General features: G+C 38.4%; 55 protein-coding genes and 1 tRNA gene (1 of these 56 running past the window's edge). 41 read left to right on the forward strand and 15 right to left on the reverse strand.

Annotated elements, in window-relative coordinates; genetic code table 11:
* Positions 1 to 160: 160 nt before the first annotated feature.
* A complete protein-coding gene (locus tag FHS59_RS12405; protein ID WP_184495460.1) occupies positions 161 to 538 on the reverse strand; it encodes a GxxExxY protein in 378 nt (125 codons plus the stop codon).
* Between the two features lie 540 nt (positions 539 to 1,078).
* A complete protein-coding gene (locus FHS59_RS23290; RefSeq protein ID WP_246388422.1) occupies positions 1,079 to 1,318 on the reverse strand; it encodes a hypothetical protein in 240 nt (79 codons plus the stop codon).
* Positions 1,319 to 1,424: 106 nt separating this feature from the next.
* Between FHS59_RS23290 and FHS59_RS12410 the strand changes: the two genes are divergently transcribed.
* From FHS59_RS12410 to FHS59_RS12430, 5 genes are all read left to right on the forward strand, one after another.
* The gene (locus FHS59_RS12410; RefSeq protein ID WP_184495461.1) at positions 1,425 to 1,904 is read left to right on the forward strand and encodes a C40 family peptidase; all 480 of its coding nucleotides are present in this window, start codon (positions 1,425 to 1,427) and stop codon (positions 1,902 to 1,904) included.
* Positions 1,905 to 2,058: 154 nt separating this feature from the next.
* Positions 2,059 to 3,561 carry a F0F1 ATP synthase subunit beta gene (gene atpD, locus FHS59_RS12415; protein ID WP_184495462.1) on the forward strand — a complete coding sequence of 501 codons (1,503 nt, stop codon included), beginning with the start codon at positions 2,059 to 2,061 and terminating at the stop codon, positions 3,559 to 3,561.
* A gap of 62 nt (positions 3,562 to 3,623) precedes the next feature.
* Positions 3,624 to 3,869, forward strand: a complete 246-nt coding sequence (gene atpC, locus FHS59_RS12420; RefSeq protein WP_184495463.1) for an ATP synthase F1 subunit epsilon — start codon at positions 3,624 to 3,626, stop codon at positions 3,867 to 3,869.
* Positions 3,870 to 4,235: 366 nt separating this feature from the next.
* A complete protein-coding gene (locus tag FHS59_RS12425) occupies positions 4,236 to 4,394 on the forward strand; it encodes a hypothetical protein (protein ID WP_184495464.1) in 159 nt (52 codons plus the stop codon).
* A 78-nt stretch (positions 4,395 to 4,472) separates the two neighbouring features.
* Positions 4,473 to 5,546, forward strand: coding sequence for a BF3164 family lipoprotein (locus FHS59_RS12430; protein ID WP_184495465.1), 1,074 nt, complete (start codon positions 4,473 to 4,475; stop codon positions 5,544 to 5,546).
* Positions 5,547 to 5,747: 201 nt separating this feature from the next.
* Here the strand turns inward: FHS59_RS12430 and FHS59_RS12435 are convergent, their stop codons facing one another.
* A complete protein-coding gene (locus FHS59_RS12435) occupies positions 5,748 to 6,881 on the reverse strand; it encodes a hypothetical protein (RefSeq protein ID WP_184495466.1) in 1,134 nt (377 codons plus the stop codon).
* Between the two features lie 490 nt (positions 6,882 to 7,371).
* Here FHS59_RS12435 and FHS59_RS12440 point away from each other — a divergent pair, with 490 nt between their 5' ends.
* Positions 7,372 to 8,205: a glycoside hydrolase family 16 protein gene (locus FHS59_RS12440; RefSeq protein WP_246388423.1), complete on the forward strand. Its 834-nt coding sequence runs from the start codon at positions 7,372 to 7,374 to the stop codon at positions 8,203 to 8,205.
* Positions 8,206 to 8,438: 233 nt separating this feature from the next.
* Here FHS59_RS12440 and FHS59_RS12445 read toward each other — a convergent pair whose 3' ends face one another.
* Positions 8,439 to 9,785, reverse strand: coding sequence for an alpha-L-fucosidase (locus FHS59_RS12445; RefSeq protein WP_317168190.1), 1,347 nt, complete (start codon positions 9,783 to 9,785; stop codon positions 8,439 to 8,441).
* A 138-nt stretch (positions 9,786 to 9,923) separates the two neighbouring features.
* Here FHS59_RS12445 and rpsU point away from each other — a divergent pair, with 138 nt between their 5' ends.
* From rpsU to FHS59_RS12465, 4 genes are all read left to right on the forward strand, one after another.
* Positions 9,924 to 10,118, forward strand: a complete 195-nt coding sequence (gene rpsU, locus FHS59_RS12450; RefSeq protein WP_184495468.1) for a 30S ribosomal protein S21 — start codon at positions 9,924 to 9,926, stop codon at positions 10,116 to 10,118.
* A gap of 213 nt (positions 10,119 to 10,331) precedes the next feature.
* Positions 10,332 to 11,216, forward strand: a complete 885-nt coding sequence (locus FHS59_RS12455; RefSeq protein ID WP_184495469.1) for a tyrosine-type recombinase/integrase — start codon at positions 10,332 to 10,334, stop codon at positions 11,214 to 11,216.
* Between the two features lie 35 nt (positions 11,217 to 11,251).
* Entirely contained in the window at positions 11,252 to 11,557 is a 306-nt protein-coding gene (gene hpf, locus FHS59_RS12460; protein ID WP_184495470.1) for a ribosome hibernation-promoting factor, HPF/YfiA family, read from the forward strand.
* Positions 11,558 to 11,625: 68 nt separating this feature from the next.
* On the forward strand, positions 11,626 to 13,134 hold the full coding sequence (locus FHS59_RS12465) for an ArnT family glycosyltransferase (protein ID WP_184495471.1): 1,509 nt from the start codon (positions 11,626 to 11,628) through the stop codon (positions 13,132 to 13,134).
* 1 nt (position 13,135) lies between these two features.
* Here FHS59_RS12465 and FHS59_RS12470 read toward each other — a convergent pair whose 3' ends face one another.
* Positions 13,136 to 14,806: an ArnT family glycosyltransferase gene (locus tag FHS59_RS12470; RefSeq protein ID WP_184495472.1), complete on the reverse strand. Its 1,671-nt coding sequence runs from the start codon at positions 14,804 to 14,806 to the stop codon at positions 13,136 to 13,138.
* Between the two features lie 119 nt (positions 14,807 to 14,925).
* Between FHS59_RS12470 and FHS59_RS12475 the strand changes: the two genes are divergently transcribed.
* The 7 genes from FHS59_RS12475 to FHS59_RS12505 all read left to right on the forward strand — a co-directional run bounded on the left by FHS59_RS12475 (position 14,926) and on the right by FHS59_RS12505 (position 21,743).
* A complete protein-coding gene (locus FHS59_RS12475) occupies positions 14,926 to 15,879 on the forward strand; it encodes a glycosyltransferase family 2 protein (RefSeq protein WP_184495473.1) in 954 nt (317 codons plus the stop codon).
* A gap of 52 nt (positions 15,880 to 15,931) precedes the next feature.
* Positions 15,932 to 16,819 carry a lysylphosphatidylglycerol synthase transmembrane domain-containing protein gene (locus FHS59_RS12480; RefSeq protein ID WP_246388424.1) on the forward strand — a complete coding sequence of 296 codons (888 nt, stop codon included), beginning with the start codon at positions 15,932 to 15,934 and terminating at the stop codon, positions 16,817 to 16,819.
* 48 nt (positions 16,820 to 16,867) lie between these two features.
* The gene (gene pyrF, locus FHS59_RS12485; protein WP_184495474.1) at positions 16,868 to 17,683 is read left to right on the forward strand and encodes an orotidine-5'-phosphate decarboxylase; all 816 of its coding nucleotides are present in this window, start codon (positions 16,868 to 16,870) and stop codon (positions 17,681 to 17,683) included.
* A 96-nt stretch (positions 17,684 to 17,779) separates the two neighbouring features.
* The gene (locus FHS59_RS12490; protein ID WP_184495475.1) at positions 17,780 to 19,075 is read left to right on the forward strand and encodes a DUF2851 family protein; all 1,296 of its coding nucleotides are present in this window, start codon (positions 17,780 to 17,782) and stop codon (positions 19,073 to 19,075) included.
* A gap of 56 nt (positions 19,076 to 19,131) precedes the next feature.
* The gene (locus FHS59_RS12495; protein WP_184495476.1) at positions 19,132 to 19,767 is read left to right on the forward strand and encodes an acetyltransferase; all 636 of its coding nucleotides are present in this window, start codon (positions 19,132 to 19,134) and stop codon (positions 19,765 to 19,767) included.
* Positions 19,768 to 19,903: 136 nt separating this feature from the next.
* The gene (trhO, locus tag FHS59_RS12500) at positions 19,904 to 20,899 is read left to right on the forward strand and encodes an oxygen-dependent tRNA uridine(34) hydroxylase TrhO (RefSeq protein ID WP_184495477.1); all 996 of its coding nucleotides are present in this window, start codon (positions 19,904 to 19,906) and stop codon (positions 20,897 to 20,899) included.
* The gene (locus FHS59_RS12505; protein WP_184495478.1) at positions 20,880 to 21,743 is read left to right on the forward strand and encodes a nucleoside phosphorylase; all 864 of its coding nucleotides are present in this window, start codon (positions 20,880 to 20,882) and stop codon (positions 21,741 to 21,743) included. Before trhO ends, FHS59_RS12505 begins: the two co-directional genes overlap by 20 nt.
* A 6-nt stretch (positions 21,744 to 21,749) precedes the next feature.
* Here the strand turns inward: FHS59_RS12505 and FHS59_RS12510 are convergent, their stop codons facing one another.
* Together FHS59_RS12510 and FHS59_RS12515 are read right to left on the reverse strand one after the other, a co-directional pair.
* Positions 21,750 to 22,025, reverse strand: coding sequence for a hypothetical protein (locus FHS59_RS12510; RefSeq protein WP_184495479.1), 276 nt, complete (start codon positions 22,023 to 22,025; stop codon positions 21,750 to 21,752).
* Positions 22,026 to 22,138: 113 nt separating this feature from the next.
* Positions 22,139 to 22,768, reverse strand: a complete 630-nt coding sequence (locus FHS59_RS12515) for a response regulator (RefSeq protein WP_184495480.1) — start codon at positions 22,766 to 22,768, stop codon at positions 22,139 to 22,141.
* A 392-nt stretch (positions 22,769 to 23,160) separates the two neighbouring features.
* Between FHS59_RS12515 and FHS59_RS12520 the strand changes: the two genes are divergently transcribed.
* Both FHS59_RS12520 and FHS59_RS12525 read left to right on the forward strand, forming a co-directional pair.
* Positions 23,161 to 25,602, forward strand: a complete 2,442-nt coding sequence (locus tag FHS59_RS12520; protein ID WP_184495481.1) for a TonB-dependent receptor domain-containing protein — start codon at positions 23,161 to 23,163, stop codon at positions 25,600 to 25,602.
* A gap of 21 nt (positions 25,603 to 25,623) precedes the next feature.
* On the forward strand, positions 25,624 to 26,340 hold the full coding sequence (locus FHS59_RS12525) for a DNA alkylation repair protein (protein ID WP_184495482.1): 717 nt from the start codon (positions 25,624 to 25,626) through the stop codon (positions 26,338 to 26,340).
* A gap of 237 nt (positions 26,341 to 26,577) precedes the next feature.
* Here FHS59_RS12525 and FHS59_RS12530 read toward each other — a convergent pair whose 3' ends face one another.
* Positions 26,578 to 28,494: an ABC-F family ATP-binding cassette domain-containing protein gene (locus FHS59_RS12530; RefSeq protein ID WP_184495483.1), complete on the reverse strand. Its 1,917-nt coding sequence runs from the start codon at positions 28,492 to 28,494 to the stop codon at positions 26,578 to 26,580.
* Positions 28,495 to 28,570: 76 nt separating this feature from the next.
* On the opposite strand from FHS59_RS12530, the gene FHS59_RS12535 reads away from it, so the two are divergent.
* The 3 genes from FHS59_RS12535 to FHS59_RS12545 all read left to right on the forward strand — a co-directional run bounded on the left by FHS59_RS12535 (position 28,571) and on the right by FHS59_RS12545 (position 32,310).
* Positions 28,571 to 29,056 (forward strand): peptide deformylase, encoded by a 486-nt coding sequence (locus tag FHS59_RS12535; protein ID WP_184495484.1) that lies wholly within the window; start codon positions 28,571 to 28,573, stop codon positions 29,054 to 29,056.
* 152 nt (positions 29,057 to 29,208) lie between these two features.
* Positions 29,209 to 32,028: a carbamoyl-phosphate synthase large subunit gene (carB, locus tag FHS59_RS12540; protein WP_184495485.1), complete on the forward strand. Its 2,820-nt coding sequence runs from the start codon at positions 29,209 to 29,211 to the stop codon at positions 32,026 to 32,028.
* Positions 32,029 to 32,052: 24 nt separating this feature from the next.
* Positions 32,053 to 32,310, forward strand: coding sequence for a DUF4834 family protein (locus FHS59_RS12545; RefSeq protein ID WP_184495486.1), 258 nt, complete (start codon positions 32,053 to 32,055; stop codon positions 32,308 to 32,310).
* Positions 32,311 to 32,374: 64 nt separating this feature from the next.
* On the opposite strand, the gene FHS59_RS12550 is transcribed toward FHS59_RS12545, so the two are convergent.
* Both FHS59_RS12550 and FHS59_RS12555 read right to left on the reverse strand, forming a co-directional pair.
* On the reverse strand, positions 32,375 to 33,568 hold the full coding sequence (locus FHS59_RS12550) for a class I SAM-dependent methyltransferase (protein ID WP_184495487.1): 1,194 nt from the start codon (positions 33,566 to 33,568) through the stop codon (positions 32,375 to 32,377).
* Positions 33,568 to 34,557: an aspartate-semialdehyde dehydrogenase gene (locus FHS59_RS12555; protein ID WP_184496108.1), complete on the reverse strand. Its 990-nt coding sequence runs from the start codon at positions 34,555 to 34,557 to the stop codon at positions 33,568 to 33,570. Before FHS59_RS12555 ends, FHS59_RS12550 begins: the two co-directional genes overlap by 1 nt.
* 178 nt (positions 34,558 to 34,735) lie before the next feature.
* Between FHS59_RS12555 and FHS59_RS12560 the strand changes: the two genes are divergently transcribed.
* The 4 genes from FHS59_RS12560 (at position 34,736) to scpB (ending at position 38,695) form a co-directional block, all read left to right on the forward strand.
* Positions 34,736 to 37,255 carry a lamin tail domain-containing protein gene (locus FHS59_RS12560; RefSeq protein WP_184495488.1) on the forward strand — a complete coding sequence of 840 codons (2,520 nt, stop codon included), beginning with the start codon at positions 34,736 to 34,738 and terminating at the stop codon, positions 37,253 to 37,255.
* A gap of 66 nt (positions 37,256 to 37,321) precedes the next feature.
* Positions 37,322 to 37,492, forward strand: a complete 171-nt coding sequence (locus FHS59_RS12565; RefSeq protein WP_184495489.1) for a hypothetical protein — start codon at positions 37,322 to 37,324, stop codon at positions 37,490 to 37,492.
* 256 nt (positions 37,493 to 37,748) lie between these two features.
* Positions 37,749 to 38,132, forward strand: a complete 384-nt coding sequence (locus tag FHS59_RS12570) for a TraR/DksA family transcriptional regulator (RefSeq protein WP_184495490.1) — start codon at positions 37,749 to 37,751, stop codon at positions 38,130 to 38,132.
* 2 nt (positions 38,133 to 38,134) lie between these two features.
* A complete protein-coding gene (gene scpB / locus FHS59_RS12575) occupies positions 38,135 to 38,695 on the forward strand; it encodes an SMC-Scp complex subunit ScpB (protein WP_184495491.1) in 561 nt (186 codons plus the stop codon).
* On the opposite strand, the gene FHS59_RS12580 is transcribed toward scpB, so the two are convergent.
* The 4 genes from FHS59_RS12580 to era all read right to left on the reverse strand — a co-directional run bounded on the left by FHS59_RS12580 (position 38,696) and on the right by era (position 41,867).
* Positions 38,696 to 39,316, reverse strand: coding sequence for a SprT-like domain-containing protein (locus tag FHS59_RS12580; protein ID WP_184495492.1), 621 nt, complete (start codon positions 39,314 to 39,316; stop codon positions 38,696 to 38,698).
* Between the two features lie 66 nt (positions 39,317 to 39,382).
* Complete coding sequence (locus tag FHS59_RS12585) at positions 39,383 to 39,580, reverse strand: hypothetical protein (protein ID WP_184495493.1); 198 nt, start codon at positions 39,578 to 39,580, stop codon at positions 39,383 to 39,385.
* 77 nt (positions 39,581 to 39,657) lie between these two features.
* The gene (der, locus tag FHS59_RS12590) at positions 39,658 to 40,971 is read right to left on the reverse strand and encodes a ribosome biogenesis GTPase Der (RefSeq protein ID WP_184495494.1); all 1,314 of its coding nucleotides are present in this window, start codon (positions 40,969 to 40,971) and stop codon (positions 39,658 to 39,660) included.
* Between the two features lie 2 nt (positions 40,972 to 40,973).
* Positions 40,974 to 41,867, reverse strand: a complete 894-nt coding sequence (gene era / locus FHS59_RS12595) for a GTPase Era (RefSeq protein ID WP_184495495.1) — start codon at positions 41,865 to 41,867, stop codon at positions 40,974 to 40,976.
* 296 nt (positions 41,868 to 42,163) lie between these two features.
* Here era and FHS59_RS12600 point away from each other — a divergent pair.
* The 8 genes from FHS59_RS12600 to FHS59_RS12635 all read left to right on the forward strand — a co-directional run bounded on the left by FHS59_RS12600 (position 42,164) and on the right by FHS59_RS12635 (position 51,962).
* Positions 42,164 to 42,236, forward strand: a tRNA-Met gene (locus FHS59_RS12600).
* Positions 42,237 to 42,430: 194 nt separating this feature from the next.
* The gene (locus tag FHS59_RS12605) at positions 42,431 to 43,687 is read left to right on the forward strand and encodes a tyrosine-type recombinase/integrase (protein ID WP_184495496.1); all 1,257 of its coding nucleotides are present in this window, start codon (positions 42,431 to 42,433) and stop codon (positions 43,685 to 43,687) included.
* A gap of 2 nt (positions 43,688 to 43,689) precedes the next feature.
* Positions 43,690 to 44,370 carry a hypothetical protein gene (locus tag FHS59_RS12610; protein ID WP_184495497.1) on the forward strand — a complete coding sequence of 227 codons (681 nt, stop codon included), beginning with the start codon at positions 43,690 to 43,692 and terminating at the stop codon, positions 44,368 to 44,370.
* A gap of 75 nt (positions 44,371 to 44,445) precedes the next feature.
* The gene (locus tag FHS59_RS12615; RefSeq protein WP_184495498.1) at positions 44,446 to 44,754 is read left to right on the forward strand and encodes a hypothetical protein; all 309 of its coding nucleotides are present in this window, start codon (positions 44,446 to 44,448) and stop codon (positions 44,752 to 44,754) included.
* Positions 44,755 to 45,022: 268 nt separating this feature from the next.
* A complete protein-coding gene (locus FHS59_RS12620) occupies positions 45,023 to 46,045 on the forward strand; it encodes an AAA family ATPase (RefSeq protein ID WP_184495499.1) in 1,023 nt (340 codons plus the stop codon).
* A gap of 199 nt (positions 46,046 to 46,244) precedes the next feature.
* The gene (locus tag FHS59_RS12625) at positions 46,245 to 47,267 is read left to right on the forward strand and encodes a toprim domain-containing protein (protein ID WP_184495500.1); all 1,023 of its coding nucleotides are present in this window, start codon (positions 46,245 to 46,247) and stop codon (positions 47,265 to 47,267) included.
* Between the two features lie 161 nt (positions 47,268 to 47,428).
* Positions 47,429 to 47,632: a hypothetical protein gene (locus tag FHS59_RS12630; RefSeq protein ID WP_184495501.1), complete on the forward strand. Its 204-nt coding sequence runs from the start codon at positions 47,429 to 47,431 to the stop codon at positions 47,630 to 47,632.
* Positions 47,619 to 51,962, forward strand: a complete 4,344-nt coding sequence (locus tag FHS59_RS12635; RefSeq protein WP_184495502.1) for an NACHT domain-containing protein — start codon at positions 47,619 to 47,621, stop codon at positions 51,960 to 51,962. The genes FHS59_RS12630 and FHS59_RS12635 overlap by 14 nt, the downstream gene beginning before the upstream one ends.
* A 259-nt stretch (positions 51,963 to 52,221) precedes the next feature.
* On the opposite strand, the gene FHS59_RS12640 is transcribed toward FHS59_RS12635, so the two are convergent.
* Complete coding sequence (locus FHS59_RS12640) at positions 52,222 to 52,608, reverse strand: helix-turn-helix domain-containing protein (protein WP_184495503.1); 387 nt, start codon at positions 52,606 to 52,608, stop codon at positions 52,222 to 52,224.
* A gap of 623 nt (positions 52,609 to 53,231) precedes the next feature.
* Between FHS59_RS12640 and FHS59_RS12645 the strand changes: the two genes are divergently transcribed.
* The 7 genes from FHS59_RS12645 to FHS59_RS12675 all read left to right on the forward strand — a co-directional run.
* Positions 53,232 to 53,801 (forward strand): GNAT family N-acetyltransferase, encoded by a 570-nt coding sequence (locus FHS59_RS12645; RefSeq protein WP_184495504.1) that lies wholly within the window; start codon positions 53,232 to 53,234, stop codon positions 53,799 to 53,801.
* Positions 53,798 to 54,718: a helix-turn-helix domain-containing protein gene (locus FHS59_RS12650; RefSeq protein WP_184495505.1), complete on the forward strand. Its 921-nt coding sequence runs from the start codon at positions 53,798 to 53,800 to the stop codon at positions 54,716 to 54,718. Before FHS59_RS12645 ends, FHS59_RS12650 begins: the two co-directional genes overlap by 4 nt.
* A gap of 152 nt (positions 54,719 to 54,870) precedes the next feature.
* Entirely contained in the window at positions 54,871 to 55,236 is a 366-nt protein-coding gene (gene mobC / locus FHS59_RS12655; RefSeq protein ID WP_184495506.1) for a plasmid mobilization relaxosome protein MobC, read from the forward strand.
* The gene (locus FHS59_RS12660) at positions 55,233 to 56,552 is read left to right on the forward strand and encodes a relaxase/mobilization nuclease domain-containing protein (protein WP_184495507.1); all 1,320 of its coding nucleotides are present in this window, start codon (positions 55,233 to 55,235) and stop codon (positions 56,550 to 56,552) included. The genes mobC and FHS59_RS12660 overlap by 4 nt, the downstream gene beginning before the upstream one ends.
* A 10-nt stretch (positions 56,553 to 56,562) precedes the next feature.
* Positions 56,563 to 57,210, forward strand: a complete 648-nt coding sequence (locus tag FHS59_RS12665) for a ParA family protein (RefSeq protein WP_184495508.1) — start codon at positions 56,563 to 56,565, stop codon at positions 57,208 to 57,210.
* Complete coding sequence (locus FHS59_RS12670; RefSeq protein WP_184495509.1) at positions 57,189 to 57,539, forward strand: hypothetical protein; 351 nt, start codon at positions 57,189 to 57,191, stop codon at positions 57,537 to 57,539. Before FHS59_RS12665 ends, FHS59_RS12670 begins: the two co-directional genes overlap by 22 nt.
* Positions 57,536 to 57,671, forward strand: partial view of a hypothetical protein gene (locus FHS59_RS12675; protein WP_184495510.1) — the 5' portion only. 236 nt of this gene lie beyond the right edge of the window; 136 of the gene's 372 nt are visible here — the first part of the coding sequence; its start codon is at positions 57,536 to 57,538; the stop codon falls past the right edge of the window. The genes FHS59_RS12670 and FHS59_RS12675 overlap by 4 nt, the downstream gene beginning before the upstream one ends.

The following is a 57,671-nucleotide window of genomic DNA, read 5'->3' on the forward strand; positions in this document are numbered from 1 at the left end:
CAGAGGTTAAAGTTTTTGGGATTAATTCAGCAATAATCAGCGTCTTTTTCTGCGAATTTCAGCGGGAAATATATTGTGCTAAAACGCCCGCAGATTTCGGGTGATATAAATCGCAAATGTTCGCAGATTTAAAGAGGTTGAGGTAATTTCAGTGGGGAGATTAAAGTTTATTCACTTTTCTAATAATTCCATCCTTGATATCCACAGTGTTAAAATTGACTAAAATGCCCAATTTTAGCCCGGACAGCTTTAAATAAGTTAGAACTTGTTTGTGGTGAACATCCATTAAATTTTCAACAGATTTAATTTCGATTATTACTTTTTCTTCCACAATCAGATCGATTCTGTAGCCGACTTCCATTTTAATATTATCATAAACTAATGGCAGTCCAACCTGTCTTCTTACAATCAAATTATCTTTCAATAATTCATGAGCCAAAGCGACTTCATAAGTAGACTCTAAGAGACCAGGCCCCAAAGAATTGTAAACTTTAAAAATTGCACCTCTAATTTTGTATGAAATCTCATTTTCAATCATGACACAGATAAAAAATTAAATCTAATTTAACGAAAAACTTAAATATAAGCTTTTACATTTTAGATTTTTCCGTGCAGATCTTTAGGAATAATTATCGAAGATTTTCAAAGATGTTAAAGTTCTTTTGGATTAAATCAGCGATAATCAGCGTCTTTTTCTGCGAATATCGGCGGGAAAATAATTTTTCTTTAACTCCCGCAGATTTCCGGGGATAATTATCGCAGATGTTCGCAGATTTAAAGAGGGTTGTGGAATTCAGTTTTTATCAGCCTCTTTTTATAGGTAAATCATTGGGAAGCTGTATTTTTTTTCCTTCAGATTCACGCGGATAGCTTGCGTAGATGTTCGAAGCTTTTTTTTTAAAAATCAGCGTTTATCAGCGTCTTTTTTCTGCGAATATCGGCGGGAAAATAATTTTTCTTTAACTCCCGCAGATTTCCGGGGAAAATTATTGCAGATGTTCGTAGAGGTAAAAGTTTTTGGGGTTAATTCAGCGATATTCAGCGGCTTTTTCTGCGATTATCAGCGGGAACATAATTTTTAAGCCAGTTTTATTTGATCCAGGTAAAATTTCATCCGAGAATGATCACGCGGTAAAAAATCAATTTTGTCAATTTTATCCTGTTTATGATTGTAAAAAACTTCTACGTATTCATTATCGAGTAAGTATAAGTTCACTTTATGCTTATAATATCGGATGGCCACGACAAATGTGCCCTCTGTATATAAGGTGATAATTTTTTTATGAAAAGGGAGGTTGGTGAATTCTTCTCTGCTCATATCCTTCAATCAATCTACGAATATAACGAAATGAAAGACCTTTATTGATAAGTTAGGGTTGATTCCTGCCGTTAAGTATCTTATAATTGAAAGAGCAAAAACGAGAATGACAGTTAGAAAATTCCCACACCTACTTTTATGGATTCCTATTGTGGCTTTGGTCGCCTTTTCCTGTGCCTCCAGAAAGAAAGCTTCTTCTGACCCTTTTGATGTGGTTATTTCCACTGCTCGAAGTTACACAGGCACACCTTATAAATATGGTGGCACTACCCGTGCAGGAATGGACTGCAGTGCTTTGGTTTTTCACTCTTACTATTCAGTGGGAATCAATATGCCAAGGATTTCTGCTGACCAAAGCAAAGTTGGCAAAAAGGTAAATGTCAGAGATCTACAAAGAGGGGATGTGTTGTTTTTTGCTACAGGGAAAAGAAAAAATCAAGTTACGCATTCCGGAATTGTGACGGAAGTGGCTAAAAATGACGTCCGATTTATCCATTCTTCCACTTCTTTGGGGGTTTCAGAGGATTATCTGAGTAATCGCTACTGGTCCAAAGTCTTTTTGTTTGGGAGACGAGTAATGGAATAATTTTTTTGGCAAAAAGGGGATTTTGAGAAGATTGATCATCAATTCGTTAAGAAGGTTCGGATTATTTTCCAAATATCCTTTGGGATTAGGCTTTATTGGTTAATTTTGCGGACGAATTCAAAAAGCATATCCTTTTTACATTTCATTCTATCAAATGGCAAATATTGGAAAGATAACTCAGGTAATTGGGCCCGTAGTGGACGTTTCCTTCGAAGGCGGTAAACTGCCAAACATCCTTGACGCGGTTGAAGTAACCAAAGAAAACGGCCAAGTAGTCGTAATGGAAGTTCAACAGCACCTAGGTGAAGACAGAGTAAGAACCATCGCGATGGACTCATCTGAAGGGATGGTTCGTGGTATGGAAGTTACAGATATGGGTCAACCTATCTCTGTTCCTACCGGAGAAGCTATCAAAGGTCGTCTTTTCAACGTGGTTGGAGAAGCGATTGACGGTCTACCACAAGTTCCTGCAGGAAAAAGACTTCCTATTCACAGATCTGCACCTCGATTTGAAGATCTTTCTACTTCAACAGAAGTACTTTATACAGGTATCAAAGTAATTGACTTGATCGAACCTTATGCAAAAGGTGGTAAGATCGGTTTGTTCGGTGGTGCCGGTGTAGGTAAAACTGTATTGATTCAGGAATTGATCAACAACATTGCGAAAGCATATGCTGGTCTATCTGTATTTGCAGGTGTAGGTGAAAGAACAAGAGAAGGAAATGACTTGCTTCGTGAAATGATCGAGTCTGGCATCGTAACTTACGGTGATGACTTCATCCACAGCTTAGAAGAAGAAGGTGGATGGGATCTTTCCAAAGTTGATTTAAAGAAATTAGAAGACTCTAAAGCAACCTTTGTTTTCGGTCAGATGAACGAGCCTCCAGGGGCGCGTGCTCGAGTGGCTTTGACAGGTTTGACTTTGGCAGAATATTATAGAGATGGTGATGGAGAAGGTGCTGGTAAAGACATCCTTTTCTTTATCGATAACATCTTCCGATTCACTCAGGCAGGTTCTGAAGTGTCCGCACTTCTTGGTCGTATGCCTTCTGCGGTAGGTTACCAGCCAACTTTGGCAACAGAGATGGGTGCGATGCAGGAAAGAATTACCTCTACTAAAAACGGTTCCATTACTTCCGTACAGGCAGTTTATGTACCTGCGGATGACTTGACTGACCCGGCTCCAGCGACGACTTTCGCTCACTTGGATGCTACCACGGTATTGTCAAGAAAGATTGCCGAATTGGGTATATACCCAGCGGTGGATCCTTTGGACTCAACTTCTCGTATTCTTTCTCCAGATATCTTGGGTGAAGAGCATTACGGATGTGCACAGAGAGTAAAAGAGATTCTTCAGCGTTACAAAGAATTGCAGGATATCATTGCGATCTTGGGTATGGAAGAACTTTCTGAAGAGGATAAGCAAGTCGTACACAGAGCGAGACGTGTTCAGCGTTTCCTTTCTCAGCCATTCCACGTAGCTGAGCAGTTTACAGGCTTGAAAGGTGTATTGGTAGACATCAAAGACACCATCAAAGGCTTTAACATGATCATGGACGGTGAGTTGGATCATCTTCCAGAAGCAGCTTTCAACTTGGTAGGGAGCATCGAAGATGCCATCGCTAAGGGAGAGAAGATGTTGGCTGAAGTTAAATAAATAGAAAATAGAGCTGCGGTTAAGGATTCTTGGTCGCTTGCTTTTATATAAATCCGAATCAGATGCATTTAGAAATCGTCACACCGGACAAAAAAGTATTTCAGGGTGAAGTGACCGAGGCCAGTTTCCCAGGTGCCGGAGGTGCATTTCAGGTGCTGAATAATCACGCTCCGATCGTTTCAGCTTTGGCAAAAGGAACCGTTTCCTTTACCACAGCGGAAGGAAAGCAATCCATGATCGTGGATGGCGGAGTAGTAGAAGTAAAAGACAATGTAATTGTATTGCTAGCTGAGAAAGTAGTTGCTTAAGTAATTTATCAATCTATAAAAAAGGTCTTCTATGTAAATGGGAGACCTTTTTTGGTTTTTATTGGGGGCAAAGGCTGGCACTTTTTCAATTCGGAAAAAGTTCCTTAATCTTCAAAGCAACACTTGGCTTGGGTTTTTCAAAATACAATTTATCTATATTAAAATGCGCTTTTAGTTTACGGCCGATTTCGACACGAATTTTAGTTTTACTAACGGTAATATAGTTATTTGAGAGGATTTATTTTATAGTTTGGGGGGGGGTAGTTTTGAATAACTAATTTAATTTTTAACCATTTAACACTTTAAATTAGGTCTAAATTATTTAAGAATCCATTAACCTATGGGTTATTGGTTGGGGCAGGAATAATGCTTGGATCCGCATTTGTAAGCCTGCCAAATGCCAAAGCAGAAGTGACAATTATGGCTGACTGCTGTCAGGAACCTGATGACAGTTGTAATGATCGTTTTGGATGGAAGTATGCTGATTCAAGACCGGGGTCAGTTTGTGGGCCTGTGGAGAGTTAAGAATCAACCTTAACAATTAATTTAGCGGGAGATTTATCTTCCGCTATTTTGTTCTATTTAACCAGCTAGTATTACCTCATGTCGAAAACCATTTTTCTATTATTGCTCATTGGGCTATTTCAGTGTACTACCAAGACTGATTCCGAATCCAGGTCAGGGGAGACTTGGGTAAGGATCCAGGAGGACGATCTCCCTGAGGAAGAATTGTTGACCGGTACACCTTTTGGGATCCGGAAATTTTATAAGGTGAGGAAACCATTTTTGGTAGATGGTTATTTGATCGTTTCCGATAAGGCGATGGATCCTCCGCTTCATGTAATTGATGTGAAAGAGAAAAAATGGCTATATGGTTTGGGAGTGGAGGGCTATGGACCCGGAGAGATATCCTATATCTGGACAATGGATTACAGTACTAGCCCTGGCAGATTTTGGGCCTATAATTTTGACAAGGTTTTCTCCGAGTTTACTTTGGAGGATAGTACGGCGAAACTTGCGCAGAAGCAGCTAAGACAGCGTAATCCTGAGTTTATAATGGCGACGGATATTGTTTGGTTGACGGATAGTACATTAATGACTTTACGGGTTTCTGGCGAAAATAAATTCGTGGAATACAGTGATACCGGAGAAGTTCTTGTCGGCTATGGAAGTTGGAAGGGAATGCTTCCGGGAGATCCACCATTCAATGTCGCAAAAGCTGCTTTTGCTATGCATTTTGCATCAAACCAGAGTAAGACAAAATTTGGATTTTTTTCAATGGACAGAGATCATTTTGAGATTTTGGATTACCCAAGTAAAGAGATTTTGGTAGTAGAGGGCCCGTATTTCGAAGTTCCCTCTTATGAAGTAGCCTATAGATCCGCTGATGATCCCTACTACTATATGAATGACCCCGAAGCTGTTCGGACTTATCAGGATTTTTTCATGGGTGAGGAGCATATCTATATGTTGTATAATGGAGAGAGAAAATCAAAAATTAGGTCAACTGGTTTGTCAGATAGCCAGATTGTTTTTCAGTTTGATTATCAAGGTAATTTGCTGAGAAATTTTGAATTGGATACGCCAGTGAGATTCATTACTGTGGATGAAGAGAAGCAGGTCATCTATGCATTATCATCCGGAGAAGAAGAGGATATTGTGGAGTTCAAATTTTAAACTTCCTAAGAAAAGCTTGTCAGCACATGAAGTAGAGCTGCAAAATAAAATTGTATTGCTAAGGGAGAAAGTAGTCGCTAAAGCAATTCATCCGAATATAAAAAAAGGTCTCCTGTGTAAACGGGAGACCTTTTTTTGGTTTTCAATTAGCCACAAAGGACACGAAGGAAGCACAAAGAAGTGGTTTGGATAGGGAAAACCTTATTCTTTAATAGGCTTTAAGACTGCCCTTTTGATATATTTTTCATCATGCTTCATTAGGCTGCCTTCGTAGAAATAAAGGGTGTCGTTGACTACTCCAGCAAGCATTCCGATGTCTAAGATATTTCTAGGATTAGAGGTTTCGTACCAGCTTTCGTTTTGTTTATAATAAACCATCAAATGTGAGAAGGTGGCATATTCCTTCCCTGACTTTTTATTATTCATCCAAGTTTCTATAATTATTGATTCTGAGTTTTCTCGGATTGAAGTGAATGTATGATTAAAAGGGACAACAATATTATTACTATTGCCTGAAGTAAATATATCATCAAAAGAAATAATGCCTTCTGCACTGCTAACGGAATAATCAAAAAATCTACTTTTTGGAATTGGGATTTCTACTGGTTGTTTTTCCAATTCATTAAAATTATAGCGGTAGATTTTCTTTTCATGCGGAAAACTGAATAGTGCAGTTTTTTTATAAAAAGAGGAGACAAGATAATTTGATGGTTTAAGAGACCCTTCTGCATTCTTTAATTCCTCCGGATATTCCAAAAAAGAATTCTCTAAAACTTGTCCCTCTTCATCAAAGAAATAGATCAACTTACCACTTTCATTATAGTATTTGGGGTCATAATTGTCATATTCAGAAGAAGCTAATTCTATTAAAAAACCATTATCTAATTTTTTGAACTTTGAATCAGCGGTTCTGGCCTCTTTCCCTTCAGGAATAGTTAGTCTGATCTTCTTAATGAATTCTTGAGTTTCGACATTGAAGATCAAGACTGATTCACTTTTTTTATCCAATAAATAAACGATTGGATAATGTGAAGCATCAAAGTTGGACGGTAGAAATGAACCTATTGGGTAGTCTCCTGAAGCAATTCTTTTTCTTTGTTTGCCGGATATATGGTAAAACCCAACTGCCGGGGTCCTGACAGAAGAAACCGCAATCAAGCTATCAGCCACCATTCCAACTTCAAATTGGCTATTGAGGTGAAAATTTGATTCCTCAATTAGGACGGAATCGACCATCACTAGATTCAATAAGGCTGGGAACTCATCTTTTTCCACTTTAGCTTGGCAAGCTATTATTGAAAAGAATACCAGAAATACAAAATATCGATTTTTCATGTTTAGTAATTCAGAAAATTCTGCATTGGTTGGAATATCAATTATACCAGATAATTCTGGGTTATTGATTGGCTAAATACTATTCGCATTAGTGAAAAATTATAATTGCCAAAGATGTATTGCTGCCTTCACAGGCTCGCCTCAACACTAACCAGGACCATACCTAGTAGGGCCAAGGCTAAAATCATTGTTTTTTCATTTGAAATTAATTTAAAATTAAAGAACTATTAAAAAGATAGCTTGCGTTAAATCTAGTTGAAAAATTTTAAACTATTTTTATCGACAAATGAAATTCAATTCATTTTGTGATTGACGGTTAATTTCAAGGGGGGGGTAAAAATTTAGTTTGAGATGATTTAATATTTGCTTTGATGAAGTTTCGATTGTTTAATTAGTATCTGGTAGAGATATTCAGGATGAATATAGTTTTATACTATATTCGACTATGAAATTTCTCCTTTTTCTCCTTCTTATGTCGACAGCTTTTTTTATGAAAAGTGATTCCCAAAAGTCTCATAAATCCTTTCATGAGGACTTTTCGAAATCAAAATCGAGATATTTTTACTATGGTTCAACGGGTAGAAAAGCTGATTTTAAGTTTAACATGGGAATAGACTCTCCCACTGATTCAGAAGAGAAAATCGTTTCCTTTAAGCTGGATCCTTTAGATGAAGCTGGGCCTGGTAAAGGTCCCGAGATTATTTCGAAGAAGTTCACACATTTCGGAACCTATTCAACACGCTTAAAAGTACCAGATGTAAAAGATAAACAACCCAATGTCGGTGCTGTTGTGGGCTACTTTAACTATTATGATGATGATAAAAAAGGATTGAGCGAAATCGACTTTGAATGGTTGATTGCAGATCCAAGTATTATTTATATAGGAACTTGGACAGGTGAGCATGGGAAGCTACAGCGCATCGGGAGGATAATTAATTTGGCCAAAGGAGAAATCCTTGAGACGATTTCAAAGATCAATTATGATGGGACTCCTACGGCTTTAGAAGGAAGGCAAAATATGCCTGAATCAATTCAGGCAATCGAAAATTACGATGCTTCCTCCCAGTTTTATACCTATGGTTTTGACTGGAAAAGTGACCGATTGCGATGGTGGATGATCCATCCGGAAACTGCAGATACGGTTACACTTTGGGATTATCAAGGTTCAAAACTTGGGATTCCACAGCATTCTTCAAAATATCGAATGAACTTCTGGCATACCAAAGATTGGGCTGTTGAGGGAAATCCGAATTCATTGGAAAAACCTAACTTTCCATTTGAATTGGAAGTGGACTGGATGGAGTATATGCCAGAAAAGAACTAGCTAATTCTATAAGTTTGCGAAAAATGAGTCTAGCCAGTTTATAGCTTAAGTCACATAGAAAACCATTGCAGCTGAACGGCATCGATCGGAATAAACTTTGATGCCGCTATCAATGTCGAATTTTATAATACATGTCAGTCCGAGCGGAGTCGAGGACCTTTCAATTTTGAAACCCCCGTCAATAAAGTGCTCAGCCTGACAAATCTGTATTTTTAAAACATCTTTTTTACATATCAATTACTCTCAATTACCTGTCCTTTTTCTCGATAGAGATCTACAGGCCCGTCTAATAATACCGCAATTACAGTAATATCCTTGTCATAGACATTGTCAGGAATATCGATGTATTTCATTCCTGGCACTGCACTCCAGTACATTTTGCCCACTTCTCTGGATTGAAGTTTGGTACCATTGCCAACCACCCATACACGCTGGATTTTATTTTTTAGGCCTTTGATCGCTAGAGACTCATTGACTTTGTAGTCTAAGTAGATGTAAAGGATGGTTTTGTCTTTGGAAAGTGTGGTTGGTGCATACACGTGGCCGTCAGGAATACCCGCTTGAGTTTCGTAGATGGCTGACTCATGCTTGGAAGTCCAACGTCCAAATTCATTTAGGATGTTTACAGCTTCTTCCGGAATCGTTCCGTCAGGCTTTGGTCCGAAATCCATCAGGAGATTTCCTCCCATATGCAAGCAATCCACAAAGATCCTTAGCAATTCACTCGGGCTTTTATAAGCATGATCATTTCCCTGATAGCCCCAGCTATTGTTCATGGTCATGCAAAGTTCCCAATATTCGCTAGCTGGTCTTGTAACCGGAACACCTTGTTCGGGCGTATCATAGTCGCCGAATCCCGGGCCTAGTCTAGAATTGATAATGAGATTTGGGTTGTATCCCAATAATTTCTTTTTAAGCTCCGCGCTTCTCCATTCTTCTGGCTTATGTTCCCAGTCCCCGTCAAACCAGTACAAATCTGGATTGTATTGCTCAGAGAGTTCACTTAGCTGAGCGAAGTTGAAATCTGTGAATTTCTTGAATCGGGCTGGATCATTCTTGTAACGGTAAGTCTCTCTGGTATTTCTATCGTAATCCGGATGAGACCAATCCAAAACTGAAAAATAGATACCTTTTTTGATACCTTCTTTTTCTAAGGCGTTCATCAATGGACCCACTAAATCTTTTCCAGCGGGAGTTTTTTTCACTACGGAAAGATCCGAAGCTTTGGTATCCCAAAGTGCTACTCCATCATGGTGTTTGGCAGTGAGTACTGCATATTTGGCACCGCTTTGCTTGATTAACTTTGCCCACTTCTCAGGATCATATTTACTTGCAGTAAATCCATCGAGCTGTTTCATGTAATCCTCATAGCTGATGTAGTCATTGAAAAAGGACCAGGATTCATCGATTCCATTGACGGAATAAATTCCCCAGTGGATGAAGATTCCCAGTTTGGCATCTTTAAACCACTCCATTTTCTCAGGGTTTTCCTGCGAAAAAGAATGAGATGGAGTTAAAACAATGGATAGAAAAAGAATACAAACTAAAAGGATGCGGTTGTTGAAAATGCTGTTATTCACGATCTATTGGGTAATTTTTGCTAAAATTAGGGAATAAGCCCTATAAATCAAGAGAGTTATTCAGAGTTTATTTTAATGGCATTATTGTTTATAAAATAATATCCATACCTTTGCAGTCGCGAAAGGAGGTGTAAAAATATGATCGTAGTAAACGTAAAAGAGAACGAATCTATCGAAAAAGCGCTAAAGCGTTTTAAAAAGAAGTTTGACAAGACTGGTGCAGTCAGAGAACTAAGAGCGAGACAAGCGTTCACTAAACCTTCTATCAAAAGAAGAGCTCAGGTCATCAAAGCGGCTTATAAGCAAAAACTTCAGGACGAAGCAGCGAAATAATCGTTTTTGACAACAATTATACAAGCGTACTTACTTAGTGAGTACGCTTTTTTTTTATCCGCTTTTTCCTCAGAGCCAAGATAGTTGAGATTTGTTTTCACTAAAGCTCAATTCATAACTTCTGAGAATTTCCTCCATTTCCGGAATGTTTTGTGAGATATGTTACCGGACTTCATTTTTTTTTCGTGTACTTTAATTGAGCAATAACAGTACATGGTAGACTCTTTTATCAATTATTTGGAATTCGAGAAAAAATCAAGCCCTCATACGGTTTTGGCTTACCAGAAAGATCTGGAGCAATTCCATGAGTTTGTATTGACTGCCTTCGAAAGAGAGGATATTTCCCAAACGGATCATTCTGAAATACGGGCTTGGGTGATTGACTTGGTAGAGAACGGTCTGAGTACCACCTCTGTAAATAGGAAGATCGCCACGCTTCGCTCTTATTTTAAGTTTTTGCTGCGGTCAAGAGTCATTTCTAAGGATCCGACGTATAAGTTAAAATCCCTTAAAAACCCCAAAAAACTTCCTGAATTCCTTCAAGAAAATACCATTTCTTCCGTTCTAGAAGAAAGTGTTTATGAACCGAATTTCGAAGGACAAAGGGATAGAATGGTGATGGAATTTCTCTATTTGACCGGAGTCAGACTTTCGGAATTGACCGGATTAAAATGGGGGGATATCAACCTCCAAGAAAGTGTCGTGAAAGTATTAGGTAAGCGTAAAAAGGAAAGAATAATACCACTAACAAATGGACTGTCACGAAATATCATTTTGTATAAAAAAGTATTTGAAGAAAGGTTTTTAAAAGTAGCACAAAGTGACTATTTTATTGTTACTAATCACGGAAAGCAAAGTTACTCTATGATGATATACCGTGTTGTCAGACATTATCTGGACCTTTTTGCACAAACGTCAAAACGTAGCCCTCACGTGCTGCGCCATACCTTTGCGACTCACTTATTAAATAAAGGAGCGGACTTGAACGCAGTCAAAGATTTGCTGGGACATGCAAATTTGGCCGCCACACAAGTCTATACCCACAATTCACTAGAAAAACTCAAGGCTGTGTTTGAACAGGCACATCCTAAAGCGTAAATAAATTATTGTTCAACCACTAAATGCAAATCAATATGAAACTGCAGATGCACTCAATCCACTTCGATGCCGATCGTAAATTGATCGATTTTATCCAGAAAAAAGCAGACAAGTTGGAAACCTATTATGATCGTATCATAGATGGTGAGGTTTTTATGAGGCTAGATAAAAATGATAACAATGAAAACAAGATTGTTGAGATCAAGCTAAATGTGCCAGGAAAGCAGTTTTTTGCGAAGAATCAATCAGATTCATTCGAAGGGGCAGCTGATGAAGCAATAGAAGGATTAAGAAGACAGATTAAAAAGTACAAAGAAAAATTTGTGCTTGTCAGGCAGTAATAAACCCTAAAATCTTTTCAAAACCCTCGGAACTTCGGGGGTTTTTCTTTTTCTTGCCAACTTTTCCAATGAGGTCGAATCTGTCATATAAATCGGCATTTTGGATAGTCAGTCTGGCTATCATTATTGCCAAAATCCTGTTTCTTTTCCGTCCAGAATTAGACCTGTTTACGGAAGAGGCTCAGTACTGGCTATGGTCTAAAAACCTAGCATGGCATTATTATTCCAAACCCCCACTTGTCGCGTTCTTAAATTATCTGAGTACCAATTTATTTGGAGTTTCAGAATTTGGTGTTCGGTTTAATCCTATATTCTTTGGTTTAGCGACAGCTTGGGTAACTTATCTTTTTGCAAACTATTTATATGGAGAAAAGGTCGCTTTTTGGGCTTCCATGATTCTTCAAGCCATGCCATTTTGGTGGTTGGTTTCCTCTTTTCATACCACAGATACTTCCTTGACTTTCTTTTGGGTCTTGACCATGTTTTGGCTTTATCGGGCAAATAAAGAAAAGAAAACCCGATGGTGGATTTTGGCAGGATTAGCTGCGGCACTGGGCCTAATGGCCAAAGCCGTCATGATTTTAGTGATTCCTTTTCTGATTTTATTTGTAATTCAGGAAGGGACATTCGGTAAAAAGTGGAAGAATTTAGCTCTATTCTTCCTGGTCATGTCACTGGGGTTTTTACCTTTCTTGATATGGAACTTCCAAAATGATTTTCTGACTTTCAAACATTTGGCAAATCTGGCAGGAGCTAGTGGAGGCAAAGAATCTACATTTTTGATTGGAAAATCCCTTTCCCAATTTTTCGAATTTCTTGGAGGTCAGCTAGCTATGATTTCAATTTTCCTTTTGCCTCTGGCATTTGGAGCGATAAAGAATGTCTTGAAATATCGAAGTCAAGAAAAGTTCTTTTTAATTCTTCCTGCCTTATTGACATTCGTAGGTTTTGGATGCCTTAGTTTCTTGACAGAAATTCTGGTTAATTGGACGATTTTCTCTTACGTTGGATTAGCCATAATCATGAGTGAATGGGTGATTAACCAATCTGCAATCTGGCAGAAAATTAGAAATTGGGGTGTTGGAATCAGTATCTGTCTTCCACTCATTTTGATCTTGCCCGATTTTACATTTTTGAAATCAATTCCAGCTGTCAAAAAAGGAGAGATAAAGATTTTTAGAAGAATGTCTGGCTATGATCCTTTGGCAAAACGTGTGGATTTCCTTCAAGATAGTCTACAGCTAGAAAATGCATATGTATTTTCAGAGACCTATCATATGGCATCAGAGCTTTCTTTTTATTTGGAAAATCATCCTCAAACCTACATGTTGAATATGGGCTCGAGGAAGAATCAGTTTGATCTTTGGCCAGGAATGGAGCAGTTTGTAGGGAAGCAAACTAATGGAGTTTTCGTGAGCTGGAATTTTGATTCCCCAGGGGATTATGCTGGTTTTGAATCTTTGGTTTATGAGGAAGAGTTTCCTGTTTATTTCAGAGGAGACCTTCTCCGAAAAGCGAAAATCCAGGTTTGGAAAAATTTAGAGAAGTACGATCCTTTTGTCCCGGAAACTTATTAAGTTATTTTCTTTTTAGCCAGTAATAAATCTTACCATTTTCTCGGACCAATTCTCGAAAATCAGGATTGCTGATGTTTTGAAGCAGGAAAGGGATTTTTTTTGAGTCCCAGTTGACCGAAGCTACTTGAATCTCAAAATCATGCTCATCAAATTCACTTATATATTTGTCTTCCACGATCAAATTAGGATAGCCTTCTGACTCGACTATCAACTCTTCAGTCGTCTTCTTTTTTTCTCCTGTCAGGTCAGTCATATAAAATTCCGGACCAAGGTAAACCCTGATTTTACTGCTGACATGGATATTTCCTATAAATCCAATTTCTTCCTTCGGATCAATTTGATTCTCTTTCACGAATTCAGAAACTTGCTCTCCCTGTTCTGGAAGTGAGATTTTTGCCGTGGCTGTGGAAAGGATGAAAAATAAAAGTAATATGGAATAGGAAAGTGCTTTCGGTAATTTTTCATTTCTCATAGTCAATCTGAAGAGATAAACCCAAACCACTAGCCCAAAGGCCATTTGTAGATAAATGAACAAACTACTTCCTAAATTGGAGTTTAACCAAACTGCGAAAAGCCCAAGAATGGCTGACAATCCTAAGAAAATCCAAGTGCTGATTTTCAGCCCTTTTTTTCTAAGGTCAAACCCTCCTCTTACCAAAATCCAAGCTAATAAAACCGCCAATACTGGTGCTACAGGAAGTAAATAGCGCTCATAGAATTTTGTGGTCAATGCTCCCATTCCAAGAATAGCAAGGCCCCAAAGCAAAGCAAATCCAAAGAACACCTTGTTTTCGTTCCAAGTGGATTGGATGCATTTTTTTAGTTTTGGGGATGCCAAAAGAACCCAAGGCAAGTAAATGGCAAATAGAATTGCTGTTGCCAGTAAACCATTTTTCAGGATTAGTAAGTATCGGGATGCGACTCTTCCTCCGACCTGATCCTCAAAGAAACTATCCAAATACGTGGGGCCATGAATTTGCCACATTGCCACAAACCAAAATAATCCAATGACGATTCCAATTGCCAAAGATGGAAAGTGAATAAGTGTTTTAAAGGAAATTCTTTTCCAAGGATTGAAAGCAAGATAAGCGATACCAATTCCACCCAAAGCAGCTGCAGGAAGGCCTTTGATTTCAAATGCCAAACCTAAACTGAGGTATAAAATCCAAAGGAATTTCTTTGGCGTGTCTTCTCCGTATTTGATAAGACCAGCAAATCCAATGGCGCTGGAAGTCATCGCTAAGCCTAATAGTACATCAGGAATAGATCTGGTGGCAGCAAAAATTAATACAGGATTGCTTGCGATAATCAGAGCAGAAATTCCTGCTAGTTTTTTGTCCTCAAAAAGGATTTTGGCGAGCCAATAACTCAATCCAACGGTTAGAGCTCCAGCGATTAAGAAAAATATCCGGGATGAAAATGCACTCACCCCAAAAGCTTTAAATCCAGCAAGCACCACCCAGTAAGTGCCAATTGGTTTTCTGAATCTCAGTTCTCCATTGCCGAGGTATGTGGTCAGATAATCGCCGTTTTGCAGCATTTTCACAGCAGCATCGGTATAATACATTTCGTCAGGGAAATGCATATGGAAGCTCAAGGCAAAAGGACCAACTAAAATAGTGAAGGCCGCCATCACCACCCATGGATTGATCTGATATTCTTTTGAAACCATGGCGCAAAGATAAGATGATTGAACTATGTCACACCAAATTTTCGTTGGCATCGGAAAGCAAATAGCCCCTTTATTGTCAGAGGAAGTATTTTGCCGTATTTTTGACCAAATTTATTCCCATGAGCAAGCCCCTTTTGTCAGTAGTTATTACAGTTTATAACGAAGAGGATAATATCAAGCCATTGCTGGATGCCACTTATTCAGCCCTTCAGGAAATCGATTATGAAGTAATTTTAATCGAAGATGGTTCTACTGACAAGACCGTTTCAGAAGTTAAGAAATATGCAAATGAGCGCACCAAACTCATCATTTTCAATAGAAACCACGGCCAAACTACCGCTTTGGCTGCAGGAATAGATATGGCGATTGGTGAGTATATAGCCACCATGGATGGGGACTTGCAAAATGATCCGACAGATTTGCCAATCATGCTTCAAAAAGCAATCGATGAGGAATGGGATGTAGTGGCTGGACGTCGAGCCAATCGAAAAGATGGCTTTGTTCTTCGCAAAATTCCTAGCAAGATTGCCAATTGGGTGATTAGAAATTCTACCAAAGTTTACCTAAACGATTACGGTTGCACGCTTCGCGTTTACAAAGCGGAAATTGCTCAAGGGATGGGACTGTATGGAGAACTCCACCGGTTTATTCCTGTATTGGCGAAGCAACAAGGGGCGAGGATGACAGAAATGGATGTGAAGCACCATCCGAGGATCCATGGTGAATCAAAATATGGCTTGAGCCGGACATTTAAAGTGATGGCGGATCTTATCCTCATGCTCTTTTTTCAAAAATACTTCCAAAGACCTATTCACCTTTTTGGTGGGATAGGGATTATTGCGTTTTTAATTGGTTTGTTGATCAATTTCTACCTGCTCATTTTGAAGATCATGGGAGAGGATATTTGGGGCAGACCCATCATGATTCTAGGCTTTATCCTGGTTTTAGGAGGTATTCAATTTATCACCACAGGTATCATCGCCGAGATCATCGTGCGTACCTATTTTGAGTCTCAAAATAAAACTACTTATACCATCAAAACGGTGTATCAAGGAGAACTCCAAACTATTTGAGTCAATATTTGAATTAATAAGAAGCAGGTTCGCCTTTTAGAATTAAGTCCGATTGGAAAAGAAATCAAACAGCCTTTGGAGGCGGTTAAAAACCGTATTGAAATTGATCCTGACTGGGCTGGCGATTTTCCTTGTCTTTCGTAAAATTGATACCGACCAACTCTGGCAGATTGCAAAAACTATTCATTGGGTTTGGTTGATTCCAGCTTTGGTGCTTTTTATCCTGAGTAAGGTTTTTACGGCATTGCGCCTGAATATTTACTTCAGGAATGTCGGTTTGAATATTTCTGAAAAGTTGAATTTCAGACTATACTCCATCGGACTGTTTTATAACCTGTTTCTTCCAGGTGGAATTGGCGGAGATGGCTATAAGGTTTATCTATTGAATAAACATTATAAAACCTCGGTAAAGTCTTTGGTCCATGCTTCGCTTTTGGATCGACTTGGAGGTTTGGTTGCCATTGTCTTTTTACTTTTGGTATTAGTGTTGCCAGTAGATTTGGAACTTCCATTTGATTCTCAGATTCCTTGGGAAGCGATTGTTGTCATTGGAGCGATTTTGGTTTACCCCACTTTCTGGCTCATTCAGAAGCTTTTTTTCAAAGCTTTTCTTCCATCTTTTCTTTGGTCAAATATCTGGTCCATGTTAGGGCAAGTTGCTCAATTAGTTTGCGCGGTTTTTATCTTATTGAGTTTGGGTGTGAATACTAATTTCATGGCTTATCAATTGGTTTTTTTGCTGTCTTCAATCGTAGCTGTTTTGCCTTTGACGATTGGTGGGATTGGTGCAAGAGAATTGGTTTTCATATATGCTCACACCTATGCAGGAATTGATGAAGCTACAGCTGTAGCATTCAGCTTGATTTTCTTTTTGATCACCGCATTGGTTTCCCTTTGCGGAGCATTTATTAAAAGTGGCCTTCCAAATCCAGAATCCTAAATTTCACCGAAGCATCATTTTAAGTACCTTTGCCAAAATATTCAAAACATGACCAAAGCAGAACTGTTCTCTCAGATCCAGAAGAAATCATCTTTTTTGTGCGTCGGATTAGATGCTGATATCACCAAAGTTCCAAGTCATCTACATTCTGAGAAAGATCCGATTTTCACTTTTTGTAAAGAAATCATAGAGCAGACAGCGGATTTTGCAGTAGCATACAAACCTAATATTGCATTCTTTGAGGCTTTAGGCCCACAAGGTTGGGAAACGCTACAAAAGGTAAATGAATTGATTCCAAAGGAAATTTTCACCATTGCGGATGCAAAAAGAGGAGACATCGGAAACACCTCAAAACTATATGCAAGGGCATTCTTTGAGAAAATGGATTTTGATTCGGTGACTGTGGCGCCTTATATGGGAGTGGACAGTGTGACGCCGTTTTTGGAATTTGAAAACAAGTGGGTGATTCTTTTGGCTTTGACTTCAAATTCCGGTTCCATGGATTTTCAGTTGATCAAAGATGAAGCTGGGAAGCCTTTATACCAATCAGTTTTAGAGAAAAGCCAGACTTGGGGAAATTCTGAAAATATGATGTATGTGGTCGGGGCAACTCGTGGTGAGCTAATCGGGGAAGTTAGAAAAGTAGTTCCAGATCACTTTTTCTTGGTTCCGGGGGTAGGTGCTCAGGGTGGAAGTCTCTCTGATGTGGCAAAATATGGAATGAACCCCAGTTGCGGCTTGTTGGTCAATTCCAGCCGTGGAATTATATACGCTTCAAGAGAAAAAGATTTTGGGATTTGTGCGAGAAAAGAGGCGGAGAAACTGCAGATTGAAATGAGTGAATTACTTGATAAGTATCTCTAAATAAACTTCCCTTTCCTAAAAACTTAAGCCAGAAATTCTGGCTTTTTTTCTTTTCGACTTTTTCTTACATTGAATAAGTTTTTAGGTAGTATTTTTATGGAATTCAGAGAAGATTTTTTACAACTCGTCTGGAAGTATCAATATTTTGAAAAGAATGAGTTAAAGACGAGTTCAGGAGAATCGATTCAGGTTGTTCAGATAGGTTTTCACAATTTCGGTGAAGGCCCGGATTTTCATGAATCGGTGATCATGTTAGATCAAGTTACACTTCATGGGCATGTGGAAGTCCATAAATATGCTTCAGATTGGAAGACTCATGCACATGGCGGAGATCCAGCCTATAATTCGGTCATACTTCACGTGGTTTGGGAAAATGATAAACCGGTCTACCGAAATGACGGCACTTTAATGCCTACCGTCGAACTGAAAGGAAAGATCTTTCTGAATATCTGGCGGAATTATGAGCGTTTGCTGGACTATAAATCTGAGTTGCCATGTGCTCACGCTGTGACAGAAGTTCCAGAAATCATCCGTTTCTCTGCTCTCGAAAAAGCCCTAGTGGAGCGTCTTCACGAAAAATCAGAATATATCTTACAGCTTTTGTCTCGAAATAAAGGTGACTGGGAAGAAACTTGTTACCAATGGTTATTTACAAGCTTTGGATTCAAGACCAATGCAAAAGCGATGGGAGAATTAGCTCTTTTGCTCCCCTATAAAACCTTGCTGAAGCATAGAGATAAATTACCGGTTGTCGAGTCGTTTTTGTTTGGCCAAGCAGGGTTGCTGCCTGAAGTTTCTGAAGAACCGTATGTTCACTATTTGATTAATGAATATGCTTTTTACCAAAAGAAATATGCCTGGAATACTTCTTTGAAGAGACAGCACTGGTCATTTATGGGGGTAAGGCCTAGCAATTTCCCAACTTTGAGAATTGCGCAGCTAGCGTCCATTCTTTCTAATGCCCCAAACTTGCTACAAGCTATAATGGAAGATACCAGAGGCTTTCCGGCTTTTAAAAAACTTCTTCAGGTGACTCCAAGTGATTATTGGCAGTACCATTTCTCTTTTGGAAAGCCAGCAGAAAGGAAAGTATCAAAAGGGATTTCAGATTCTGTTTTGCAACTTTTGATCATCAATTTTGTGATTCCTCTTTGGTTTGCTTACGGTAGGTATTTTCAACAGTCAGAATGGCAAGAACGATGCTTCGATTTACTTCAGGAAGTGGCTGCGGAAAATAATCATATCATTAAAAAGTTTCAGTCTGCTGGCTGGAATCCATCAAATTCATTTGACTCCCAAGGAATGATAGGCTTGTATAAAAACTACTGTAAACCAAAGAAATGCCTGCAATGCAAAGTTGCGCAAAGCCTCATCAAACGAGAAAGTAAATGATTTTTGCGTAAGCGTATGATTTCCCGTACTTTTGCACTCCGAAAAAGGAAAAAACTATGGAAAAACCGGTAATTATTTTTGGAGCAAAAGGTATTGCTCATCCCGCTCTTGAAATATTTAATAGCAATGAGGTAATGGTCTATGGTTTTCTCGAGGAAGACGAAAGCATGCATGGAACAGAAATCAATACTGTTTCTGTCCTAGGAAATCCAGAAGATGATGGTTTCCTAAAATTGATCGGTCAAAAAGCTGAAGCATTTGTGGCGGTGGATGATATGAAATACAGAAAGTTTTTGGTGGAACTGCTGAATGAAAGAAGAAAAGTACAGCCGATTAATGCCATTCATAATACTGCCTATATTTCTACTGATGCGGTTATCGGTCATGGAAACTTTATCAATGCAAAAGTTACTATTGGCACAGCTGCTGAAATTGGCCAGCATTGTATCCTTCATACGGGAGCAATCGTAGATCACAAAGCTAAATTGGGAGACTTTGTTCAAATAGGTGCTGGATCTATCATCAACGCTGAGGTGACTGTCGAAGAAGGCGCTTTTATAGGTTCTGGAGTGACAGTAGTTTCCGGAGTTACGATTGGTAAAAATGCCAGAGTGGGTGCTGGATCAGTAGTCATTTCCTCAGTAGGGGCAAATGAGACTGTCTTTGGAAATCCAGCTGCCAAGATTAAATAGGAGATTTAACTCCAAGCAAAGGGATTTGCAATTTGAAGGCATCATAAATTCATAATAAATTTGGAGACTCAAATCTAAAAGCTACAATTTGAAATCATAAATCCTTTAAACACCCTGCCGAAACAGGGCTCTAGTTATGGAAAATAATCAATACAACATCCTCCTGTATTATTGCTATGCAAAAATTGAAAATCCAGAAGAATACAGGGAGCAGCACCATTTATTTTGTGTAGAAAATAACATTCGTGGCAGAATTATTATTTCTGATGAAGGCCTCAATGGTACTGTTTCAGGTTTGAAAGAGGACTGTGAAAAATACATGGCCTATGTGCATGGCGATCCTAGATTCGCAAAAACTGAATTTAAGATTGACGAGCACGACAAACACGCCTTCACTAAAATCCACGTAAGGTATAAGCCGGAGATCGTTCATTCTGCTTTGCGTCATTTAGATCCGAATGTGAAAACAGGGAAGCATCTTGATCCTGAGGAATTCAAGAAATTAAAAGATCAGGAAGATGTCGTGATTTTGGATGTAAGATCCAATTACGAACATGAGCTTGGAAGATTTAAGAATGCTTTGACACTTGATATTGATAATTTCAGGGATTTTCCTGAGAAAGTGAAAGAGCTTGAGCATCTTAAAAACAAGAAGGTTTTGACCTATTGTACGGGTGGTATCAAGTGTGAAAAAGCCTCTGCATTTCTTTTAGAACAAGGTTTTGAAGATGTGTATCAGCTTCATGGAGGCATCATCAAATATGGCATGGAAGCTGGTGGAGAGGATTTTGAAGGGAAATGCTATGTGTTTGATAACAGAATAGCTGTGGATGTGAATAAGGTTAACCCAAAGGTGATTTCTACTTGTCATGTTTGTGGAACCAATTCAGATCGAATGGTAAACTGTGCAAACCCATCCTGCAATGCACATATTCCAATGTGTGAGGAGTGTGGATGGAAAATGGAAGGTGCTTGTTCTGATGATTGTAAAGAGAATCCGGAAAAACGCCCTTATGATGGCACTGGCTATTATCAAAAAAACACCAATGGATATAATCCATATAAAGGCTTAAAGCGCCCTTCTGTAAAAGAACAAATTACTAAATTAGAGGGTGAGCCGAATAATTCCTGAATCAGAACTGATTTTAAACGCTGATGGAAGCGTATATCATTTACATTTGAAGCCAGAAAATCTGGCTTCTCTTGTTTTTACTGTAGGAGACCCAGACCGGGTTTCCCTTGTTTCTCAATATTTTGATTCTATAGATTTTAAAACCCAAAAGCGGGAATTTGTCACTCACACGGGGCGAATTGGAGATAAAAGGATCACTGTTATCAGTACAGGAATGGGTACGGATAATATTGAAATCCTGATGACGGAGTTGGATGCTTTGGTGAATGTGGATTTAAAATCCAGACAAATCAAGCCTGATCATACCACCCTCCAAATTATCAGGCTGGGTACATCTGGATCTATGCAGGAAAATATTCCTGTGGGATCATTGTTGGCTTCCGCCAAAGCAATTGGATTGGATACGTTGATGCAGTTTTATCCGGAATTGCCAGGGTCTCAAGTTTGGGGGAAACACCTTAAGGATAAATTGAGTCTTGAGTTTACTCCTTATCAGGTAGAAGCGAGTAGTTTATTGTTGGACCAGTTGAATTCTGATTTTTTAAGAGGAATCACTTTAACCTGTCCAGGTTTCTATGCACCTCAAGGAAGAGAAATCAGGTTAAGGCCAAAGCTTGACCAAATGATCGAACGTGTGTCAGAATTAGAAATAGACGGAGAAAGGTTGACCAATTTTGAAATGGAAACTGCGGGTTATTACGCGATGGGAAAATTACTTGGACATGAAATGCTAAGCTTGAATGCAATCGTGGCCAACAGAAAAACTGGAGAGTTTGATAAAATGGCTGAAAAAACCGTGGATACTTTGATCCACACAGCTCTGAAGTTGTTCATGAAAAAATGATCACCCTTACGCTAAATATCTATTCATAGAAGAAACCTCGTCAAGTCGAAAGTCCTCCCACTCGTTGTAATCAATATCCATCATGATATGGTTAATAAACTCTTGGCATTCTTGTTTACAGATATAAATGCCAAATAGTCCTTCTGCTTTATTTACCAGAAAAGTCCTCCTGCTCTCAAACTGTTTGGTGATGTCAGTCCAAGATCCCAGAATCAATAATTCATCCCTGTTTTTGATGGTCTGAATGATCTTAAAATTTCCTTTTGAAGATGTGATTTTCATATTGCTAAAAATTAATTGCCCCAATTGATATGATCAAAGCTAGGTGAAAAAGGTACGCAACTCAATACGTATTAATACCTATTTTTTTACTTGAAATACAGAAAAATGCAAGTTCAATTGATAATGTCGCGGTTCTTTTGAGCCCAGAGAAGCAGAGAGTTATGTTTTTTCTCCAGTTTTAGCTTGGCAATGACATTGCTTCTGTGCTTGTCCACGGTTCTTTCTGCAATGAATAATTTATCCGCGATTTCTTTTGAGGAAAGGCCTTCAGCAATCAGACGTAAAATCTTTTTTTCCGAAGGAGTTAGATTGGTTTGATGAAGATCAGCAATATCTGATTCCTGATTTTCAAATAATTTTTCACTAAAAAATTGATTTCCATTTAGCACGGTTTCTATGGCTTTGGAAAGTTCAGTCAAGGCAAATTCCTTCAGTAAGTAACCTGATAAGTTTAGCTCCTTGGCCTGATGAAAAAGGTATAGCTCTTTATGAAGAGTAAGTAAAATAATCTTGGTTGGTATTTTGAGCTTTTTGCAGGCCTCTGCAATTTCTAAGCCTGTCTTATAGGGCATCTCCATATCCAGGATAGCAAGCTGAGGATGAAACTCTTCAATTTTTGAAAAAGCCTCATTTCCATTATTCGCAGTTGCCAATACCTCAATATCATTTTCTATTAGAAGATCTTCCAAGCCTTTTAATAACAAAGGGTGGTCGTCTGCAATGATAACTGTAGGCTTAGACATTTTAACTATTTGGGGAACGCTAATCGGGTTTGGAGCTTATCTTAGGTATTAAGAAAATTCTCTCCTTAAAAGTAATTTTTTCTTCGAGAACTTACCACAAATCTCCTTAAGGTTGAGTGAAATTTAGATGGTTTGTTTGTTAAATTAAGTTTAGACCTTTCGGATAAGCAGAGCTCTACGATTTTTCGAATCAAGGTTTCTCTACAAATGCACCCCATTCACAGGGAAAATAAGTGATTTAAATAGAAATAGTTCCAGTTACCAAGATTTCTTGATTTAGAAAACAAAGACTTAGACAATTCAGTTATTTAATTAGTAGGTGATTAACATTTTGATAATTAATCTCTTATGAATTGAATTTATTTTTTCTGAACTAATTAAACCAACCGAATATGATTTATGGCCTTAAGCCAATTGCTCTTTTATCTTTTTTAGTCTTCCTTTCTGTTTGCTCCTATGGACAAGAAATAAGGCTTCATGGGAAGGTTGTGGATGCCAATGATAAAACAGCTCTTGAATTTGCAAATGTGGCATTATTAAATCCAAGCGATTCCAGTTTAGTAACTGGAGGAATGACAGATATTAATGGAGGATTTGATTTTAATGCATCTGAAGGTCAATATATTTTTAGAGTTGGGTTTATCGGATTTCTGGAATTTTTTGAATCAGTAAATCTTGGAGATAAGAAGAATTTCAACTTTGGCACGATTTCACTAGCTCCGGATGCTCAAAACCTAGATGAAGTAGTGGTGGAGGGTGTTACTTCCATGTTTGAATCTGATATTGATAAGCGAACCTACAATGTCGAGAACAGTATCGTGGCAGAAGGAGCCACAGCATCTCAACTGCTCAGTACATTGCCTTCTATTCAGGTTGATGAAGAAGGTGGAATTACCATGCGAGGAAGTGGAAATATTCTTATTTACATCAATGGTCGGCCTTCAAACTTATCTGGCGATGATGCGGAAAGCATTCTTTCTCAGTTCCCAGCGAATAGTATCAAATCCGTGGAATTGATTACGAATCCATCTTCAAGATATGACGCTACAGGTGTCGGCGGGATCATCAATATTGTCCTGAAGAAAAATGAAAACCTGGGTTTCAATGGTCAGGTCAATGCTTCCATTGGAACAAGGGAAAAATACCAAGCGGGGATCAATTTGAACTATGGAACAGAAAAAGCCAATTTTTATGCTTCTTACAACTGGCAGAATAGATGGCAAAGAGAAAATGGTTTTGGAAATCGATCAACCAGTTTGCCAGACTTTTCTCCTACTCTAGAACAAGTTCAAGATGGATATGAAAAGGAAAAAACGAACTTAATAAGAGCTGGTGTAGATTATTCAGTGACAGAAAATAGTACTCTTGGGGTTTATTTTCAGGGAAATTTTGATGATGAAGTAGAGTACGCTCAAATCGACCAGGATAATCTAAGCTTGACTGGTTCGCTGGATTCTAGCTTTGTCAGGATCAATAATGAATTGAGTAAAAGCTCTAATTACGAAGGTGGAATTAATTATACCTGGAACGTAGATACCTTAGGTCAGAAACTATATACCTCCTTTTCTTATGCTTACGATGATCGATCTCAGGTAGAATTTTATGATCAGGAGTTTTTTACTTCTGAGGGAGCTTCGGATCCTAGTAAAATGTTAACTCAAATTAATGACAGGCCGAGAACGAGTACTCTTTTTGTAGCCCAATTGGATTATGAAAAACCTATCGGTAAAAATGGAAGTATCGAAACTGGCTTGAAAAGTACACTAGGTAATTGGCTGTGGAGTCAGCAGTTTTCGCAAGGAGATGAGTCAAATCAATTCGTTCCTACGCCGGTGGACACGCTGACCGATAGTTATGATTTCACTCAAAATGTTTATGCGGCTTATTTTACATTTAAAAATAAAGCAGGAAAATTTGGTTACCAGCTGGGTTTAAGAGGAGAATTGACGGACCAACTAGGAGAGACAGTTAGAAAGAATGAAAGTATTCCTGATAATTATTTCAATCTTTTCCCAAGTACATTTTTTAGCTATACCCTAGCTCCAGAAAACGAATTGACACTGAATTATACCAGAAGAATTTCAAGACCCAGAATCTGGGATTTAGCTCCGATTTATAGGGTGAGAGATCAATATAATCTGAGTATTGGTAATCCTTATCTAAAGCCAGAATTTACCGATAGTTATGAGTTTGGCTATATGAAAGGCTGGGAAAGGTATTTACTCAATGCCACAGTTTATCATCGATTCAGTACCGATGTGGAAACCAGAATTACCACATTGACCGATGATAATGTCGCGATTCAATCCAGAGAAAATGCCGATACCAGAGCTAGTACAGGCTTTGAATTAATCAATCAAATTCAGATCTCCAATAATTTTGATGCGACACTGACCGGTAATTTCTTTTACTCAAAAATTAATGCCAGTAATGTAGAGGGTCGGGATTTGAGTAATGAGAACTTCAGCTGGACACTGAGCTTATTGGGAAATATTCTTGTCCCTAAATGGTTTAGTGTACAGGTTCAGGGAAATTATAGAGGCCCGATCATTTTGCCTCAAGGCCAAATCGAACCACAGGCAACTCTCACAGTAGGTATGAGAAAAGATTTGTTCAATAACAAAGCAACGATAAGTCTGAATGTCAGTGATATTTTCAATACCAGGAAATTCAAAATCACAACAGAAGATCCTCGATTTACGCAGTACAGAGAATTCCAGCGTGAGTCTAGAATTGGTACACTTTCCTTTACCTATAGATTCGGTGGCTTCAAAGAAAAAGGTGCGGAAAGAAGTAGAAGAGAAGGAGGGGACGATATGGGGGATGATTTTTAAAAATTCCTCTTAAATTCAGGAATGACATTACTTGTAGAACAAATCAAGGCAGCTTTAAGGGATAAGGCAATTCCTGAAAAAGCTGCTTTTTTTCCTAGATTCTTTAAAGCAGGACCTGGGGAATATGGGGAAGGAGATAAATTTTTGGGAGTGAAAGTTCCAGAGCAGCGAAAAATTGCCAAATCAGTTTTCAAAGAAATCAGCCTAAATGAAATCGGAATCCTGATGAAGGATGATTACCACGAAGTGAGATTGACAGGAGTGATGATATTGGTTTATCGGTATGAAAAATTAAAATCCGATGAAGAGCGGAAAGAATTGGTTGATTTTTACCTCGATCATCTACCTTGGGTGAATAACTGGGACTTGGTAGATAGCTCTTGTCATCAGATTTTGGGTCATTATTATTTGAACAGGGATAAATCTCTTTTTTATGAATTAGCCGATAAAGACCACCTTTGGAGTCAGCGAGTGGCCATGGTAAGCACTTATTACTGGATTAAGAGAGATGAGTTTAAGGACGCTTTGGCCCTAGCAGAAAGATTTTTGGATCATCCTCATGACTTGATGCACAAAGCTGTTGGATGGATGCTTCGTGAAATAGGCAATAGGAATTATGATGTTGAATATGAGTTTTTGAAAAAGCATTATCAAAAAATGCCTCGAACCGCCTTACGTTATGCCATCGAGAAATTCGATGAAGAGGTAAGACAGGATTTTTTGAAAGGAAGGATATAAAATCAGAAGTCTAAATTCAGAAAGCTGAAATAGTAGTGAGGCTGAGCGCCCCGACAGCAGAACTGGATCGAATCCTATCTCGCCGCAGGCTTATCTTTTTAATAATATCTTCTATAAAAAACAGCTCTTCGATCAGATATTGAATAAGATGGCTACGCAGATTAAAGAATAGGGAATCTATCTCGCGAAGCGTATCTCGCCGAAGGCATATTTCAGCGAAGCTTTATCTTAATAAATTTACTCTATCCCGTCCAATTCACTTAACTCCAACCAAATCAATTCCAATTCTTCTAAAGCTGAATCTATTTCTGCAATACGATTGGATTGTTTGATCAACTCTTCATGATCATCGATACCCGCAGAGATTTTATCCGTGATGCTTGCTTTCTCTTTTTCAAGTTTGGCGATAGAAGCATTTACCTCTTTGAACTCCTGCTTCTGCTTATAGCTCGCTTTGGCTTTTGTCTGGCTGAGCGGAGTCGAAGCTTCAACTTTCATTTCTTCTTGATCCCTTTTTGTATCGGAAGTCTTGGTACTTGGTACTTGAGACTTTGTACTTTGTTCTTTCTCCCACTCTCTGAAGTCAGTATAATTTCCTGGGAAATCTTTGATCTCACCTTCTCCTTCGAAAACAAACAAATGCTCCACCAAACGATCCATAAAATATCGATCGTGGGAAACGATTATCAAACAACCAGGGAAGGTGTCTAGGAACTCTTCCAAGGTATTTAAGGTCATCAAATCCAAATCATTGGTAGGCTCATCGAGAATCAGGAAGTTTGGGTTCTTGATCAAAACCATCAGCAACTGAAGTCTTCTTCTTTCTCCGCCGCTTAGCTTTGCTATTGGAGTATGCTGCTGCTTGGGTGGAAAACCAAACTGGGTCAAAAACTGGGAAACAGTGATGGTTGCTCCCCCGGCGATGTTCACGACTTCTGCCACATCTTTAACGATGTCGATCAATCGCTTTTCCTCGTCAAAACTACTTTCTTCCTGTCTGTAATAACCAAAAGCGGTGGTTTGCCCGATGGATATTTTTCCTGCATCCGGCGCCAATTGACCAGTGATCATGTTCAGGAAAGTGGTTTTTCCGGCACCATTTGGACCTACAATTCCTATTCGGTCTTTCTTGCGGAAGGTATAGGAGAAATCATTGACGATGGCTTTATCGCCAAATGACTTTTGCATCTTTTCGATCTCGATGATCTTGTTTCCAAGGCGCTGTGTGGTTACGGTCAATTGAATATCACGTTCCTCACGTTTTTGAGAAGCTTTTTCTTTGGTTTCCTCAAAAGCGTCTACACGGTATTTTGCTTTGGTGCTTCTGGCTTTCGGTTGACGGCGAATCCAATCGAGTTCTTTCTTGTAAAGGCTTTTCGCTTTTTCCAGTTCAATGTCTTCAATTTCCATTCTCTCGGCCTTCTTATCCAAAAAATAACCGTAATTGCCTAGGTATCTATGTACTTTGCCTTGGTCGAGTTCCAAGATTTCATTCGTTACTTTCTCCAAGAAATACCGGTCGTGAGTCACCATAAATAGTGCAAGATTCGCCTTTGCTAGATAGTCTTCCAGCCATTCGATAGTTTCGAGATCTAAATGGTTGGTTGGTTCATCAAGAAGCAACAAATCAGGTTTTTCTAAAATGGCTTTTGCCAAAGCGACACGCTTTCGCTGTCCACCTGAAAGCGTCCCAACAGGCAAATCGGTATCATGAAGCCCCAGTTTTCCCAAAACTTCCTTTACCTGATATTCAAAGTCCCAAGCTTGGAAAGCATCCATTTTCTCAAAAAGAACAGCCATTTTATCGGAGTTATCAATGCCGCGTTCTGCTTCAAGCATTGCCTTGTGATACTCCTCGATCACTTGTAGGATTTCGGAATTACTTTGGTCAAAAATGGTTTGGTAGATACTCATGCTTCCTTCAAATACAGGGTTTTGGTGCACATAAGCGACCTTGACCTGCTGGTTGATTCCAACTTGCCCGGTATCTGGTATTTCCAATCCCATGATGATTTTCATCAAAGTGGATTTGCCTGCACCATTGATGCCGACTAATGCTATTTTCTGGCCTTGAGAAATGCCAAAAGAGATATTGGAAAAAAGCTTGCGCTCACCGAACGCTTTACTGAGGTTTTCGACCGAAAGGTAATTCATGCCGCAAAAGTAGGGAAAAGGCAATTGAGTATACCTATGACTTCCTAAGTTTCAGCAGAAAGGCTATTTTCAGATCATGAAAACCATCCACGACATCCTCAAGCTCGGCGATCCAAGACTATACGAGGTTTGCGAGCCAGTTCTCGAAGAAGAGTTGGACCAAGTCCCTGAATGGACGCAACAGCTACATGAGGCCATGGAGGATATTCGTAAGGTTTACGGCTTTGGGAGAGGAATCGCAGCTCCTCAACTGGGAATCATGAAACGGATGTTTTACCTAAACCTAGATAAACCTTATATCATTCTTAATCCTGAAATCATAAATCCTAGCGAGGAGGAGTTTGAGTTATGGGATGATTGCATGAGTTTTCCCAATCTTCTGGTAAAAGTAAAAAGGCATCAATCTTTGACTTTGACCTATAGAGATGAAAATTGGAAGCATCAGGAATGGGAGGTTTCAGGGGCAGAATCTGAATTGATTCAACATGAGTTTGATCATTTGAATGGGATATTATGCACCATGAGAGCAATAGACCAAAAGAGTTTTCGCTGGAAAGAATAGGCTGTTTTTTCTTTTTGCTTAGGATCCTAGTTAATGAATTGTCAATACTTTGCCAGATTAATTAGAATTTACCCTTCCCCTTCGGGATTTTTTTTCTAATTTTGCCCCAATTTGGACGTAAGTAATTTCATCTCTCTATTCCCCCTCTTGTAATGCCAAAAGATAGTAGCATCAAGCACGTACTCATCATCGGTTCCGGTCCCATCGTCATCGGTCAAGCATGTGAATTTGACTATTCAGGTTCCCAAGCAGCTAGATCCCTTCGTGAAGAAGGTATCACGGTAACGCTGATCAACTCAAACCCTGCCACCATCATGACTGATCCGGTGACAGCAGATCATGTGTATTTGCTTCCTTTGGAGAAGAAATCCATCATCAAGATCCTGAAAGATCATCCTGATATCGATGCGGTACTTCCTACCATGGGTGGGCAAACAGCTCTAAACCTTGCAATAGATTGCGAAAACGCAGGTATTTGGAAGAAATTCAATACCAAAATGATCGGTGTGGATATCGATGCGATTGATACTGCCGAAAACAGAGAAAAATTCAAAGCACTGATGGAACAGATCGGTGTTGGAGTATGTAAAGGTGCAACAGCAACATCTTTCCTTCAAGGAAAAGAAATTGCTCAAGAGATAGGTTTCCCGCTTATTATTAGAGCTTCTTATACACTTGGAGGTGCTGGTGGAGCTTTTGTAGAAAAAGCGGAAGACTTCGAAAAGCACCTTAGCGCTGGACTTCAGGCTTCTCCAGTTCATGAAGTTTTGATCGAGCAAAGTATTCTAGGTTGGAAAGAATATGAGCTAGAAGTAATGCGTGACAATATCGGGAACATGATTGTTATCTGTTCTATCGAAAACTTTGACCCGATGGGTGTTCATACAGGTGACTCCATTACCGTGGCGCCGGCTATGACTCTTCCTGATACAGTTTATCAGCGCATGAGAAATTATGCGATTACAATGATGAATAGCATCGGTAATTTCGCTGGTGGTTGTAACGTGCAGTTTTCTGTAAGCCCTGATAACGAAACCATCATCGGAATTGAAATCAATCCTAGGGTCTCCAGATCTTCGGCATTGGCATCCAAAGCTACTGGATATCCGATCGCAAAAGTTGCTGCTAAGTTGGCAATTGGTTATAATCTGGATGAACTTCCAAACTCAATTACCGGAACAACTTCTGCTTATTTTGAGCCATCAATAGATTATGTAATCGTAAAAGTTCCTCGTTGGAACTTTGATAAATTCAAAGGTTCTGATCGTCGTCTAGGTCTTTCTATGAAGGCTGTAGGAGAGGTGATGGGAATCGGAAGAAACTTCCAGGAGGCACTTCAAAAAGCTTGTCAGTCTCTTGAAATCAAAAGAAATGGTTTAGGAGCTGATGGCAAAGAGTTAAAGGATCAGGATAAGATTTTGTACTCTTTGGCCAATCCTAGCTGGAATAGATTATTCCATGTCTACGATGCTTTCAAATTGGGAATTTCATTTAGAACGATTCACGATTTGACTAAAATCGACAAGTGGTTCTTAAGACAAATTGAAGAATTGATCCATCTTGAAGATGAGATTGAAAAATATGATATAGATACCATTCCATTTGAAATAATGGACATGGCGAAGAAAAGAGGATATGCTGATCGTCAGTTAGCTCACTTATTGGGTTGTTTGGAAAGCGAAGTCTTCCAGAAGCGCTATGAAGAAATGGGTATCAAGCGTGTCTATAAATTGGTAGATACCTGTGCTGCAGAATTTGAGGCGCAAACTCCATATTATTATTCCACTTTCGGAGAAGAAAATGAATCAGTAACTACTGATCGTAAGAAAGTGGTGGTTTTAGGTTCTGGACCAAACCGTGTGGGCCAAGGAATTGAATTTGATTATTCTTGTGTGCATGGCGTGTTGGCTGCAAAAGAATGTGGCTACGAAACGATCATGATCAACTGTAACCCTGAGACTGTTTCTACTGACTTTGACATTGCTGATAAGTTGTACTTTGAGCCTGTTTTCTGGGAGCATATTTATGAAATCATCCTTCACGAAAAGCCAGAAGGCGTTATCGTACAGTTAGGTGGTCAAACTGCTTTGAAACTTGCAGAGAAACTAGATAAGTACGGAATCAAAATCATCGGTACTAGCTTCGAAGCTTTGGATCTTGCAGAAGACAGAGGTCGTTTCTCGACTCTCTTGAAAGAAAATGATGTTCCTTATCCAGAATTTGGAACAGTTCACAATACTGATGAAGCATTAGAGCTTTGCAAAACTATCGGATTCCCGCTTTTGGTAAGACCATCTTATGTATTGGGCGGTCAAGGAATGAAGATCGTAATTAACGAGAAGGAGCTGGAAGAGCATGTGGTGAATGTCCTTAGAGATATCCCTAACAATGAGATTCTTCTTGATCACTTCCTAGAAGGAGCTATTGAAGCGGAAGCAGATGCGATCTGTGATGGAGAAAATGTCTACATCATTGGAATCATGCAACACATAGAGCCAGCGGGTATCCACTCAGGTGACTCTTATGCAGTACTTCCTCCATATAACTTGGGAGATTTGGTAATCCGTCAGATTGAAACTTATACAGAGAAAATTGCTTTGGCTTTGAAAACTGTTGGTCTGATCAACATCCAGTTTGCAATCAAAAATGATAAAGTTTATATCATCGAAGCAAACCCAAGAGCATCTAGAACCGTTCCGTTTATCTGTAAGGCTTATCAAGAACCTTATGTGAATTATGCCGTAAAGGTGATGCTGGGAGAGAAAAAAGTGACTGATTTTGAATTCAAACCTGTGAAAAAGGGTTATGCAATCAAAGAGCCAGTTTTCTCATTCCACAAATTCCCGAATGTAAACAAAGAATTGGGTCCAGAAATGAAATCCACCGGTGAAGCGATTTACTTTATCGAAGACTTGATGGATGATTACTTCTTGAAAATCTATTCAGAGAGAAATCTTTACTTGAGTAGATAAGCCTGATTAAAATTATAAACAGTTTTGGTAAAATTTCTTGTCATATTACTTGGAGTCGGCTGGCTTTTGGGCCAGCTGATCCGATATTTTCTTAGATCTAAGCTTGCGAAATTTGCGCAGCAAGTAAATGAAGCAGCGAAAGAAGAACAAAGAGCTCAGGCACATGCCAACAGACCCAAAGATGAGGTAGTGGTGGATTACGTTCCTAAGCAGTATAAGGAAAAGCGGCAAAAAGATATCAAAGGTGGAGATTATGTCGACTATGAAGAAGTGAAGGATTAATCCTTCACTTTTTTTATTTATCCCAATTGGTCAGTAATAACTGATGTTTCTTGAAAAGAGAAAATTATTCCGATTTTGCCAGTCGGCACCAAAAAACTTTAAAACCACTTTGGGTTTTAGTTCCTATTAAAAAGTCCTCTCCACCGTCTTTTAACCCCAGTTTTTTCTTGAGGATTTCCGAACCACTAGCATAGTTCCGAGTAATTACATTCACTTTTCCCGAGGGAAACAATTTTTTGATTTCAGCCTTCTTTGGCTGAACTTCCTGCACAACCTGAAATACTCTTCCGGGTAATTCTTGAGGAAAATTTGGAGAGGTATAAATATGGCTATTTGTATCCAACTTGCTAAGGCCAAAACGCTCTCCAAAGGTCTTAAATGCGCCCGCTTTTAAAATGGCTGAAAAAGGCTCAATCAAAAAATCCAAGACCTCTCCAAACTGAGATTGGATACTTTCTTCTTCTTTTGGCTCAAATGAAAAATAGCTTTCTTTTACTCCAAGGTCAATTGCCTCAATAATGAAAGGAGAGTTTGTCTTTTCCTTATCCCAATGTAAAAGCAGTTCTTTTACTTCGTTTTTGACAGAAATGACCTGCACTTTTTGAATGTCTGGGATCTCAAAAATTGCCTGAGAAATATCCAGCATAGGGGATACCTTCAGTAAAATCGAATCAGCTTTGCTCTTCATCATTTCCCAAGAACTGACCACATCTGGCTCACAATCCTGCAGCTTATAAAGTTTTTGATTCCCCTTTCCTCTTCTGGCTGGATCAGCATATATCAAATCAAAGTGATGGTCTGATTTTGATAAATATTCTAATCCATCACCCGCAACAACTTCGAATTTTTTTGGTGCTAAAACCTCAAGATTATGCTTTGCTATTTCTGCGAGTTCTTGTTGTTGTTCACAATAGATGGCTTTTTCAAAACCTTTGCTGAGATAGAAACTATCCACGCCAAAACCACCGGTAAGGTCTATCATAAGATTGCCTTTTCTGTTTCTTGCTTTGAATTCGGCTGTTTGCTCGGATGAACTTTGTTCTAAAGAAATAGATGCTGGAAATACCAGTTGAGAATTTGAGGTCCAGGAAGGAAGTTTTTTAGCCGCCTTTTGTCTAGCAGAAATCTGATGAACTGCGGCTTTCAGATCAAATTCTGTTTTGCCCTGGTATTTAAAAAGTAAAAGTGCAGGATCTTCATTCAGATGATCCTGCACAAATTTTTGAAATTCCTTTGTATGAATTTCTGACCAGCTCATTAAACCAAGCTGTTCGCTAATAAATATTCAGCGATTTGAACCGCATTGGTTGCAGCACCTTTACGAAGGTTGTCCGCTACAATCCACATATTCAACGTGTTTTCCTGAGACTCATCTCTTCTCAATCTTCCGACAAAAACCTCATCTTTTTTATGAGCATTGATCGGCATTGGATAGACGAAGTTGGCAGGATCATCCTGAACAATAACGCCAGGAGTTTCGGAAAGAAGTTTTCTAACTTCATCTAGATCAAAATCTTCTTTGAACTCCACATTTACAGCTTCCGAGTGACCACCCATGGTTGGGATTCTTACGGTAGTAGCTGTCACCTTAATGCTATCGTCAGAGAAAATCTTTTTCGTCTCATTGATCATTTTCATTTCCTCTTTGGTATACCCATTTGGCTGGAATACATCGATATGAGGAAGTACGTTCATGTCAATTTTGTGTGGGTAGACCATTTCAGGTGTCTCTCCCGCACGTTCGGCCATCATTTGATCTACCGCAGCTTTTCCCGTACCTGTTACTGACTGGTAGGTAGAAACAACGATTCTCTTGATGCCATATCGCTGACGCAAAGGCTCCAATGCCAAAACCATTTGGATGGTAGAGCAATTAGGGTTTGCAATGATTTTATCTTCAGCTTTCAACTCTTTTGCATTGATCTCAGGAACAACTAGTTTCTTGCTTGGATCCATTCTCCAAGCAGAAGAGTTATCCACTACGATGGTTCCTACTTCAGCAAACTTTGGTGCCCATTCTAGAGAAGTGCTGCCACCTGCAGAGAAGATTGCGATTTCCGGTTTTAACGAAACAGCCTCAGCCAGCCCGATAACAGTGTAAGGTTTACCCTTATACTCGATCTGTTTACCTACAGAGCGCTCAGAAGCGACTAATAGAAGTTCGTCAAAAGGGAAGTTGTGCTCATCTAGCACTTCGAGGATTTCGGAGCCCACCAAACCGGTAGCTCCTACCACTGCTAATTTCATCAGACTGGTTTTTAATAGGTTGTTTTTATTTTGGATTGCAAAAGTAAGGTCTAAGGATTCATTTTCAGGATATTCTGCTAAAATTTTTATCATTTCAAGGTGAAAATTGCTTGAATCAACTACTAATAAGTTGGTTTTACTGCTTATATTTATCTATTACTTTTTTAATTAATAGGTTATGAGGCTATTATTTTTTTCAAATAATCTTTGGTTATTCATTCTTTGGCTACTGTTCTTGCCTTGGATCCTGAAATCAAATGCGCAAACTCAAGAGTTTGAAAACACCTTTTTGACAGTTTCTAATCCGGATGAATTTCTTCCAAACTGGTATGCTAACGAGGTCAGAAGTACCAGTTCCAGGATTTTTCAGGCGAAAGGCTTTGGCATAAATGGAAGTAATTGTTTGGCCGTCCAGCCAATTTCAACTTTTTACGGAGAGATAATTGTCAAATTAAATTTGGAAAAGTTTGCAAACCCTCAAGTCCGTTTTTGGGCAAGGTCTATTCAGAATGGTAGCGGTACCAGGCCTGTGGAAGTTTCTTATTCTTGGTCAACTCTATTGGATTTTGAGTTTGCTGAAACAATGGTTTTAGGCTCAGAAGAAGAATTTAAAAATGAAGATCAGGAATTTCGATCATTTAAGATTTCTATTCCACCAGACTTACAAGATGAACCGGTTTTGTTCTTGAAATTTGATGTCAGGTATGGGGAAGGTTCTGGAACCTGTGCGAGATGGCTTTTAGATGATTTTGAATATGGCGATTTCGTGGAGGATACTATTCCTCCACAAATAGAACTAATCAGAGGCTATCATCAAAATCAGGTTCAAGTGCTGTTCTCAGAGTCTCTTGATCCCATCTCTTCTCTGTTTCTGTGGAATTATAAGTTAAATGGAATAAATCCCGAATCAGTTACTTTGGGCTTAGACTCTGCTGTGATTTTGACTTTTTCAGAGTCATTGATCCATGGGGATAGCTATCAATTAAATGTCTCTCAAATTCCAGATTTGGCAGGTAATTCTCTGGAAGATACTACAAGTGGATTTGTGTTTTACAATCCTACTTTGGTATTGAAGAAGTCCTTGGTTATCAATGAAATTATGCCAGCACCAAGACCGGATTTGGATCTTCCAAATGTGGAATATGTCGAATTGTTAAATACAGAAGAATATTCCATACGCACAGAAGGGATGGTTTGGTCCAACTCAAGAAATTCTGCCTCCTTGCCGGATGTATGGATCGAGCCTGATGAATATGCGGTTTTGATCCCATCTAATCAACAGGAATGTATGGAAGAATTTGGTACACTGATCCCCGTTGATTCTTGGCCAACATTACTTAACTCAGGAGATCAGCTAAGATTATATGCCCAAGATGGAGTTTTGATTGATGAGCTAGAATATTCATCTGCTAGTTGGGGAAGTTCTGAAATGGCTTCATCAGGATATAGTTTAGAGATAGTGAATCCTTTTTTAGAATGTGATCAATCCGAATTGCTTGTTGCATCCAAAGATGCATTAAGGGGAACACCTGGTCGTCAAAACTCAGTTTTTGATTTAAGTGTTGATACAGATCCCCCGCTTTTAACTTTTATAGGTTTTCTAGATTCCCTGACTATTCAAGCAACTTTTTCAGAGCCAATCTCAACAGAACTCGAAATGAGTTCTTGGCAAAGTAATCCCGAGCTACTATTTGATACTGTTTATCAAAGTAATTCCAATTCGATTCTTTTAAATTTAGCTGAGCCGGCCAAGTCTTCACTCATTTATAAGCTTTCTTTGGGGGCAATTAGCGATTGCTCAGGTAATCTACTAGCCCAAAATGAGTATGAAATAATATTGCCAGATAATCCGGAAAAAGGCGATGTGTCAATCAACGAGCTTCTTTTTAATCCAAAAGCAGGCAGACCAAAATTTGTTGAATTGTTTAATTCCAGTGAAAAATATTTGGATGTGGGGAAAATGAAGCTTGGTAATATGGATGAATATAATGAGGTGGATCAAGTAAGAAATATTTCAGAATCTAACTTGGTATTATCTCCTAAATCTTATTTAGCGATCACCACGGATACTTTAAAATTGCGACAAGATTTTCCTAAATCGCTTACAGGTATGTTTTTTCAAATTTCCAGTCTCCCGAGTTATCCGATAGCTGGTGGAACAGTGGTTTTAATGAATGACGAAGAACAAGTTTTGGAGACTTTTACTTTTAGTGAGGATTTACATCACCCATTATTAAGAGATCCAAAAGGTGTTTCGCTTGAAAGAATTTCCATAAAGTCCGATTCCAATCTGAAGGATAATTGGCATTCTGCCTCTGGAAATGAAGATTATGGAACTCCCGGAAAAAAGAATTCACAGGTTTTTGAAGGAGAATATGATCAAGAGGTGCTTTCGATTACTCCAGAGGTTTTTGATCCTGAAGGTTCTGCCGGACCATCATTTACCACAATCACCTATCAATTAGACCAAAGTGGTTGGGTTGGTTCATTCGAAATTTATGATTTGGCGAGTAGGTTAATTAATGTTTTGGATAGAAATGCGATTTTAGGCGAGTCGGGTTTATATACTTGGGAAGGAACCGATGATTTGGGGGCGAAAGTACCACCAGGCTACTATGTTTTGGTGGTGGAATTATTTGATTTACAAGGGGCTGTAAAAGTTCTCAAAAAGACTGTCGTAGTTGCAACCCGGCTATAACTTTTGTGATTTTTTTCTATTAGTTCTAGTAGAAAATTAATAAATTGTATCATTACACCCGAAATCATGGAAAGAGACCTAATTACGCAAGCGCTGCATTCAATTTGCCTTCAGGAAGGAAAAGATATTAAAGATGTCCACCAATATCTGTTAATGAAATATAGGATTGAGGTGGAGGAACTCGTCTTGAAAAGAAGACTTGATAAATTGATAAATGAAGAAAAAGCTGTTGCATAACAGCTTTTTTTATGTCCAATTCTTTTGTGAATGAACTAAATAGCAGGATTTGTTTTAACGGCTGAGAGACTTTCTAATATGTAATTAGCTGATAATGAGTCGTATTTTTTTTTAATGTAATATTTCATTGATTAAGGTCCTTTAAAATTGATTTCTATCAGTGATATAGTTTTTGTAATTAAGCTTGCTAGACGTATTTTAGAGAACAAATAGGAAAATAATCCGTCCCAATTATATCATCTAATCCGAGCACACTATGAGTCAGGAAGGCAAAACAGCTTACTCCGCAGGAGAGCTAAAAGAATTTGAAGAAATCATCCTTCAAAAATTAGCAGTAGCAAAAGAAGAATTACATTCTTTGAAGGAAACTTTGAGTAAGAAAAACGATAGTGGGACAGATTTCACTGCGTCGACTTCAAAGCTTTTGGAAGATGGAGCGGATACGCTTGAAAGAGAAAGTTTGAACCAATTGGCTGCTAGACAGCAGAAATTCATCATCAATCTTGAAAATGCATTAATTCGAATCAAGAATGGTACTTACGGTGTTTGTGTTGATACTGGGAAATTGATTTCTAAAGAAAGACTCAAGGCGGTACCACATACAATGCATTCGATAGAAGCTAAACTTTCTAAAAAGTAATATTGGAATTTCTTCATCGTCATATTGAAGCATTGGTTTTTTGTGCACCATCTCCATTAGGAACTAATGAGATTGTAAAATGCCTCACAGAAATGTTTGAGGCAGAGGTGCCAATAGACCATGTTCAATCTGCGATAGAAGAATTAATTGAAAAATATAACTCTGAAGAATTTTCATTTGCCTTGGAAAACCTCGGAGGAGGATATCAATTTTTGACCAAGCCGGCTTATCAAACCAGTATAAGTATATTATTGAAGCAGCAATCTCAAAAAAGGCTTTCCACAGCCCAATTAGAGACGCTATCAATTATCGCATACAAGCAGCCTGTGACTAAAGGTGATATTGAGCAGATTCGGGGTGTGAATTCGGATTACTCTGTTCAGAAATTACTGGAAAAAGAATTGGTGGAGGTGAAAGGGAAGTCCGATGGGATAGGCAGGCCATTGCTTTTTGGGACTTCGGGTAAGTTTATGGAATACTTTGGGATAAATTCCATCAATGATTTGCCTCAACCTAAGGATTTTTCTCAGCCAGAAAATCAAATCGGAGAAGAAAGAGAATAGTTAAACCGGGTTTACTTTTGCCATCAAGGCAATCAGAAACTTTTTACCGGTATGAATCTCTTTGCAAACTACGCGAGTTCTTCTTGTTTCAGCTTTTTCAAATTCTCTTCCTGAAATCAAAAACCTAGAACCGGGTTTCAAATCAGAAAGAAAGATCTGTGTTGATTCCTCTTTTTTGAGATCGTATTTACTCATTTCCTTCATTAAAAATAGATCGGCTGCAGAGCTGGCTTTTGGCGCTCTCATGTGGGTTTTTAAAGGAATTAAGATGTCAATGGGAAAAAAATCCTCTTTTAGAAATGGAAACATTAAGTTTTGGAAAGTGGATTTCCATTCTCTTCCATGCGGATTGATTGCGAACCCAAATTTCTTGAATGCATGAAGATGTGCTACCTCATGGATATAAGTGAGAAGGAACTGATATTTATTTAAATCAGCGTTTAAAGTGATTGTCTGAAATTCCTGATCTCTTCTATATCTAAAATCTCCAAGTTTGGTTTTTCGGCTTGAAGTAATTCTAAAGTGAAAAGGCTGATCTTGCCAGATTTTGAGGCAATAGGGAACAGCTGCAGAAGGAAGGTGTTTGGAGAATAATTCTTCCAGATGTGCGGCTACATGCATGCTGAAAAATACAAAAAAAAGAGTCCCGAAATTTCCGGGACTCGATCTTTTTAAGAAGGAGGTTGATTATTTAACCTCTTCAACTGTTTCTTCTACGATTACTACTTCAGTAGTGTCAGCAGTAGACTCTTCGATGATAACTTCTTCTTCAACAGCTTCAACTGTTTCAGTTACCTCTACAGTCTCTTCTTTAACTTCTTTGTTACCGCAAGAAGTAGCGAACATTACGCTAGAGATTGCGAAAATTGCAAATACCTTTTTCATTTGTTGTGATTTTCTTAATTACAATGCAAAGTTATTATTACTTTTCACAATTAAACAAGTAACCGTTCAAATATTTTTTATTTGTTTTTGTAAATAATTTTTACCGGAACTCCGTCAAAATCAAAGTTTTCTCTTAACCTGTTTTCCAGGTATCTAGTATATGGCGATTTGATGTATTGAGGGAGGTTACAGAAGAAAGCAAAGACCGGATTTTTGGTTGGTAACTGGGTGACATACTTGATCTTAATGTACTTTCCTTTCCATGCTGGCGGAGGATATTTTTCAATTTCAGGAAGCATGACATCATTTAGTTTTGAGGTCTGTACTTTTCGGGTCTTATTTTCATAGACCTTCACAGCCAATTCTATTGCCTGGAAAATTCTCTGCTTGGTTGTCACTGATGTAAAAATGATGGGAATCCACTTGTTTTCGCCAAGCCTTTCCATCATATCTTCTTTGACCTTGTTCATGGTTTTATGGTCTTTTTCTATCAAGTCCCATTTATTCACCATGATCATGACTCCTTTGTTGTTTTTGATGGCTAATCCTATCAAGTTGATGTCCTGAGATTCTAGGCCTCTCGATGCATCCACCATGACGATGATTACATCGGATTCTTCAAGAGTTCTTAGGGAGCGCATGACGGAATAGAACTCCACATCTTCATGCACTTTGGCCTTTTTCCGGATTCCAGCAGTATCAGTAATGATGAAATCCTGTCCATAAAGTTTGTATCTCGTATGGATGGCGTCTCTCGTAGTTCCTGCTTCATTGGTTACAATCGATCTTTCCTGACCCAAAAGAGCATTTAAGAAAGATGACTTTCCGACATTTGGTCTACCCAAGATGGATATTTTAGGAATACCCGCATCAGGGTCCTCTGTGCCTTCATCCTCAAAATGAGAAACTACCTGGTCTAAAAGATCACCAGTTCCACTTCCACTTGCTGCAGCGATTGGGTAAACCTCAAAATCACTGATGCCTAGAGAATAAAATTCTGAAGACATAAAACTTTTTTCCTGATTGTCTGCTTTGTTGGCGACAATGTAAATCGGTTTTTGAGTTGCTCTTAATTCATTCGCAAACTCCATATCCAAATCAGTTAGCCCATCATGGCAATCCACGACGAAAAGAATGACGTCTGATTCTTCTACAGCAAGTTTAACTTGCTTTCTTATTTCTGCTTCGTAAACATCATCAGAACCCGTAACATACCCTCCTGTATCTATTACAGAAAAGAATTTACCTGTCCACTGAGCATGGCCATAATGTCTGTCGCGAGTTACCCCACTCATGTTGTCCTCAATCGCCTTTCTCTCTTCGACTAGTCTGTTGAATAATGTGGATTTACCTACGTTAGGTCTACCTACAATTGCTACAATATTTGCCATAATCAGGTTGGGTCGTACCCAAATTTTTTCAATTTCAATTTATTTTTTCTCCAGTCGGCTTCCACTTTGACAAAAGTCTCAAGAAAGACCTGCTTGCCAAAAAACTTTTCCAATTCCTCCCTCGCTTCCATTCCTACTTTTTTGATGGCTTTTCCTTTATCGCCGATAATAATGCCTTTTTGGCTGTCACGCTCGACGTAAATGGTAGCACGAATCCGGATGATCTTATTTTTTACGTAAAACTCCTCAATATTCACTTCTGAGCTATAAGGAATTTCTTTTTTGTAGTTGTTGAAAATTTTCTCACGAATGATCTCGGAGGCAAAGAACCGCTCGGAGCGGTCTGTAAGTTCCTCTTTGTCGTAAAAAGCAGGGTGCTCAGGTAACCTTTCCAAGATTTCCTGCATTATTTTATCGGTATTGAATTTTTCTCCTGCAGAAATAGGAATCACCACAGATGATTTAATTCTGGAGGTCCAGTATTCTGTCACAGTCTCTAGCTGTCCTTCTTTGGCTAGATCGATTTTATTGATTACCAAAATGACTGGAATGCCTGAGTTGTTGATTTTTTCAATTACCTCCTCAATTTCCTCGTCAGTTTCGTAAAGGTCAGTGACAAAAAGAATGACATCAGCGTCCTCCAATGAGATGTTCACAAAGCTCATCATGTTTTTATGAAGCTCATATTGAGGCTTCAACATTCCAGGTGTATCAGAAAAAACGATCTGATAATTTTCAGAATTTGTCAAACCCAGAATTCTATGTCTAGTAGTTTGAGCTTTGGAAGAGATGATGGATAGTCGCTCACCCACAAGAATATTCATCAAAGTAGATTTACCTACATTGGGTTTTCCGATGATGTTTACAAATCCTGCTTGGTGTTTGGCTTGAGTCATTCTAAGAAATTTTTCACAAAGGTACTTGATTTTTAGACATTCCAGACGTTTTTAAAGTTTCTACAAAATAAAATTTGGCTTTATTTTGTAATAAATAAATCTAGGAAAGTACTCTGTAATGTTGCTGGAATTGACCTAGATAGCTTTATCTTCATAGGAAGGTCGATACTTGGGGCTTAATATTTTTTTAAGATCTATTTTGGATTTGAAATTTAAACCACTACTTTTGTAACACAATTCGCCACAAGGGCAGATTTAGATAAGAAAAAGAAAGCAAAAAAGCTTTAAAATTATATCGCGGGATGGAGCAGTTGGTAGCTCGTCGGGCTCATAACCCGAAGGTCACAGGTTCGAGTCCTGTTCCCGCTACTTGGTAACTCCGGACAATGTAAAAATTGTTCGGAGTTTTTTGTTTTTCAGGGGTTTAGCATTATTTCGAATCTATTTGATTCTGTTAAATTCGGATGATTTTGTCCCAGTTTTTGTCCCAGATATTGTCCCAGTTTTTGTCCCAGTTTTTTATAATCTTTTTGCTTCGCTCTTTATTGTGACTATTTTGGGGCATGATTGACATCAAAATTTCTGCTGTGTTGAATCCTAAAGCGATTCCCTCTTCAGGTGGACAGGGGATTTATTTGTGCATAAATTGGAAAGTTCGACATTACATTAATCTCAAACTTGAGAAAATTCCTAAAAATGCTTGGTCAGGCAAACCAACCAAATGGGTGAATAGCCAATATCAGTATGCTGAGTTTCACAATAGGGTAATCGCTCGGGAGATTCATAGACTCAAAGGGATTATCCAGGATTTTTATAAACGAAACGAAGTACTGACTGCGGAAAAGTTGAAGAATATTTATCTGGTAAAATATCAAGGGAAAAAGTTGAAGGGTGTGAATGGTGTTCATGCTCCTGGTGCTAGTGATAAAGTTTCCGAATTCATTGATTATTCGATCAACTTTGGAGCTACTTCCAAAAAGGTAGCTGGAACAAAGAAAGTATATGTAACTCTGAGAAAACTTATTGAATCTTACAAAAAGACCTCTGTCATGGCAGATGTTGACGAAAACTATGTGTTGGAGTTTGTGGATTTCATGAGAAGTGATCAGACAGAAATCAATTCAGATACCACGTTGGCGAAGTATGTAGATCGCTTGAAGGTTATCTATCGAGAATACTGTGACCAGTATGCAATCCCGTTTAGAAAGAGAATTTTTGAAGGAATTGATATAGATTCCAATAAAAGACCTGAAAAGATCATCTATGTGAATGACGAGCAGTATAAGAAGCTGTTAGAGTTGAAATTCGACCGAAAAGAAAGAAGGCTTGAAATCACCAGAGATATTTTCATTTTGCTGTGTAATACCGCTCTCTATTACAATGATTTGATCGCAATTAGTAATGAAAAGGGATTTGACCGTAATTTGCTGAAGGAAAATCCCAACCACCTTGTGCTTCAGGGTGAGCGAAAGAAAAACGGTGAGGAATTCTGGATCCCTTTGAATGACACTGCTAAGAAGATCGTCAAAAAGTATTATGTCGAGGATGATGAAATGATTTTCCCAAAGAGTGTTGCAATATCTGAACAGAAGTTCAACCAGCATTTAAAAGTCCTGGCAGAAATGATTGGCTTTACAGATGTGCTTTCCAATAAAGTAGGAAGGAAGACCTTTGGTACCTGGACTGATCGATTGGGAATGGATGATAATGATATTAGGATGATTTTTGGTCACTCGCCGGGATCGGTTTTAAAAAAGTATTATACTGAAAGAAGGACGGTTGAATCCTACAACAGAATTCTTTCTTTGATTCAAAGGTGATTATGCAAAAGAAGAGCAAGCTGGCTATCAAACATTATCATGGTAATGAGCTGGAAAAGATAGGCAAATCTGCCACCGGATTTCCGCTGTACGTCATGGTTCGATACAAGAATGTCAAAACCAAATTTGCTTCTAGAATCGGGATGAAATTTGTAAAGGATCATGATGGTGATCTTAGTGCTTTAGATCGAGAAGTATCCAGAATCATTGAGGAGGAAGTTAAGTATATTGAGATGCTTCGGGATTACTTTGAGGATTCTTTGGAAGTAGAATTTACGCCGTCTATGATAGTGAATGAAGCCTATGAAAAGGTCACCTTGGAAAGGGTCGTTGACTATTTTGATTCCATTTTTGAGGATAGAGAGGTAAAGGAGATCCTTTGGAATATCAATCAGGATTTAGCTGAGTTGTATGAAGTGGCTGGTCCCGTTCGGTTCTTGTCTGCTTTACGTCATTTGGATTCGGAGCTTTTTAGTAGGATTATGAATATCCCAGAGGTTAAGGAGGTCTTTGACTATTATTTGGAGTACAAGTCCCTTAATTGGCCAGAGGTGACTAGGCTGCAAGTCAGGATGGCAGATGAAGAAGGAGAAAGAGTTTCTTCTAAATTGAGAAAATGGCTAGATGAGAAATTTGATGCAGAAATGCACCATTTCTATCATTTGAAGCCTATAAATATTTAAATGTTAAAAAATCGGACACTAGTGACCGATTTTATATTTTTTGCTTATATTTGAGTAAATCAAACTCAAATCAAGATGAATCAAGACACTTTTATTCCGTTTTCAGCTGTTAGCCAAAAATGGCTTGAAGAGAAGTTCAACAAGCTGGAAGAGAAAATTGCAAATATGAGTTCGGGGACTTCCGATAAGTCCATAAAAAACGAATGGCTCTCACTTCAGGAATTCATGGAGGCAACAGGTGTGAAATCCCATTACTCCATTTCCAAAATGGAGTCCGTTTCTGAATCTAGGGGAGAGGAATTCCGCTCCATGTTCAGAGGGAAAAGACGCTTTATCCACCAAAGAGAGGTGGAAAGATTTTATGCTGGAGAGTTTGAAAATTAAAAAGGAAAGGACAGCCATCCTTTCCTTTTGTTGAAAAAGCCAGTGGGCAGTTCCAAGTTGTCTTTTAACCTTCTGTTATTAAAAGTGTGTACTAAATTGGTAAAACTTTCAATCAAAGTCAACTTAGGCAAGACTGATCTCCCAACTTTTTCATCTCTCCCGACTCAGCACCAACTCTTGGTGATCAACTGATCTAATCAATTTATTCTTAAACAATTAATTGCAGCATTGGATAATAATGTTGCCTGGAATTTTAATGCCAAAAAGTATGACTTTATTAAATCAAGAATCTAATTCTAATGCACCCAGAAATGGTGAATTTTTAACCATCAAATCCGCTAACCAGTGGATTGATGAGGCCAAAAGTAAACCAATCCCCAAAAAGATATTTGGCCCATTTTGGTATGAAGAAGAGCTATGTATCCTCTTTGCCGATACGAATCAGGGTAAATCTCTGCTTGCTGTTCAGATCATCGACAGTGTGACAAAAGGAACTTCGACGCTAGGCCTGGAAATGGAGCTTCCTAAGTCCAAGGTAATTTACTTTGACCTGGAATTGACGGCCAAGCAATTTGAAATGCGATATGCACAACACGATAAGGATAAAGACATCCTGTTTGACCATTTCGAATTCAGTGAACAATTTTTAAGAGCTGAAATCAATCCCTATGGCTATGATGTATCGGTAGAAGATTACGAATCCTTTCTCTTTCGTGAGATTGAAAGCCAAACCACTGAGTCCAAGGCAAAAATTCTGGTGATCGATAATCTGTCCTGTGTCATTTCTGATAATGAAAAAGCAAAGAATACTACTCCGTTTTTGATTCGGCTTAACAACCTAAAGAAGATGTATGGCTGGTCGATCTTATTGATAGCACATACTCCCAAGAGGAATTTATTTGCTCCCATCAGTAGAAATGACATTCAGGGAAGCAAGAGCTTTATCAATCTTATCGATTCTTGCTTCGCAGTAGGGGAGAGTCAAAAAGATCCATCGATTAAATACCTGAAACAAATCAAAGTCCGGTATGGAGCATTTCAATTTCCTTCTGAGAATGTATTGGTATGCAAAATCGGTAAGGAGACTAATTTCAGCTCCTTCAAATTTTTAGAATATGGAAAAGAGTCAGAGCATCTCAAGCACTTCGATGCAGCTGATAAGGTCCAGGTAAAGAATAAAGCTTTTGAACTGAAAAAGAGTGGCTATTCGAATGTGAAAATCGCTCTGGAATTAGGAGTGTCAGAAGGAGCCGTGCGAAAGTGGCTGAAACAGGCTGAAATCGAGGATTAGTCGGACTCGAACGAATCGTACTGTACGAGGGGTACGAGGTGTACGAACCGTACGAATTCCTATACCTCCTACCCTTCTTTTTCTTTTTGATGTATTTCTATCAAATGTCAGCAAAAGAGAAAAATAGCTACTGATTTCAAGTGGCTGTAAATCAACTGTCTTTTTTAATTAGTGAAAACACTTTAACACAAAACCAACCATGAATTATACTGATTTAAAACATGAAGCGAGTCGAATCAAAAGGGACTTCTCTATAATAGATTATTTCCAGGGCTTAGTGAGTGTTGGAGCACTGAAATATGAAGGTATGCAAGGGAAGGAGCATTTCTTTGGGTTTCTCTCACAGCGGACTGGTTCCATCGCAGTGGATCATAGAACCAATGTGTGGTATGACCATGCTGCAGGAAGAGGAGGGGATGTTTTAGAAGCTGTCCAGGTTTTCGAAAATAAAACCTTTGCCCAGTCAGTTGAGCAACTTTCTGATTTTCCAACAGAGAGAACCGTGATACCAACGAATAAGCCAAAGGCCGCACCGAAGATTAAGATTGAAAGTGTAAAGAGGGTTTCTCATCCGGCTTTGGTGAATTATATACGAACCAGGGGGCTAGAGCCTAATGAGATTTCGGATTTCGCTAAGGAAGTACATTGGGGAAATAAAGGGAGGAAGTACTTCGCTGTTGGTTTTCCCAACGAGTCTGGTGGATGGGTGCTTAGATCTTCCATTTTCAAAGGGAATATTCTAGGAGGAGGTATTTCTATCCAGGTACTTGGAACTCCTGAAAGAATAAAAATCTTCGAAGGCTGGTTTGACTTTCTGAGTTATCTGAAGTTGTCAGGAGCAACCGATTTAAAAGCAATTATTTTGAACAGTACTGCCAATCTGAAATTAAGCCTGATCCTGGATGTTTTGGCAGAATGTGAGGTGGTAGATCTTTACCTGGATAACGATGCTACCGGTGATAAGTACACGGGCTTTTTCATGAAAGCAGCCCAGCTTTACCACTATTGTCGAAGGAATTCAATTTCTACTGATTGGGATTTGAAGATGCTAAAGGGTTGCCGTGATAAATTTGAGAAGCTCATTTCAACTCTCAAAATCAGCTCTAGAGATGTTGAAGGAATATGGAGATTTCAAACTGAAGTGACCGATCAAAGGTATCGATATAAGGGATTTGAGGATTTTAATGAGCTTTTGAAGCCTCATGTTGTCACTAGAAATTAGAAACATGTTAGGAAGTGACATATTCAGTTTTTTTCATTTTATACACAAAAATACCCAGTACAGGGTATTTTTTTTGTTTGGGTTAATCCTTTTCTTGGCAGCACCATTTATTCAAAACGCATCCTCAGAGCCAAAGTGTGATAAGTATGAGTGTCAAATAAATGGGAAATATCACCAACTACTTAAGGGGATTTGCCTTATTTTGGGAAATAACACCAATTGAGGATGTTCAATCGTTGTATGCCATGCTGAAAAAATCCACCGCACAAATAACTCATTCGATTTTGCCGACTCACAAGCCAAACGCAAAAAACCAAAAGAGCTATTTATTGCCAAAGCACAATGAAATAAATGACAGGAATTGAAAACATAGATTTTGGTAAGCTGAAACCTTATGATGGAAAAGTAACCCAGTGCTTTGAACAGCTTTGTTATCAAATTGCATTAAAAGAATATGGCCATCTTGGAAAATTCACTCCTATCGATGGTAGCGGTGGTGATGGAGGCGTTGAATTCTACTTGAAACACAATAATGGGGAGACTTGGGGTTGGCAATGTAAATTTTTTGGTGACAATGGCAGATTGAATGTAAGTTCAAGAGATACAGCAATTGAAAATTCCTTAGAAACAGCTTGTAGAAATCATATGAATTTGACTAAGTGGTTTCTCTGTTTAAAAACAGACTTAACTACTGATAGTCTTTCAAGTAAAGGAAAGTTTAGTAAGGGAGAGCGCAGCTGGTTCAATAACGAACTTCCTAAGAAGATTCCCACTTCCAGAATAATTAATCTTGAACTTTGGGGTAAATCGGACTTTGTATCATTTCTGAATAGTGCAAAACTTCTTGGTATTAGAAGTTTCTTTTTTGGTGAACTTGAATTTAACGATGGATGGTTCAATCGTAGATTTGAAGAAAACTACCAAAAGGTTAAGGACAAATTCGATCCAGATCTTCACAGTATAGATCAATACACTCAAACAATCATTGACTTCTCTCTTCTTAATACGGGTTATTTAAAACACTTAGAGGGTTTAAAAAAGGAGCTTCTCGATAAAGCCAATCAAATAAAATCTGCCATTGTAGATTTCCGTGACGAAAAAAATATCTCCAAAAAGGAGGAAAGTATCAGAGGTGCTTACCTTATCGTTTGTCAAGATTTTCAAAAGCATATTTCGTTAGTGTTTGAAAAGATCGACTCTTTAAAGAATTGTTTTGTTTCCTTTAAAGGAACAGAACTTTCATCTTTTCAAATAGAAGATTTGAGAAAGGACTTTTTCAAATACCTCGATAAGATTGATTATTCATCCTTTGAAGAAAAGTCAAGGGCAGCAAGAGATGCATATTCAATTTCCTATCTCATATCCGAATTTGGTGAAATTTATGAACGTTTCTTCAGGAATTACTTTCACCAGTCTCAAAGGACTATTCATTTTATCTCAGACGCAGGTAAAGGAAAAACTCATCTTTCGTGTGACATCGCATTTAAGAGAATTCAGCAGAATGAACCAGCTATTTTTCTCACAGCTGACAAGTTTTCAGGGGAAAAGTCTATTTCTGAGGCGATAAGAAAAATCCTTGACGTTGAGAATAAATTCACAGAAGATGAATTCCTTGATGCTCTGGATATTTACGGTTCGATAGTTAAGAAAAAAGTTCCAATAATCATTGATGGACTGAATGAAACAATAGAAAACAGGTACTTTTCCCCTATTTGGAAAAACCACCTTAGCAGTTTTGAAACTAAAACTAATGAACGTGACAATTTAGTACTAATTACTACCTGCCGTAATTCTTACAAGAATAGGGTTTGGGCTGATTCGAATGCCAACTTTCACTACTTGAATGGATTTGACGACTATGAAACTATTCAGGAGGCGGTCAACAAATATTTCAGCAAATACCTGTTAAAAGCAGACCTATTTTTTGCACGATTAGAAAAATTTCGAGAGCCAATTTTTTTAAAAATTTTCTGTGAAATTAAAAATCCGAATTGGAGAAGTGGAGACCCTGTAGAAGTCAATATTGAGGAGGAGTCTACCTATGATATCTTTAAAGAATATCTGGATCAAGTCAATCGTAGGGTAACAAATAGCAACCATCTTTTAAGGTCTAATGAACCTTTCATTAATAACAGCCTATCAGTTCTATCTGAGTTCTTATGGGAAAATGATCTACGGGAAATTCCAATAGATAAGTTCTACACCTTAATTGATGGTGATAAAGAGTATGACAAAGACAACTCAAAAGCGGATATATTAATCAGTGAGGGATTGGTAATGACCCGCGATATAAGAGAGAAAATAGAATTTGTCAGTTTCACCTACGATATGCTCGCAGGGTTCCTAATTGGTGTTAGATTAATAGAGCGTACTAATAATTTGAAGTATTTCACAAGCACAGAATTCATTAACAAGATAATTCGAGAGAAAGGTCAGCATCCCTTGTATGAAGATGTACTATATGCATTGTGCATGTTATTGCCACAGGTGAAAAATGTTGCAATGCACGAATTGCTTAAAACCAATTGGAAATTACGATTTACCAAAAAGTCAATTTTTAAGAAGCTGCCAAAGTTTGTCAAGAAACAATTTAAAGAGAGTATTTCATTCTCAAATTACTGCTTTAGTCAGTCAGTTGTTACACTGTTTAGCTTGCCAGCACAATTTGTTCAAGATACCGACCGAGAATTAGTAAGGTCACTATTCAACCGTTCAATTGAAAATCATAAACCACTACTTGACCTTTTCTTTAAAACAGTCAGTGATACTAAACACCCTTTAAACTCTAACTTTTTTTCTCAGCTTCTTGCCTCTTTAGAAATGAATGCAAGAGATCTAAGTTGGACAGAGTACATTAGAAAAAGAGCCTATGATTTAGAAGAGTTTGTTGAAGAATTTGAGCAACAATGTAAATTGAATAATAGAGAGTCGGAGATTTTAATTAGGAAACAACACCTTCTTGCAAAATTCATCTTATGGTTTCTGACGAGTACAAACCGTAACCTTCGAGATAAGTCCACAAGAGCACTTTATTACTATGGGAGGAAATTTCCTTCTTCGTTTTCTAAGCTAGTTTTTGAATCATTGAAAATTAATGACCCTTATGTATGGGAGCGTAGTTTAGCATGTTTATATGGGGTTTCAATGGGAAATCATAACTCCATAAGTTCGGATAAGTTTCGAAAAGAAACTCTTCCTGAAATTGGGAAATCGTTACATGATCTAATGTTCAAAAATGACGCTCCATTTTCAACAACCCATATTTTAGCCAGAGATTACGCCAGAAGAACAATTGAAATATGTTTGATTCATCACCCTAACCTATTAACATCAAGCGAAATAGAAGAAATTCGACCTCCGTATTCTTATGGCGGTATTAGGGATTTAGGTGAACGCAATCATGAAGAAATTGAATTTGGCTACTCTGGCCCTATTCACATGGATTTCAGCAATTATACGATAGGAAGAATTGTGAAAGATGGAGGATCTTATGCTAATCCACCTGAAAAGGTTAAAGTTCGGAAGCAAATTCTGTGGCGGATTCACGACTTGGGTTGGAACGAAGAACTGTTCAAAGAAGCTGAGACTTCACTCGGCAATGACAACTATTATAGCGGCCGTACAGAAAGAGCTAAAGTCGAGCGGTACGGGAAGAAGTATTCTTGGATTGCATTTTTTGAGAATGCAGGTTTAAGGAATGATTTAGGCCTTTTGGAAAAGGAATGGGACAGATACAGACTATCAGATGCAGACATAGACCCCAGCTTTCCACAGAAACCACCAAATGAGCTATTTGTAACTCATGATTTATTAGGTGACAGAAACTCTCCATTAGAAAAATGGTATGAAGAAGGTGGGATGCCGCATATTGAAGACTACCTAACTCAAACGGCTTTAAAAGGGCGGGACGGAGAATGGATTTGCTTAGATGGATTTATTGTTCAAGAAGATGTTCCTGCAGAACGGGAGCGATTCTCATTTATAAGGAGTTTCTTAGTTGAAGAGAAAGACTATAGTAAAGTGATGGATTTGCTAAACAAGCAAAATCTTGGCGGGCGCTGGTTGCCAGAGAAGCATGAAAACTACTATACATATGGGGGTGAACTGTACATATTTGACGAAGCTACATATGACAACTATACAGAATTAGAATTTGTTGTAGGTAAAAGAAAAGAGAAAGTTAAACCTGGAGACCCTGGTTATTATCCATCAATATTCTTGGACATTGATAAAGAAGACATTGAAATCAATAAAGAGTTTCCAGAAGAAATAGAAATTGAAGTATCAGAATTGGAAAAATTCGAAGCGCTAATGCCTGTAATGAAATACAACTGGGAAAGTTATCATTCTTCCGTAAACAAAGATGGTCACGTCACAGTTGTTGCGAAAGAACTCGCTAATCAATTAGGATTAGTTAGCCAGCCTCAAACTTTCGACCTACTAGACCAAGATGGTACAGCGGCTTCAATTAATGTTTATTTCCACAATGAGTACAATAACAATCATTCCCTTGTTTATCTCAGAAAGGACTTATTAGACAAATATTTGAAGGATAAGAAAATGAAGTTTGTGTGGGCTATTTGGGGAGAAAGGCAGTTGACCTTTAAAACAAATGAAAGAAGAACTGAATTCTTTACGGCTCATCCGTTCAAAGACCATCAAGTTTTTCAAAAGGTAATTGAATATGAAAAGTAGATTAATCCTCAACATCCATACACATTGCCAAGTCGCTAAATCCAGCGGCACAAGCCAAAACTTGCGAAAGGGTATGGCAGCCCCAACGCTGACAGAAAAGAAAATGAAAAAGCACGGGCAACATTGTGTTAAGCAATAGCGGGTTCAGTGCTTTTTTGAAGGTAAAACTAAAAATCTAAGGTCGGTGCTATTTGACAGATTTGAGGGTTGAAGTCCACTACTGCTCATCCACTCACCGTTATCGTAAATTATGATCCCTCTATTCCTTCCCAAACCTCTCCTCCAAAGTCGCTATCATCTTGAGCTTGGAATCCAGGAGATCACGGTAAAGTTTGTTTTCAGCGTTTAGCCGGTCGATTTCTAATTTTAGGTTTTCGATCTGTTTTTGGTCGTCGGCTAACTTTTCTGGACTCCATCCCTTAGTTGGGATGAAAGTGTCTATCATTTCTCCATCGCCGCTTTCCAGCCAGGCCAAGTTCACCTGGTGTACCTGCTTCAGCATGATTTTTATTTTGCCGGAGACATTGTTTTTGCCTCTTTCTATATCTGAATATCCAGCCTGAGTCAATCCTATGGATGCACCAAAATCCACTTGGGTCATACCTAAAAATTTTCGGATGATTTTTATTCGCTGATTTTCAGTCACTAGTAGTCAGTTTTTACTTTTTTTAAAGCTATATAATTTTCAAAAATATCGCAAAACCATATATTTGTATATGTAGATATATTCACAAGGAATAGTTAAGTCTGCATCTACAAATTATCCAATTTCTGTGATTTATCATGATCAGAATCTATTTGAAATTGGAGAAAAGAATAAGTTTTCTTTCTTCCTGGGAGTTTTCGAAATGGCATTATTTGACAAATATATGCTTATAAGTGTATTTCAAAACTGTTTTACTGTATTTCTGAGATTTGGTATATCTGGATATACAGATATATATCCAGATATAGGAATATCTAGATATGTCATGAAAGAAGTGCAAAGCTTCAAGTCATCAATCTTAAAAGTTGGAATTCAATTTTAAACTTTTATGGTTTTGCGATACGGCAACAGCTTTTGAACCGTTGAAATAGTAACTGGATTTTTGTAGAAAATGAGCGTTAAGGCATCCTTTGCGTGTGCCATGCAAGTTGTGTATTTGTGACACAAATTCTGGCGAATTTTTCTCCCAAACACGCACTTGCCCTTTTAGAGATTCTTAGCAGAATCATCCAAAATGGAGGGATTTCACCTCGCAACTCGGTTAAATTTTAAGAGACTAAAACATGAGAAAATACTTAGAAGCAGATAGGGAAAAAATCATAAAAATTTTGGTAGACTCATTCAAAGGGAATAAATCCGTGGACTTTGTAGTCAGGAAAACCGAAAAAGGAAGGAAAGTTCTTATGGAGTACAGTTTAGAAAACTGTTTGGAGAATGGGGAAGTATTTGTTTCTGATTCCGGTAATTCTTGTGCTTTGATTAAATATTCAGATCAGAAGAGTAAGCCTTTTAAATTATGGGTTTGGGATTTGAAATTGGCCCTTCAAGGAATTGGAATACCTAGAATCCCCCAAGTGCTAAAACGGGAATCAAGCATTGAAGAGACTCAGCCTAAAGAACCTTTCCTCTATGTTTGGTTTATTGGTGTAGATCCAGAAAGCCAGGGAAAAGGAGAGGGCACCAATCTCATGAAGTCAATTCTGAACATGGCCGAAGCAAGGAATCTACCAGTCTGTTTGGAAACATCAACTGAGCGCAATTTCAAGTGGTATGAGGAATTGGGATTTTCAGTTTATTCCTCTTCAAATCAATTTGGCTTCTTGTTTAACTTTTATAGAAAGGATTTGATATGACCGTATTCGGCACAGATATGCATATTGTGACGTTTATTTTCGTCGTATGCGAGGTATTGTTTTTCGTATCGCAATTGGTCTTTTACCTCCAAAATCCTGCTGATAAGAATCGTAAATATTACCTGATTTTGTTGGGGTTATTGATAATCTATAATGTCACTGGAGGATTGTATCCTGATCCTAATTTGGCATTTTCTGAAAAGGTACAATTGAATCTGGCCTATGGGTCAGGCTTTGTAATGGGAGCTTTTTTTCCATACTATTTCTACCGGGTTTTTGGATTGGATGAATTGAAATGGGATTCCAAAGTAGGCATATGGATTTTCCTTATAGCTCCTTTCGTTTTATTCTTTTTGATAGGTCTTCCTTTGCTTGATGATCTGCCTTTCACCATTTGGTACGGCTTGGCAATTCCATTGGCCTATGCCATTTACCTGGATGTCAAAATATTTCTTTGTATAAGGAAAAAGTTCAAGGGGACACAAAATCCTGTTGAAGCGGTTCTGACTTATATGGCTATGTGTCCTTGGGTATTGCTACCAGTATTTAGCTACGTAGATGCATCTCAACTTTTTGAGGTTTTATGCACTAATATTGGTTTTATCATCATTACCTTTTTGTTTATCAGAAATAAAATTTACGAAAACAGAAAGGCTTTTGAAAAATTGAATGGATTTGATCTAAAGACTCAAATTGATCAAAGTGCTTTTTTCAACCAAAGATGCACGGAACTAGGCTTGACCAAAAGAGAATGCGAAGTTGCAGAACAGGCAGCCTTAGGTCTGACCAGTAAAGAGATCGCTGAAGTACTTTTTATCTCAGAAAGAACAGTCAACAAGCACCTTCAGACTATTTACAAAAAGTCTGAGAGTAAAAACCGGGTAGAACTGATTAACTCGCTAAACGCTTATTCATAATTCAAATATTTGGGTGTAAACCCGCGCTCTAGGCATATATGCGTATATATATTTCTATATACGCATATATGCCTATTTGTCATTTTTGCGCATTTCTAGGTATTTTTTTTCACCGCACAATTCCAATTCTTTACTCCTGCTAATACGCAGCCATGAAAGAGAAAAGAGAGAATCTTTCTTGGGTATCTGTCAGGTTAAAACCGGAGATCTATACCCGATTGAAAGAGGAAAGTCAGTCATTAAAGATGTCACTGAGTCAATTGATCAGGATGAAGCTGAGCAGTGAAGAAACCAAAATCATTGATCTCAACGGACTCCTGAATTCCATTGAAAAACTAGTCTCTGAACAGGCTCGGGTGAACAACAATATCAACCAATTGGCAAAACATGCCAATACCTATAGGGACAAAATTTCTCCCTCTGTTTTTAAAGATCATACCATGCTAATGTCAAAGCATATCGAGCACCGAGATTTTATGAACAAGCTTTTGAAACAAATCTATCAAGCAATCAGATGAGGGCAAAAATTCTTTCCAGTACGAGCAGTTTCAAGGGCGTGACTTACAACACTAACAAAACCCAAAATGAAAAAGGGGAGCTGATGAGGTTGCGCAATTTTGGGTATCTCCAGGACACTAAAGAGATAGGTCCAAACGAGGTGAAGAACTTTTTGATTGCTCACTCTAATCGAAATTCCATAGTCAGAGACAAGCAGTTTCATGCCATGATCAGCTGCAAGGAAAGAGAATATACAAAAGAGGAGCTGACTGATATTGCTCATGAGTGGGTGGATAAAATGGGCTATGGGCAGAATCCATTCTTGATAGTTTTTCACAAGGATACGTCCAATAACCATGTCCATATAGTGTCCTCAAGAATTGATAAGGGAGGAAAGAAGATCAATGATTCTTTTGAAAAAATAAGAGCTCAGGAAGCGATCAACGAGATCATGAGGTTGAATCCAAAACAGGAGGCCAATAGAGCAACTGAAACGCTTCAAGAATTCAGAATCAGTACCAAGGCTCAGGGAATGATGCTCTTAGAGAATCTTGGATACAAGCTTTTGAAAAAGGATCAACAGCTGGAATTGATCAAATATGGATCAGTTCAGGGGCGAATCCCTATTTCTGAAATTAATGAAAAGCTCCAATCCTATGAATTGGATAAGACTAGAGCTAATCAGCTAAAAGCAATTCTGAATAAGTATTCCAAAATCTACAAAACTGACCCAATTCCATTATTTGAACCGAAACACGGGAGTGTATCAGATAAGCATCTCGGTTATCGCTCGGATTTAGGGGATTTCCTTTCAGCCAAGTTTGGCGTTCAATTGATTTTTCATGGGAAGGATGCAAAGACACCTTACGGCTATTCCCTGATTGACAATGCCAATAAGATTGTATTCAAAGGAAGTGAAGTGTTTCCAATCAAGCGCTTGCTTGAAGCGGGAGGGAAGCAGCAAGCATATCAAACGGACAAGTCTAAGACAATTGATGTCATTGAAGGTAAGGTAAAGCTAAGGTCAGTATTCAACGACTTTTCTACTATCCCGCAAGGATTAGAGCATCATTCATTAAGGTTTGAGCGAAAGGAAGGAGATACTTACTTGAAGACCTCACAAGGATTTGTTTCCACCAAGGATATTCTTCAGCCAAAGCAACTACAGGCTTTGGAAGATTATTTAGACCTATCCGAGGAGCATTCTATAAGACAAAGCCAGGACGAATTTGACTTGATACCCATACTACATGTAGCCAATGACGAAGATGATGAAGCTACCCATGGAAGGAAAAGAAGGAAAAAACGCAATAGAGACAATGAAATCACCAGATAAAAAAATAACCATGATCATTCTATTTGCCAATCAGAAAGGAGGCGTCGGTAAAAGTACCTTGGCAGTGCTCTTTTCCAACTTTTCAGTCCAAAAGAAGAATAGGAGGGTGAAAGTCATCGATATGGATTTTCAGCAGTCTTTGTATAACAAGCACCTTAATTCTGACCTGTTGGAAAATGAGAAGCTGTATGAAGTAGAGCTATCGAAAATTTCAGGTTTCCGGAATATCAGCAAGGTAGCAACTCGGAATCCAAACCTGCTTACTGTCATTGATCTGGCAGGGACGATGGATGATGACAATCTGGTACAGGTTTTTAAAGATTCAGGGTTGATCATATGTCCCTTTTGTTACGATGAATACAGCGTGACAAGCACTTTTGAATTTTGCTATGTGGTCAAAAAGATAAACCCGGAGAGCAAAATCATTTTGATCCCAAACCGAGTGAAAACTTCGGTAAAATATGAGACACTGGACAGTGTCAATCAGGCACTGAGCAAGTTTGGGGAATTGACCTCACCGGTTTCAGATAGGATTGATTTTCAAAGAATAACTACATCCTACTCTCCAAAAACATTGGATCCAATTCTCGATCCAATTTTCAATAAAATATTCAACGACTACATAGACGAATCCTCATGGGAAGTGGAAACTATATAAACAAACTAGTACAAGGAGTTCGAGGCGAAATCCCTACGCCTGGGGAAGAAAAAATGCCAGAATCCATCAACAGTGGAAAGGTAGAAAAGGAGGAGAGGAATCCAGAAGTGGATGAGCTATTAGAGCGAATTCGGGACTATAAAGTAAATGGAGAAAATCGCAGACTGATACGAATGGATTCTAAAATAGAGGATGTCTTCAAACACGTGAATTACCTGTTTGGGATCAAGGTCACCTCTCTCGTGAACTATGTATGCTGGGATTTTCTGGAAAACAATCCTGAGCTGGTCAACGAAATCAAAAAATCACTAAACCAACTAAAGCTATGAATTGGACAGATTTCTTTCTATACCTAGCCCTTTTCTATGTAGTGTACTATGCGGTCAACGTCGTCATTGATGTGTTAAGGACACCGCATCGTGCCAAATCTCAGGAAAGGCCTTCTTATGCATTCCAGTCAG

The organism is Algoriphagus iocasae (genome assembly GCF_014206875.1).
GTDB lineage: Bacteria > Bacteroidota > Bacteroidia > Cytophagales > Cyclobacteriaceae > Algoriphagus > Algoriphagus iocasae.

Excerpts from the sequence above, each read along its gene's own strand:
- FHS59_RS12430 (WP_184495465.1), top strand. The coding sequence starts at position 4,473 with ATGTCGAAAACCATTTTTCTATTATTGCTCATTGGGCTATTTCAGTGT.
- FHS59_RS12440 (WP_246388423.1), top strand. The coding sequence starts at position 7,372 with ATGAAAAGTGATTCCCAAAAGTCTCATAAATCCTTTCATGAGGACTTT.
- hpf (WP_184495470.1), top strand. The coding sequence starts at position 11,252 with ATGAAACTGCAGATGCACTCAATCCACTTCGATGCCGATCGTAAATTG.
- FHS59_RS12630 (WP_184495501.1), top strand. The coding sequence starts at position 47,429 with ATGGGAAATATCACCAACTACTTAAGGGGATTTGCCTTATTTTGGGAA.
- carB (WP_184495485.1), top strand. The coding sequence starts at position 29,209 with ATGCCAAAAGATAGTAGCATCAAGCACGTACTCATCATCGGTTCCGGT.
- FHS59_RS12530 (WP_184495483.1), bottom strand. The coding sequence starts at position 28,494 with ATGAATTACCTTTCGGTCGAAAACCTCAGTAAAGCGTTCGGTGAGCGC.
- FHS59_RS12580 (WP_184495492.1), bottom strand. The coding sequence starts at position 39,316 with ATGCATGTAGCCGCACATCTGGAAGAATTATTCTCCAAACACCTTCCT.
- FHS59_RS23290 (WP_246388422.1), bottom strand. The coding sequence starts at position 1,318 with ATGAGCAGAGAAGAATTCACCAACCTCCCTTTTCATAAAAAAATTATC.
- FHS59_RS12535 (WP_184495484.1), top strand. The coding sequence starts at position 28,571 with ATGAAAACCATCCACGACATCCTCAAGCTCGGCGATCCAAGACTATAC.
- FHS59_RS12515 (WP_184495480.1), bottom strand. The coding sequence starts at position 22,768 with ATGTCTAAGCCTACAGTTATCATTGCAGACGACCACCCTTTGTTATTA.
- FHS59_RS12520 (WP_184495481.1), top strand. The coding sequence starts at position 23,161 with ATGATTTATGGCCTTAAGCCAATTGCTCTTTTATCTTTTTTAGTCTTC.
- FHS59_RS12645 (WP_184495504.1), top strand. The coding sequence starts at position 53,232 with ATGAGAAAATACTTAGAAGCAGATAGGGAAAAAATCATAAAAATTTTG.
- FHS59_RS12470 (WP_184495472.1), bottom strand. The coding sequence starts at position 14,806 with ATGGTTTCAAAAGAATATCAGATCAATCCATGGGTGGTGATGGCGGCC.
- FHS59_RS12625 (WP_184495500.1), top strand. The coding sequence starts at position 46,245 with ATGAATTATACTGATTTAAAACATGAAGCGAGTCGAATCAAAAGGGAC.
- FHS59_RS12465 (WP_184495471.1), top strand. The coding sequence starts at position 11,626 with ATGAGGTCGAATCTGTCATATAAATCGGCATTTTGGATAGTCAGTCTG.
- pyrF (WP_184495474.1), top strand. The coding sequence starts at position 16,868 with ATGACCAAAGCAGAACTGTTCTCTCAGATCCAGAAGAAATCATCTTTT.
- atpD (WP_184495462.1), top strand. The coding sequence starts at position 2,059 with ATGGCAAATATTGGAAAGATAACTCAGGTAATTGGGCCCGTAGTGGAC.
- FHS59_RS12650 (WP_184495505.1), top strand. The coding sequence starts at position 53,798 with ATGACCGTATTCGGCACAGATATGCATATTGTGACGTTTATTTTCGTC.
- FHS59_RS12560 (WP_184495488.1), top strand. The coding sequence starts at position 34,736 with ATGAGGCTATTATTTTTTTCAAATAATCTTTGGTTATTCATTCTTTGG.
- FHS59_RS12410 (WP_184495461.1), top strand. The coding sequence starts at position 1,425 with ATGACAGTTAGAAAATTCCCACACCTACTTTTATGGATTCCTATTGTG.
- FHS59_RS12405 (WP_184495460.1), bottom strand. The coding sequence starts at position 538 with ATGATTGAAAATGAGATTTCATACAAAATTAGAGGTGCAATTTTTAAA.
- FHS59_RS12525 (WP_184495482.1), top strand. The coding sequence starts at position 25,624 with ATGACATTACTTGTAGAACAAATCAAGGCAGCTTTAAGGGATAAGGCA.
- trhO (WP_184495477.1), top strand. The coding sequence starts at position 19,904 with ATGGAAAATAATCAATACAACATCCTCCTGTATTATTGCTATGCAAAA.
- era (WP_184495495.1), bottom strand. The coding sequence starts at position 41,867 with ATGACTCAAGCCAAACACCAAGCAGGATTTGTAAACATCATCGGAAAA.
- FHS59_RS12660 (WP_184495507.1), top strand. The coding sequence starts at position 55,233 with ATGAGGGCAAAAATTCTTTCCAGTACGAGCAGTTTCAAGGGCGTGACT.
- FHS59_RS12615 (WP_184495498.1), top strand. The coding sequence starts at position 44,446 with ATGAATCAAGACACTTTTATTCCGTTTTCAGCTGTTAGCCAAAAATGG.
- FHS59_RS12495 (WP_184495476.1), top strand. The coding sequence starts at position 19,132 with ATGGAAAAACCGGTAATTATTTTTGGAGCAAAAGGTATTGCTCATCCC.
- atpC (WP_184495463.1), top strand. The coding sequence starts at position 3,624 with ATGCATTTAGAAATCGTCACACCGGACAAAAAAGTATTTCAGGGTGAA.
- FHS59_RS12670 (WP_184495509.1), top strand. The coding sequence starts at position 57,189 with ATGGGAAGTGGAAACTATATAAACAAACTAGTACAAGGAGTTCGAGGC.
- FHS59_RS12555 (WP_184496108.1), bottom strand. The coding sequence starts at position 34,557 with ATGAAATTAGCAGTGGTAGGAGCTACCGGTTTGGTGGGCTCCGAAATC.
- FHS59_RS12510 (WP_184495479.1), bottom strand. The coding sequence starts at position 22,025 with ATGAAAATCACATCTTCAAAAGGAAATTTTAAGATCATTCAGACCATC.
- FHS59_RS12620 (WP_184495499.1), top strand. The coding sequence starts at position 45,023 with ATGACTTTATTAAATCAAGAATCTAATTCTAATGCACCCAGAAATGGT.
- FHS59_RS12435 (WP_184495466.1), bottom strand. The coding sequence starts at position 6,881 with ATGAAAAATCGATATTTTGTATTTCTGGTATTCTTTTCAATAATAGCT.
- mobC (WP_184495506.1), top strand. The coding sequence starts at position 54,871 with ATGAAAGAGAAAAGAGAGAATCTTTCTTGGGTATCTGTCAGGTTAAAA.
- FHS59_RS12550 (WP_184495487.1), bottom strand. The coding sequence starts at position 33,568 with ATGAGCTGGTCAGAAATTCATACAAAGGAATTTCAAAAATTTGTGCAG.
- FHS59_RS12425 (WP_184495464.1), top strand. The coding sequence starts at position 4,236 with ATGCTTGGATCCGCATTTGTAAGCCTGCCAAATGCCAAAGCAGAAGTG.
- FHS59_RS12455 (WP_184495469.1), top strand. The coding sequence starts at position 10,332 with ATGGTAGACTCTTTTATCAATTATTTGGAATTCGAGAAAAAATCAAGC.
- FHS59_RS12565 (WP_184495489.1), top strand. The coding sequence starts at position 37,322 with ATGGAAAGAGACCTAATTACGCAAGCGCTGCATTCAATTTGCCTTCAG.
- FHS59_RS12585 (WP_184495493.1), bottom strand. The coding sequence starts at position 39,580 with ATGAAAAAGGTATTTGCAATTTTCGCAATCTCTAGCGTAATGTTCGCT.
- FHS59_RS12610 (WP_184495497.1), top strand. The coding sequence starts at position 43,690 with ATGCAAAAGAAGAGCAAGCTGGCTATCAAACATTATCATGGTAATGAG.
- FHS59_RS12570 (WP_184495490.1), top strand. The coding sequence starts at position 37,749 with ATGAGTCAGGAAGGCAAAACAGCTTACTCCGCAGGAGAGCTAAAAGAA.
- FHS59_RS12665 (WP_184495508.1), top strand. The coding sequence starts at position 56,563 with ATGATCATTCTATTTGCCAATCAGAAAGGAGGCGTCGGTAAAAGTACC.
- FHS59_RS12605 (WP_184495496.1), top strand. The coding sequence starts at position 42,431 with ATGATTGACATCAAAATTTCTGCTGTGTTGAATCCTAAAGCGATTCCC.
- FHS59_RS12635 (WP_184495502.1), top strand. The coding sequence starts at position 47,619 with ATGACAGGAATTGAAAACATAGATTTTGGTAAGCTGAAACCTTATGAT.
- FHS59_RS12475 (WP_184495473.1), top strand. The coding sequence starts at position 14,926 with ATGAGCAAGCCCCTTTTGTCAGTAGTTATTACAGTTTATAACGAAGAG.
- FHS59_RS12490 (WP_184495475.1), top strand. The coding sequence starts at position 17,780 with ATGGAATTCAGAGAAGATTTTTTACAACTCGTCTGGAAGTATCAATAT.
- rpsU (WP_184495468.1), top strand. The coding sequence starts at position 9,924 with ATGATCGTAGTAAACGTAAAAGAGAACGAATCTATCGAAAAAGCGCTA.
- der (WP_184495494.1), bottom strand. The coding sequence starts at position 40,971 with ATGGCAAATATTGTAGCAATTGTAGGTAGACCTAACGTAGGTAAATCC.